43 protein-coding genes and 1 tRNA gene (2 of these 44 cut by a window edge) are annotated in these 57671 nt (G+C 41.0%); 23 read left to right on the plus strand and 21 right to left on the minus strand.

Features of this window, described 5'->3' with window-relative positions:
• The 3 genes from H8B17_RS07615 to msrA all read right to left on the minus strand — a co-directional run.
• Nucleotides 1–1255, minus strand: partial view of a RagB/SusD family nutrient uptake outer membrane protein gene (locus H8B17_RS07615; RefSeq protein WP_190308603.1) — the 5' portion only. It extends 455 nt beyond the left edge of the window; 1255 of the gene's 1710 nt are visible here — the first part of the coding sequence; the start codon lies at nucleotides 1253–1255; its stop codon lies off the left edge, out of view.
• Nucleotides 1256–1264: 9 nt separating this feature from the next.
• The gene (locus H8B17_RS07620; protein ID WP_190308604.1) at nucleotides 1265–4288 is read right to left on the minus strand and encodes a SusC/RagA family TonB-linked outer membrane protein; all 3024 of its coding nucleotides are present in this window, start codon (nucleotides 4286–4288) and stop codon (nucleotides 1265–1267) included.
• Between the two features lie 348 nt (nucleotides 4289–4636).
• Nucleotides 4637–5149 (minus strand): peptide-methionine (S)-S-oxide reductase MsrA, encoded by a 513-nt coding sequence (gene msrA / locus H8B17_RS07625; protein ID WP_190308605.1) that lies wholly within the window; start codon nucleotides 5147–5149, stop codon nucleotides 4637–4639.
• A 148-nt stretch (nucleotides 5150–5297) separates the two neighbouring features.
• On the opposite strand from msrA, the gene H8B17_RS07630 reads away from it, so the two are divergent.
• Both H8B17_RS07630 and H8B17_RS07635 read left to right on the plus strand, forming a co-directional pair.
• On the plus strand, nucleotides 5298–6311 hold the full coding sequence (locus H8B17_RS07630; protein ID WP_190308606.1) for a C40 family peptidase: 1014 nt from the start codon (nucleotides 5298–5300) through the stop codon (nucleotides 6309–6311).
• A gap of 5 nt (nucleotides 6312–6316) precedes the next feature.
• Entirely contained in the window at nucleotides 6317–7390 is a 1074-nt protein-coding gene (locus H8B17_RS07635) for a dipeptide epimerase (RefSeq protein ID WP_190308607.1), read from the plus strand.
• Here H8B17_RS07635 and H8B17_RS07640 read toward each other — a convergent pair.
• The 3 genes from H8B17_RS07640 to H8B17_RS07650 form a co-directional block, all read right to left on the minus strand.
• The gene (locus H8B17_RS07640; protein WP_190308608.1) at nucleotides 7370–9052 is read right to left on the minus strand and encodes a sodium/sugar symporter; all 1683 of its coding nucleotides are present in this window, start codon (nucleotides 9050–9052) and stop codon (nucleotides 7370–7372) included. The two genes, H8B17_RS07635 and H8B17_RS07640, sit on opposite strands and share 21 nt — an antisense overlap.
• A 47-nt stretch (nucleotides 9053–9099) precedes the next feature.
• Nucleotides 9100–10428 carry a xylose isomerase gene (xylA, locus tag H8B17_RS07645; RefSeq protein WP_190308609.1) on the minus strand — a complete coding sequence of 443 codons (1329 nt, stop codon included), beginning with the start codon at nucleotides 10426–10428 and terminating at the stop codon, nucleotides 9100–9102.
• A 71-nt stretch (nucleotides 10429–10499) separates the two neighbouring features.
• On the minus strand, nucleotides 10500–11981 hold the full coding sequence (locus H8B17_RS07650) for a xylulokinase (protein WP_190308610.1): 1482 nt from the start codon (nucleotides 11979–11981) through the stop codon (nucleotides 10500–10502).
• Nucleotides 11982–12080: 99 nt separating this feature from the next.
• Between H8B17_RS07650 and H8B17_RS07655 the strand changes: the two genes are divergently transcribed.
• Complete coding sequence (locus H8B17_RS07655; protein WP_190308611.1) at nucleotides 12081–13103, plus strand: LacI family DNA-binding transcriptional regulator; 1023 nt, start codon at nucleotides 12081–12083, stop codon at nucleotides 13101–13103.
• Nucleotides 13104–13117: 14 nt separating this feature from the next.
• Here the strand turns inward: H8B17_RS07655 and H8B17_RS07660 are convergent, their stop codons facing one another.
• Nucleotides 13118–15271 carry a cation:proton antiporter gene (locus H8B17_RS07660; protein ID WP_190308612.1) on the minus strand — a complete coding sequence of 718 codons (2154 nt, stop codon included), beginning with the start codon at nucleotides 15269–15271 and terminating at the stop codon, nucleotides 13118–13120.
• Nucleotides 15272–15285: 14 nt separating this feature from the next.
• Entirely contained in the window at nucleotides 15286–16461 is a 1176-nt protein-coding gene (locus H8B17_RS07665) for an ABC transporter permease (protein WP_223816427.1), read from the minus strand.
• Between the two features lie 152 nt (nucleotides 16462–16613).
• Here H8B17_RS07665 and fmt point away from each other — a divergent pair, with 152 nt between their 5' ends.
• The gene (fmt, locus tag H8B17_RS07670) at nucleotides 16614–17528 is read left to right on the plus strand and encodes a methionyl-tRNA formyltransferase (protein ID WP_190308614.1); all 915 of its coding nucleotides are present in this window, start codon (nucleotides 16614–16616) and stop codon (nucleotides 17526–17528) included.
• Between the two features lie 5 nt (nucleotides 17529–17533).
• On the opposite strand, the gene H8B17_RS07675 is transcribed toward fmt, so the two are convergent.
• Nucleotides 17534–17746, minus strand: coding sequence for a helix-turn-helix domain-containing protein (locus tag H8B17_RS07675; RefSeq protein WP_190308615.1), 213 nt, complete (start codon nucleotides 17744–17746; stop codon nucleotides 17534–17536).
• Between the two features lie 347 nt (nucleotides 17747–18093).
• Between H8B17_RS07675 and H8B17_RS07680 the strand changes: the two genes are divergently transcribed.
• Nucleotides 18094–18954: a sigma-70 family RNA polymerase sigma factor gene (locus tag H8B17_RS07680; RefSeq protein ID WP_190308616.1), complete on the plus strand. Its 861-nt coding sequence runs from the start codon at nucleotides 18094–18096 to the stop codon at nucleotides 18952–18954.
• Nucleotides 18955–19015: 61 nt separating this feature from the next.
• Here the strand turns inward: H8B17_RS07680 and H8B17_RS07685 are convergent, their stop codons facing one another.
• The 6 genes from H8B17_RS07685 to H8B17_RS07710 form a co-directional block, all read right to left on the minus strand.
• The gene (locus tag H8B17_RS07685) at nucleotides 19016–21868 is read right to left on the minus strand and encodes a M16 family metallopeptidase (RefSeq protein ID WP_190308617.1); all 2853 of its coding nucleotides are present in this window, start codon (nucleotides 21866–21868) and stop codon (nucleotides 19016–19018) included.
• A 185-nt stretch (nucleotides 21869–22053) separates the two neighbouring features.
• Nucleotides 22054–22128: transfer RNA gene (locus H8B17_RS07690), tRNA-Arg, on the minus strand.
• Nucleotides 22129–22200: 72 nt separating this feature from the next.
• Nucleotides 22201–22830, minus strand: a complete 630-nt coding sequence (locus tag H8B17_RS07695; protein WP_190308618.1) for a hypothetical protein — start codon at nucleotides 22828–22830, stop codon at nucleotides 22201–22203.
• Nucleotides 22831–22843: 13 nt separating this feature from the next.
• A complete protein-coding gene (locus H8B17_RS07700) occupies nucleotides 22844–24961 on the minus strand; it encodes a TonB-dependent receptor (protein ID WP_190308619.1) in 2118 nt (705 codons plus the stop codon).
• 44 nt (nucleotides 24962–25005) lie between these two features.
• A complete protein-coding gene (locus H8B17_RS07705) occupies nucleotides 25006–25329 on the minus strand; it encodes a hypothetical protein (RefSeq protein WP_223816428.1) in 324 nt (107 codons plus the stop codon).
• A 77-nt stretch (nucleotides 25330–25406) separates the two neighbouring features.
• Entirely contained in the window at nucleotides 25407–26300 is an 894-nt protein-coding gene (locus H8B17_RS07710) for a site-specific tyrosine recombinase (RefSeq protein WP_190308621.1), read from the minus strand.
• A gap of 109 nt (nucleotides 26301–26409) precedes the next feature.
• On the opposite strand from H8B17_RS07710, the gene nhaA reads away from it, so the two are divergent.
• Nucleotides 26410–27588 carry a Na+/H+ antiporter NhaA gene (gene nhaA / locus H8B17_RS07715; protein WP_190308622.1) on the plus strand — a complete coding sequence of 393 codons (1179 nt, stop codon included), beginning with the start codon at nucleotides 26410–26412 and terminating at the stop codon, nucleotides 27586–27588.
• 52 nt (nucleotides 27589–27640) lie between these two features.
• On the opposite strand, the gene H8B17_RS07720 is transcribed toward nhaA, so the two are convergent.
• Nucleotides 27641–28549 (minus strand): OmpA/MotB family protein, encoded by a 909-nt coding sequence (locus tag H8B17_RS07720; protein WP_190308623.1) that lies wholly within the window; start codon nucleotides 28547–28549, stop codon nucleotides 27641–27643.
• Between the two features lie 118 nt (nucleotides 28550–28667).
• Between H8B17_RS07720 and H8B17_RS07725 the strand changes: the two genes are divergently transcribed.
• The 8 genes from H8B17_RS07725 to H8B17_RS07760 all read left to right on the plus strand — a co-directional run bounded on the left by H8B17_RS07725 (nucleotide 28668) and on the right by H8B17_RS07760 (nucleotide 38619).
• Nucleotides 28668–30206 carry an NAD(P)H-hydrate dehydratase gene (locus H8B17_RS07725; RefSeq protein WP_190308624.1) on the plus strand — a complete coding sequence of 513 codons (1539 nt, stop codon included), beginning with the start codon at nucleotides 28668–28670 and terminating at the stop codon, nucleotides 30204–30206.
• Between the two features lie 254 nt (nucleotides 30207–30460).
• Nucleotides 30461–32053, plus strand: coding sequence for a M1 family metallopeptidase (locus tag H8B17_RS07730; RefSeq protein ID WP_223816429.1), 1593 nt, complete (start codon nucleotides 30461–30463; stop codon nucleotides 32051–32053).
• Nucleotides 32054–32112: 59 nt separating this feature from the next.
• The gene (locus tag H8B17_RS07735; RefSeq protein WP_130139823.1) at nucleotides 32113–33135 is read left to right on the plus strand and encodes a rod shape-determining protein; all 1023 of its coding nucleotides are present in this window, start codon (nucleotides 32113–32115) and stop codon (nucleotides 33133–33135) included.
• Between the two features lie 94 nt (nucleotides 33136–33229).
• A complete protein-coding gene (mreC, locus tag H8B17_RS07740) occupies nucleotides 33230–34066 on the plus strand; it encodes a rod shape-determining protein MreC (protein WP_190308625.1) in 837 nt (278 codons plus the stop codon).
• A gap of 67 nt (nucleotides 34067–34133) precedes the next feature.
• Nucleotides 34134–34586 carry a rod shape-determining protein MreD gene (locus tag H8B17_RS07745; RefSeq protein ID WP_223816430.1) on the plus strand — a complete coding sequence of 151 codons (453 nt, stop codon included), beginning with the start codon at nucleotides 34134–34136 and terminating at the stop codon, nucleotides 34584–34586.
• A gap of 17 nt (nucleotides 34587–34603) precedes the next feature.
• Complete coding sequence (gene mrdA, locus H8B17_RS07750) at nucleotides 34604–36574, plus strand: penicillin-binding protein 2 (RefSeq protein ID WP_190308627.1); 1971 nt, start codon at nucleotides 34604–34606, stop codon at nucleotides 36572–36574.
• A 1-nt stretch (nucleotide 36575) separates the two neighbouring features.
• Complete coding sequence (gene rodA, locus H8B17_RS07755) at nucleotides 36576–37838, plus strand: rod shape-determining protein RodA (protein ID WP_190308628.1); 1263 nt, start codon at nucleotides 36576–36578, stop codon at nucleotides 37836–37838.
• An 82-nt stretch (nucleotides 37839–37920) separates the two neighbouring features.
• Nucleotides 37921–38619 carry a hypothetical protein gene (locus H8B17_RS07760; RefSeq protein WP_190308629.1) on the plus strand — a complete coding sequence of 233 codons (699 nt, stop codon included), beginning with the start codon at nucleotides 37921–37923 and terminating at the stop codon, nucleotides 38617–38619.
• A 47-nt stretch (nucleotides 38620–38666) separates the two neighbouring features.
• Here H8B17_RS07760 and H8B17_RS07765 read toward each other — a convergent pair whose 3' ends face one another.
• Both H8B17_RS07765 and H8B17_RS07770 read right to left on the minus strand, forming a co-directional pair.
• Nucleotides 38667–39284 (minus strand): IMPACT family protein, encoded by a 618-nt coding sequence (locus H8B17_RS07765; RefSeq protein ID WP_190308630.1) that lies wholly within the window; start codon nucleotides 39282–39284, stop codon nucleotides 38667–38669.
• The gene (locus tag H8B17_RS07770) at nucleotides 39281–40138 is read right to left on the minus strand and encodes a DMT family transporter (protein WP_190308631.1); all 858 of its coding nucleotides are present in this window, start codon (nucleotides 40136–40138) and stop codon (nucleotides 39281–39283) included. Before H8B17_RS07770 ends, H8B17_RS07765 begins: the two co-directional genes overlap by 4 nt.
• A 733-nt stretch (nucleotides 40139–40871) precedes the next feature.
• On the opposite strand from H8B17_RS07770, the gene H8B17_RS07775 reads away from it, so the two are divergent.
• The 4 genes from H8B17_RS07775 to aroC are packed head-to-tail and all read left to right on the plus strand — an operon-like array spanning nucleotide 40872 to nucleotide 45213.
• Entirely contained in the window at nucleotides 40872–41699 is an 828-nt protein-coding gene (locus H8B17_RS07775; protein WP_190308632.1) for a prephenate dehydratase, read from the plus strand.
• Between the two features lie 32 nt (nucleotides 41700–41731).
• Complete coding sequence (locus tag H8B17_RS07780) at nucleotides 41732–42838, plus strand: chorismate mutase (protein WP_190308633.1); 1107 nt, start codon at nucleotides 41732–41734, stop codon at nucleotides 42836–42838.
• Entirely contained in the window at nucleotides 42839–44095 is a 1257-nt protein-coding gene (gene aroA / locus H8B17_RS07785) for a 3-phosphoshikimate 1-carboxyvinyltransferase (protein ID WP_190308634.1), read from the plus strand.
• A gap of 32 nt (nucleotides 44096–44127) precedes the next feature.
• Nucleotides 44128–45213, plus strand: coding sequence for a chorismate synthase (gene aroC / locus H8B17_RS07790; protein WP_190308635.1), 1086 nt, complete (start codon nucleotides 44128–44130; stop codon nucleotides 45211–45213).
• A 77-nt stretch (nucleotides 45214–45290) separates the two neighbouring features.
• Here aroC and H8B17_RS07795 read toward each other — a convergent pair whose 3' ends face one another.
• Entirely contained in the window at nucleotides 45291–47693 is a 2403-nt protein-coding gene (locus H8B17_RS07795; RefSeq protein ID WP_223816431.1) for an alpha-ketoacid dehydrogenase subunit alpha/beta, read from the minus strand.
• Between the two features lie 150 nt (nucleotides 47694–47843).
• Here H8B17_RS07795 and purL point away from each other — a divergent pair, with 150 nt between their 5' ends.
• Entirely contained in the window at nucleotides 47844–51530 is a 3687-nt protein-coding gene (purL, locus tag H8B17_RS07800) for a phosphoribosylformylglycinamidine synthase (RefSeq protein WP_190308637.1), read from the plus strand.
• A 79-nt stretch (nucleotides 51531–51609) separates the two neighbouring features.
• The gene (locus tag H8B17_RS07805) at nucleotides 51610–52716 is read left to right on the plus strand and encodes a serine hydrolase domain-containing protein (protein WP_190308638.1); all 1107 of its coding nucleotides are present in this window, start codon (nucleotides 51610–51612) and stop codon (nucleotides 52714–52716) included.
• Nucleotides 52717–52781: 65 nt separating this feature from the next.
• Here the strand turns inward: H8B17_RS07805 and H8B17_RS07810 are convergent, their stop codons facing one another.
• On the minus strand, nucleotides 52782–53792 hold the full coding sequence (locus H8B17_RS07810) for a 1-acyl-sn-glycerol-3-phosphate acyltransferase (protein ID WP_190308639.1): 1011 nt from the start codon (nucleotides 53790–53792) through the stop codon (nucleotides 52782–52784).
• Nucleotides 53793–53855: 63 nt separating this feature from the next.
• Nucleotides 53856–55640 carry an ABC transporter ATP-binding protein gene (locus tag H8B17_RS07815; protein ID WP_190308640.1) on the minus strand — a complete coding sequence of 595 codons (1785 nt, stop codon included), beginning with the start codon at nucleotides 55638–55640 and terminating at the stop codon, nucleotides 53856–53858.
• An 18-nt stretch (nucleotides 55641–55658) separates the two neighbouring features.
• On the opposite strand from H8B17_RS07815, the gene H8B17_RS07820 reads away from it, so the two are divergent.
• The 3 genes from H8B17_RS07820 to H8B17_RS07830 all read left to right on the plus strand — a co-directional run.
• A complete protein-coding gene (locus H8B17_RS07820) occupies nucleotides 55659–56114 on the plus strand; it encodes a hypothetical protein (RefSeq protein WP_190308641.1) in 456 nt (151 codons plus the stop codon).
• 154 nt (nucleotides 56115–56268) lie between these two features.
• Complete coding sequence (gene kdsB, locus H8B17_RS07825; RefSeq protein WP_190308642.1) at nucleotides 56269–57012, plus strand: 3-deoxy-manno-octulosonate cytidylyltransferase; 744 nt, start codon at nucleotides 56269–56271, stop codon at nucleotides 57010–57012.
• Nucleotides 57013–57116: 104 nt separating this feature from the next.
• A protein-coding gene (locus tag H8B17_RS07830) for an HAD family hydrolase (RefSeq protein ID WP_190308643.1) crosses the window boundary here: on the plus strand, nucleotides 57117–57671 show its 5' portion. Its footprint extends 105 nt past the window's final position; 555 of the gene's 660 nt are visible here — the first part of the coding sequence; its start codon is at nucleotides 57117–57119; the stop codon falls past the right edge of the window.

Here is a 57671-nt window from a genome sequence, read left to right on the forward strand (position 1 = left end):
CATCATATCCGCCCCATTTTGTTGGAAAAGGATACCATACCTCTAAACTATCCGTTTTGAAAGGAATGGCTTGATCACCCGTTTTAATAGTCACGTTTTGTACGCCCCCATCTTTCGCCACACGCCAACCATCGGCATCAATACCTATCTCTGCTGAATAACCCGGTCGGTTGTAATTTACCGTTCTTCGGATATTGTAGTTACTGTTCCGAATATCTCCATCCAATCCTTGCCATACGGTGTACTTCATAAAGTTACTCAAACGAAGACGTCCGTTTCCACGTCCGCCTAGCGAATCCGCATTGACCATTCCTTCCCATTTGTGGTAAGCAGGCTGCCAAACCCGGCGGTGCTGTGGATTATCAATGGTACCACCGTTTACTTCGCGGTTATATTCCAATTCAAATGTCCATATCGCTTCCGTATTGCCTTCGGAACGGCGCATATTTCCCTGACGGAACATATCCCGGTAATAATCACCGCCTTCACCTAAATACTTTCCATAGCGTGCCTCAATCAATTTATATTGACCACCATCAATAATGTCGGATGCCATTTGTTCAGCTTTCTCAAAATAGGAAGCATCACGCTCGCCCATACGAAGATAGGCTTCTGCAGCCAACTGTCTCGCTACATCTTTATTTATCCGGCTTCCCGTACGTGTTTCTCCAACATTGGGTAGATTAGCTACCGCATAATCCAAGTCTTCCTCGATTACGATATCGACATCGGCTACCGAAGCTCTCGTGTAGTTAAAAGTAGGTACATCAATGGATTCGGTCAATAATGGAACATCTCCCCATAATGTAACGAGCGTATTATAAGCGTAGGCCCTGAAGAAACGCGCTTCCGCAGCTGCCGCCGGATTTTCGTCTCCCACCGAACTAATAATGGTATTGGCATTGTTGATAAACTGATACGAACGCTCCCAAAGGTAAGATACGCCTCCGTTTTCCGAATTGAGATCGGCATATTGATAAAAAGGATTCTCGACACCTTCCGTTGCTCCGGCACTGGTAATATCCATCCCTACTTGCCAACAGGATAAAAATCCCTGTCTACCACTCCATCCCCACAATTGGGCATAAATATAATGAAGTCCTATTAATTGGTTCTCCACGATCGAAGGGTCGCCGGTTCCTGCTTCATAGTCAGAATAGGGCTTCTCATTCAAAAAACTATCACTACACGATGCTACCCCTAAAGAGATCAATGCAAGCACCGAGCATAATTTTGTATGTTTATATATCTTCATGACTTTATTTTAAAATGTAAGGTTTACTCCAAAAACGTAATTACGAACCATCGGATAGTTGGTATTGTCTCCGACATTATCCTGTGTATGCCCTCTTGGGATATCCCTCGATTCGGGATCCCAACCCAACCAACTTGTCCAGGTATAGAGGTTTCTACCGCTAGCATAGAGCGTAACGCCCGATACACCTATTTTGCTAGCGATATCTGCTGGCATATTATAACTTAATGTTACATCTTTCAGCCGTGTAAAACTTGCACTCTTCGGAAAGCCATATCCATAGATGTTGGAGCGATTACTCAATGAACGCCATTCGTTGCTCTTATTTTCGGGTGTCCAATACCCTAAATCTGCCGGCGCACTACGTCTTCCCAATTCATCAGATGCACCACCGATCTGCGGATTGTTGCGCATGGCTCCTTGAACCGTTTGAATAAACACGTTTAGCGAGAAGTCCTTATAGGTAAACGTATTCGTAATACCACCCGTCCATTTTGGAGCGGTTTGCCCTAAGATGCGGCGATCATCGTCGTTGATGAGACCGTCACCACTTAAGTCGGCCAATTTCACCGCGCCTGCTTCTGCCTGCTCATCCCATCCGTTATGTAGACCCGCTGCAATTTCGTCCTCTTGCCATATACCTACTTGGGTATAGTCATAAATCACGCCCACCGGGTGCCCGATAAACCAACGGTTTCCCAGATCGTCTTTCTTATCGCCGTATACATCCACAATTTTGTTTTTATTATGTGCAAACACTAACATCGACGACCAGCTAAAATTATCCTTAACAATATTCTTAGAATTTAAGGTCACATCGATACCGGTATTGGATACTTTCCCTAAGTTTGACCAAACATCCGCAAAACCTGTTATCCGAGGTAACCGTTGTAGGATCAACATATCTTGTGTATTGGTTTTATAAAATTCTACGGTACCACTTAGGCGATTTCCCCACAAACCAAAATCTACTCCGGTATTGAAACCTGCTGTTTTCTCCCAGCGTAAATCCTGATTACCCATTCGTACACGGTAGCGCAGTGCGGCATTTGATAGCGTGCCCAAAGCTAATGGATTGGAGTCCATCAAAGATAGTGTCTGATAAGGAGTTATGGCTTCATTTCCGGCAACACCATACGAAACACGTAGTTTCAAATTATCAATAACGTTTCTGGTGCTCTCCATAAACCCTTCATTGTGCATGTTCCAAGCAACGGCACCTGAAGGAAAAACACCGTACTTATGGTTGTCGCCAAATACAGATGCGCCATCCCGACGCACCGTAAAGGTTAACATATACCGGCTATCGTAACTATAGTTCAACCGGCCCATCTGCGAAATTGAACGGTAAAGATCCGCTCTCGAAGATACTTTGTGCGTGGAAGCTGTACCCAAACCTCCCCATTCTAATACATCGTTCGGGAAGATCTCCCCTACGGCTTCAGACTCCTGCCAGTATTTACTTCTTGCGGCATAAAGACCTGTAAAGTCGAAACGGTGCAGACCGATGTTTTTTTCATACGTCAAAATATTCTCCAGTGTGTAGGTCTGGCTTTCCGCATTGTGTATCCGTCCCCAACCATTTGCGTTATACACCGATAAACCGTGGTATTCGTTTGTGCGTTTCGGCACGTAAGAATAACCACCGTTAAACCGGTATTTTAATCCGGATAGTGGCTCCCATATATTGCCAAAATTCATTTCGGCGTAACCGTTTAACGACATATTAAACTCCCGCCGTTCTGGATTAGTAGTGGTATGTAGCAAGGGGTTTTCCCATAATTGCTCCGAATACATTGGCCACCGTGTCAATGTACCATCATCTTCATACATGCGCGCATACGGGCTCATTGCCAGGGCCTGTGTGAGGTTCGCACGTCCGCCATCTCGTTTATGGGCAGATATAAAAGCAGACGTACCGACGGTCAGGTACTTTGTTGGATCAAAATCTGTGTTGGCCCGGAAAGAGTAACGGTCGTAATCAAACCCTTTCACAATACCCTTTTGCCCAAAATAGTCGACCGACACATAATATTTCGCATTTTCGCTTCCACCAGATAAACCGACGTTATGATTTTGTATGGTTCCTGTTTGCATAACAGCATCCAACCAGTCTGTCGTTACACCATTTTGGTAATTATCATATTCATACTCATTGCGTACCGGACCACCGTTAAATAAACTTGTATTGGTAATCCGCGCGTATTCGGCATATCTTGCCAATAGCTCTTCTGCTGATACGGGATCCAACATGTGGGATGGCTCCTCAACCCCGGCATAACCGCTATACCGTATCGTCGGCGTTCCGGTCACCCCTCTTTTTGTGGTGATCAAAATCACACCATTAGAACCGTTCACACCATAGATTGCCACAGCGGAAGGGTCTTTCAGAATCTCCACCGATTCAATATCATTCGGGTTAATATCGTTAATAGAACCATCGGTTTTGGTTAATGGTATACCGTCTACTACAATATATGGCCCTGAACCTGCGCTCATCGAATTAAGCCCCCGTACTTGGGTTGCCGGTGAATCGCCCGGAATAGAGGATGCTTGGCTAATATTGACGTTGGAAACAGCTCCTTGAATGGCCTGCATTACATTCGTCACAGGAAGATTGGACAGACGTTCTTTTGGAACAGAAGCAACGGAACCAGTAATATCAGATCTCTTTTGCGAACCATATCCAACCACCACCAATTCATCCAACACATGATCAGAAGAGATCAACTCAACCGTCATTGTGGTGGCTTTCTCGACAGCAACTTCTTTCGGATCATAGCCGATAAAACTAAAGACCAACGTTTGTCCTATAGAAGCTGAAATCGAAAATGATCCCGTAGCATCTGTTTGTGTACTGTTGGACGTTCCCTTCACCGCGACGGTGGCTCCTACAATTCCACTCCCTGTGCTGGCATCTTTTACGACACCATTCCGTGTCGTCTGTTGTGCGAAGCCAAATGCTACACACAGTATCGCACACAAAAGCAAAGAAAATGCTTTGTAATAATTTTTAGTAAATTGTTTCAACATCGTTTTTTATAGTTAGTAAATTTGGTTAACATCATGTTTTGTCTGACTAACATCACTAATCAGCTTTCTTAATTTCCTCTCGTAGTTCAAATTGGATACATATCATTCCGTTTAATGTTTAAAAATGGTTAACTCATATTTTTAGCGTCGTGTTACGACTTTTCCGCAGAGTTAGTTTTATCATATTTCTGTTACAAACATAATGTCGTAACAAATTCACGAGGTTGGATTATCGTTCAAAAGTGTTTAAAATGGATGCAGGAAGGATATTTTTTCGTGGAGCAATAAAAAACCTCGTATTAACGAGGTTTAGTAAAGTCTTTTATAAAACGAAGGGGTGTATATATTTTACATATATTCTTTCAAAAACTTGTGTAGTTTAGGGGCGATAACCGCAGCACAATATGGATTACCCGGATTTTGATTAAAATAATCGTGGTGGTAATCTTCCGCCTCCCAAAACGTGACCGCCGGCTCTACTGTCGTTACTATCGGGTCAGCGAAAATAGCTTGTTTGTCTAATTCCTCGATAAAGCGCTCAGTCGCTTCTTTCTGTGTTTCGTCATGATAAAAAACAACGGAACGGTACTGTGTGCCCACATCATTTCCCTGTCTGTTTAATGTTGTGGGGTCATGCGTCTTAAAAAATACTTTTAATAAGGCGTTAAAATCTACTTTAGTTTCATCAAAATCCAGTTGTATAACTTCAACATGGTCTGAATCACCATTGCAGACTTCTTTATACGTTGGGTTATCGGTTTTTCCTCCCATGTAACCGGGTAAAACACTACGAATTCCTTCAATGTTTTGGAATATCACTTCGGTACACCAAAAACATCCTCCTCCAAATGTTGCTTTCATTTCACTAAATTATCTTCCACAAATTTCTAACGTACGTTAAAAAATAAAATTAATCTATCTCATTAACACTCGTAATACAAAAATACAAAAAATTATTCCAGCTTTAATTCAATCCCATTTGCTTATATTCGTATTGACCATAATAAAGATGATGCACTGTTTATATAAAATATTATATCTAACGTTCTTCACCCTATGCACGATGGGTTCTCTAGCACAAGTAGATTCGTCCGTACACAATCTTGACTATGGTATAGTGAACCTATCCGTTGCTAATCTACGGACAAAGCCTTCCCATACCGCAGAAATGGCAACCCAGCTCCTTATGGGGACACAGATAGATATTCTTCAAAAGCACGGAGGCAATTATCGCGTCCGTACGCCAGAAGGCTACATCGCCTGGATCCCCGCTTCGTCAATCGTTCCAATGCACAAAGCCGAAATAAAGAAATGGAATAAAAAAAATAAAATCATATACACCACGGAATTTGGAAAATCTTTTTCCAGACCCCATACGTCTAGTCAACGTGTTTCCGACTTGGTATATGGCAATATTCTATCATTGCAAGATGAAGACCAAAGTTTTTATGAGGTTGCCTATCCCGATAATCGAATAGCTTATATACCCAAAGAAGAAGCTATGTTACTGACCGCTTGGATGACAACACGTTCCGCGACCGCAGAACAAATCCTCACTAGCGCCAAATCAATGCTCGGTTTACCCTATTTGTGGGGAGGAACTTCTGTAAAAGGCGTTGACTGTAGTGGTTTTACTAAAATGTCTTTCTTTATGAATGGTTACATTATCCCGAGAGACGCCTCGCAACAAGTGTTGGCCGGAGATAGAATTGAGATCTTGGACGATAAGAAAAATTTTTCTTCAGAAAAAGCATTAAGGAATCTCCAGCCCGCCGATTTATTATTCTTTGCTGCCGATAAGAATAATAAATCGAATGCTCGTGTAACACATGTTGCTATCTATATTGGCAAGGGTGAATTTATTCATGCGGCGGGAACAGTAAAAATCAACAGTCTACTTAAGGATGCTGTAAATTATGATGCTGTGCAGGCTCGCACTATTGTTGCCGCACGTCGTTACATTGACGCTAACGATGTCGCTATTCAAAAAATTGACGAAAACCCGTATTACAATAAAAATTAACATCTATGTCTACAAAAGAAAGTTGGACAATAAAGAAGACAGGTAAATTTATACTACGTTTCAGACCTTATATGCTAGAAATGAAACACGTATTTACAGTTGCCTCTTTTAGTCGTACGACTACGCCTGTGGTTTTAACCAAACTTGAATACGATGGTGTTGTTGGTTATGGCGAAGCCAGTATGCCGCCTTATCTTGGTGAATCACAGGAAAGTGTCATCGATTTCTTAAACAAAGTCGATTTATCTGCATTCAATTCTCCATTTGAGACGGAGGAAATGTTACATTATATAGATACTCTTCAAGAAAAGAATACTGCTGCCAAAGCGTCTATCGATATTGCTCTACACGATTTATTAGGAAAACTCATGGGGCAGCCGATTTACAAAATATGGGGATTAAACCGAAACCTTATTCCACCGACGTCTTTTACTATCGGAATTGATACAGAAGATATCATACGTAAAAAAGTAGCCGAAGCGCACCAATTCAAGATATTGAAAGTCAAGCTTGGATTAGATACGGATAAAATGATGATCAATACCATTCGATCCATAACAGATATCCCTCTATGTGCCGACGTCAATCAAGGTTGGAAAAACAAAGAACAGGCGCTAGAGATGACGTATTGGCTTGCCGAGCAAAATGTGGTCTTTCTGGAACAACCCATGCCCAAAGGACAAATAGATGATATGGCCTGGCTAACCGATCGTTCGCCAATTCCAACAATTGCAGATGAAGGATGTCAACGCTATAGCGATGTTATTGGTTTAAAAGATGTTTATACAGGCATAAACATTAAGCTGATGAAATGTACAGGCTTACGCGAAGCCAAGAAAATGGCCGAACTCGCTAGTGCTTTGGGTATGAAAGTAATGCTAGGCTGTATGACGGAAACATCCTGTGCTATTTCAGCAGCTGCACAGTTGGCTCCAATTGTTGATTGGGTCGATCTCGACGGTGCTCTCTTAATCAACAATGATGTTTATGAGGGCATGAAAGTATTGGATGGTGAATGCCAATTGCCTGATCGTCCGGGTATTGGCATCCAACCTCTATTACCAATACATAATATATAGCGCGGCAGTAACCAAGGTCACCAAGAGTGCACCCACGACGAAGCCAGGATGTGCTTTGAACATCTTGGTATCCACTTCCAATCCATTGGGTACAACACCTTTCGCGTTTTCTATTTTACTAATGAGATACATACCGATGATACAAATGACAAATACAAATCCCATACGATCAAGGAAAGGAATCTCGTATAAACCACTTGCGGGGTTTACCACGGCAAAACCCGTTGAATGCAAAAAAGATAGGTCTGCAAAATTCGGCAGAAACTTAAAAAAGACGGATAACAGGAATCCACCTATTGTTGCAAACAATGCCGCATTGGAAGTGGTTTTCTTCCAAAAGAAGCCCAGAATAAACATGGCAAAAATACCTGGCGATACGAAACCCGTATATTCTTGGATATACTGAAAGCCTCCTTTTTTATCGATACCTAAATGAGGTGCAATAAGTACCGCAAGAATCATCGACACAATAATGGTAATCTTACCTGTATTAACCAATTGTCTTTCAGAAGCCGACTTGTTGAAAACTTTCTGATAAATATCAAGCGAGAATATCGTCGCTACACTGTTTGCCTTTCCGGCCAACGAAGCTACTACCGCAGCGGTTAATGCCGCAAATGATAGACCTTTCAAACCTGATGGCAATAGGTTTAACAATACAGGATAGGCTCGATCTGGATTCAATTCTCCTCCTTGCAACATCTCCGTTTGAAAATGTCCATCTTTCCACAATACATAAGCAGCAATCCCAGGGAGCACGACGATAACGGGCATTAACAATTTCAAGAAAGCAGCAAACAAGATTCCGTTACGCGCCGTCTTTAAATCAGCGCCTAACGCTCGTTGCGTAATGTACTGATTACATCCCCAGTAATTAAGGTTTACAATCCACATACCTCCAATCAACACCGACAATCCCGGTAAGTCCAGGTAATTTTCATTGTCTTTCGCTAAAATCATCTGAAAATGTTCGGAAGCTTTATCCGTCATAATCGCATAACCATTCAAAATACCTTCTCCTCCATAATTTTCAGACACAAGGCTTAATGCGAGGTATGTCGTTGCCAAACCTCCCAAGATCAAGAAAAAGACTTGAATAACATCCGTATATCCAATCACTTTCATCCCACCCAAGGTGATAATAACCGCGAACACCGCAATGGCATACATGCAAAATTCCAGACTAAACCCCGATATACTACTAACGGCTAATGCCCCTAAATACAAAATCGACGTTAAATTGACCACTACATATAACGCCAGCCAGAAAACAGCCATAATCATTGCCACCGTTCCGTTATAGCGTTTATTTAAAAACTGCGGCATGGTGAAGATTTTATTCTTTAGATAAACAGGTATAAAGAACACGGCTACAATGATTAACGTAATTGCAGCCATCCATTCATACGTCGCAATTGCAAGTCCCATTTTAAAACCGGAACCGCTCATACCAATGAACTGTTCTGCTGAAATGTTAGAAGCAATTAACGATGCACCAATAGCCCACCATGTGAGTGAACCCTCTGCAAGAAAATAATCTTTAGAGTCTCCTCCGGCTACCTTTGATCTTTTTTTGTTATAGACCCAGATACCATATGTGGCAACGATTACAAAGTACACGAGGAAAACTAAATAGTCGGGAGTTGATAATATATTATTCATGTGGTTTATTTGATCTCGGCGGCTAAGGTAACAAAAGAATTTAAAAATTAAATAAATTGGTTGATGATATTTTCAATATATTCCTGTTTACCACTTGTTAATGTTGGTTCTCCGTTCGCTAACGCATAACTTCTTAAATCTTCTAATTGCAATTTACCGTTTTCAAATTCTGCACCCTTACCACTGTCAAAACTACTATAGCGTTCCCTTCGTATCTTTTTATAATCAGAGTGCTGCAAAATATCATCTGCTATGACAAGAGCTCTCGCAAAATTGTCTATCCCACCTATATGTGCATGGAAAAGATCTATTGGATCAGTTGAATTTCGGCGAATTTTAGCATCGAAGTTTACACCTCCTCCTTGTAAACCACCTGCTTCCAAAATGACGAGTAATGCTTCGGCAAGTTCATTTAGATTGTTTGGAAACTGATCGGTATCCCAGCCATTCTGGTAGTCGCCACGATTCGCATCGATGGAGCCTAGTAAGCCCGCGTCCGCAGCCACTTGCAACTCATGCTGGAAGGTATGTCCGGCCAATGTGGCGTGGTTTACTTCTAGATTCAGTTTAAAATCCTCCAACAGATCAAACTGACGTAGAAAACCTATAACCGTTGCAGCATCATAATCATATTGGTGCTTGGTGGGTTCGCATGGTTTGGGCTCTATGAGGAAAGTTCCCCTAAAACCTTGTTTTCTAGCGTAGTCCTTTGCCATATGAAGAAAACGTGCTAAATGTTCTTGCTCTCTTTTCATATTGGTATTTAACAACGACATATAGCCTTCACGTCCTCCCCAAAAAACATAGTTTTCTCCACCAAGAGCAATAGTTGCATCTATGGCAGCCTTTACTTGTGTTCCAGCATGAGATAATACATGGAAATCCGGATTGGTAGCTGCTCCATTCATGTAGCGGTGGTGACTAAACAGGTTTGCTGTTCCCCAAAGAAGTTTTATGCCACTCTGCTGCTGTTTTTCCTTTGCATATTCTACAATCTGTTGCATATGCTGCTCGTTCTGCTCAATGTCATTTGTATGATCAATCAAATCTACATCATGAAAACAGTAATAAGGAAGTTGCATTTTGGTCATAAACTCAAAAGCAGCATCCATTTTGTCTTTTGCACGTTCGAGAATGGTCGTTTTTTTATCCCAAGGGAAAAACAATGTGGGTCCTCCAAAGGGATCAGAACCATTCGCATTAAAAGAATGCCAATAAGCACAGGCAAATTTAAAATGTTCTGCCATTGTTTTTCCCGCGATGACGCGAGATGCATCATACCAACGAAATGCTAAGGGATTACGGGAATCCTTACCTTCGTATTTTACTTGTCCGATGTTCTTGAAATACTCGTGATTTCCTAATAAAATGTTCATTTATTTGTTTTTAATGTTTAATATTTGATGACAACTTATCTCGACAATTTGAGGTTTTACTCTATTATTTTCTAATTTGATAGTTTATGTTCGAGATTTTTTTTCCATGTATGGTATAACTCATTATATAGATCAACTTCTGTAGGCTCCACAATACGTTGCTTTTTCAGACCGGAAAAAGCCTCTTTTCTGTCGATATAAACACCTGCCCCTATACCTGCCCCCAACGCAGCACCAACGCTCCCATCATTGTCATATAACTCTACCCCAACACCAGTAGCGCCCGAAAAAGATTGTTGAAATACCGGACTCAGAAATAGATTAGCGTGTCCCGCACGTATAATTTCCGGTTGAATACCATTTTCACGCATAATGTCCATGCCATATCGAAATGCAAAAGCGATCCCTTCTTGAGCCGCTCGCCAGAGATGTGCAGCATCGTGCCGAACAAAATCCAAGTTCTCGATATGGGCATTTATGGTTTTATTCAGCAACATCCGTTCTGCACCATTACCAAAGGGAAGTATTTGAACACCTTCGGAACCTATAGGAACAGCAGCCGCATATTTATTGATTTCTGGATATCCGTACCTCCCCGCTGTTATTTTTTTCAACCAACTATTTTGAATCCCCGTTCCATTAATACAAAGTAGTACACCTAAGTTCGGGTTAGTATCCTGATAGTTTACGTGCGCAAAGGTATTGACACGGGATTCATGGTCGTAAACTAATTGGTCTGTCACTGCATATATTACGCCTGAAGTACCTGCCGTAGCTGCTACTTCTCCGGGTTCAAGCACATTCAAAGAAAGCGCATTGTTCGGTTGATCTCCTGCTTTAAAACTCACAACAACATCCGAAGAAAAGCCGAGCTCATCTGCGACACTGGGACGGATTTTACCGTAGGTCGAAAAAATAGGTAAAAGATGCGGCACCAGACTTTCATCGATGCCATAATGATTCAGTAGGAGATCAGATAATTGATTTTTTTCAAAATTCCATAAAACTCCTTCCGATATTGAACTTACATTCGAATTTATTTCTCCCGTAAAGCACATACTCAAATAATCCCCCGGCAGCATAAACTTATGTATCTGCTCATACACCGCCGACTCATGCTGTTTAACCCAAGCCAGCTTGGATGCAGTAAAGTTACCTGGCGAGTTTAAATGTGTGGCTAAAAAAGACTGCTCCTGCAGCTGAGAGAAGGCTTCATTTCCTATCTGTACTGCCCGACTATCACACCAAATAATAGCATTCCGTAGTGGTGTGTGGGATTTATCGACAACGACCAAGCCATGCATTTGATAAGCTATACCAATCGCTCCAATATCTTTCGGATTATACAATCCACTTCGGTTTGCTTTTTTAATGGCTTCCTTTGTATTACACCACCATGTCAGTGGGTCTTGTTCCGCCCAACCCACTCTCGTTGACAGTATCTCTGCCTCCGATTCGGGGAAATTCGTAGAAACTATTTTTGTATTCGTCGACGAGTCTACTACAGAAATTTTAATAGATGATGTACCTAAATCTATACCTAATAATAACATGCTATTATATATTAAAAGACGGCCTCAGAATGCAACCGCTTGCATAAAATTATCTAATAAATTTTATATTTACAAAAATTAAGTTTAAAAGATTTTACTTTGGCTAAGAAAACAACCGTCTACGACATCGCAAAAGAACTGAATATCACTGTATCTACAGTATCCAGAGCACTAAATAATATATCGACTATAAGCGAATCAACCCGAAAGGCCGTTATAGAAACTGCAACGCGTCTAAACTATCGTCCAAATAAAATCGCCTCTTCCCTCACTTCCGGCAAAACGTATACTATTGGTATTATCGTACCGAGCGCCCAAGTGCAGTTTTTTGCTTCTGTTATTCATGCTCTCGAAACGCACTTAAAATCGTTCGGCTATAGCATTCTTCTATATCAATCCAATGAATCGTTCATCTCCGAAAAAAACGGCATCACCACATTATTAGAAGCACAAGTGGATGGTATAGTCGCATCAATGTCTTTGGAAACAAAAGACCCTTCTCATTTTGAGAAAGTAAAAGAAGAAGGTAAACCGCTTATTATTTTTGATCGGACGCACGATGATTTACAGTGCGCGATGGTAAAAATTGACGATCTGCACGCTGGCTACCTAGCTACCAAACATTTATTGGATGCAGGTTATAGGAAAATAGCCTATATCACCACCAAACATAAAATAAAAATTTTTAAAGAGCGATACGACGGCTATCTCCGTGCGCTCCAGGAGGCTGGCCTTCCCGCAAATCCGGGGTATACTATAGCTGGTGAACTAAACGTGGAAGGGGGCTACCGCGGCACCCATGAATTACTTAAATTCCGCGAACGTCCAGACGCGATTATCGGTGGTGACGATTATGTCGCACTAGGAATAATCAAAGCATTACACGACAAGAATATCGCCCCACCAGAAATTGGGGTGATCGGGTTCGCAAATCAAAATTTTTCTGAACACATTATACCAAGTCTTTCTACCATTGACCAACAGGCGCTAAAAATAGGAAAAGAATGTGCAAAAATGTTTCTAAAGATTATTGAACAGCCTCTCTCTGCGCGAACCGAGCAAAAACCGGTTGTGATTGAACCGTTACTTCTGGCTAGAGAGTCTACCAATCGGAAAAAATAAATAAATGGTTACTTCTATTCCTTATTAAACATATTTCCAATCTCCCGACTGATTTTTCGGAAAATAGGTGCCGTTTCCACATGTTCGTAGTCGTCTATATGTTGATTTTCACGACGACTCGGAAAAATTAAGATCAAATTTTGTTTTTTGAAATAACGACCCACTCTTTTGGCCAATCCATCCAAGGAATCCCTATAAGAAACGTCGCCGTAACGTGCTGATACGAAAACCAACAACGCATCCGCATTGCTAAAGGTAGCAAGTCCATAAATATTGTCCCAGTCCTCGTAGTTGTCAAAAGAACACGGAACACTTGTTTCCAGCATTTTTAATACTTCCAATATTGCAGTCTGCGTGCGTCGGTTACAAACAAAGGTGAGTGGTAAAGTCAACTCTGCGGCAAACTTAAGCATTTTTTCCATCCAATATTCAAAACCTTTTTCGGATTCAGCCAGTGATGGAACAAAAATAATGATAGATTTATTTGATAAGAACGGGTTAACAAATTTACACATAAATAAATTGGCATTCGTGCGGTTTAAAATGCTTTCTGTTTTTTCACCTACGATCTTATCAATAAACGATGTCGCACTTGGCCAACCCAAGATAAGACAATCTGCAAGGATGTCTTTGGACGTACGACCAATACCACTTGCAATGTTGAAATCTATTGTCGACAGCAATTCAACGTCCATTTCTGACCCGGAAGCATACTTTGCCATACTATCCAAATTCTTTCTCGCATTTGCTATATTCCGCTCCGCTTGTTCATTGTCTGCCACTACGCTCAATATATGCAATGGGTGAGGAGATTTTTTCGATTTTATCAGGGTAGCGAAATCTAAAATTGGCTCCATGGTGTCCAAATTGGCAATGGGAAGCAACAGGCGTTCTTCATGTTCAGGAACGTGTTCCATATGTTCATCATCCTGATGTCCTGCCATCACTATACGACGCGACGCATTTTCTGTTACCAATGATGCAATGATACAAGTAATAAGAATCAATACGATAGTCCCATTGAGCACGTTCTCGTCTATGATTTCTCTCTCGTATCCCACCATGATAATCGCTAATGTCGCTGCTGCATGCGCATTACTCAATCCAAAAATCAGATTTCGATCATTTTTAGAATATTTAGCAATTAGACTGGTTACGGTGGCTGCTAAGAACTTGCCGGTTACCGCAACAATTGTCAATGTTCCTGCAATAATTAGTGCCATAGGACCTTTCATTAGTACACTAACATCCACAATCATCCCTACTGAGATCAAAAAGAACGGGATAAAAATGGCATTTCCAATGAATTCGATTCGATTCATGAGTGCCGAAGAGTGAGGTATCAACTTGTTCAATGCTAATCCCGCCACGAATGCACCAATGATGGGTTCTAATCCGGCAATTTCGGCGAGAAACGCGGCAAAGAAAACCACTGCAAGGACAAAAATATAATGGGCAGTTTTCTCACTTTCGATCTTCTGAAAGAACCACTTCGCAATTCGTGGAATAACACCGAACATGATAAATAAAAACAGCACAAACGATACGCCCAGGGTTACCCAAAAATCTTGATTAATCTCTCCTTGTGCTGCACCAACAATGACAGCAAGAATAATCAATACCGTCGTGTCTGTTAGTATCGTCCCGCCAATAGTAATTGCTACCGCTTCTCTTTTTGAAATACCGTAGCTATTGACAATTGGATACGATACCAATGTATGTGTGGCAAACATACTAGCTATCAGTATGCTTGGTAAAACATCGTATCCCAATAGATAGTAGCAAACGGGGAATCCTATACTGATGGGGATAATGAATGTTAGAAATCCAAACAGTAAACTCTTATTTCTCGTTTTCTTAAATTCGTTCATTTCGAGTTCTAGTCCCGCTACGAACATGATATATAATAGTCCGATGGTGGAAAATAGATCAATAGCATCTACGCCGTTCCCTTGTAGCGTATCCTTATCAATTTTTGCCAGCCAATTCAAGCCATGCGGCCCCAAAAGTACACCAAACAAGATCAGTCCGATAATGCCTGGTACTTTAATCGGTCTCAAAATGATAGGAGAAACCAGAATAATAGTAAGAATAATACTAAAAACCAATACCGGATTAGTAATAGGCGTCGAAAAAGCCTCGGATATGTGATGTAAGAGTTTATCCATAAAATTTGCTGCTATTATTTAAACTGTATTGTTTTAATCGGCGAGATCCGGCTAATGAGCATCGCTGGAATGAATAGTGTCAACACCCCAATTATTACAATCGCTGCATTTAGCCCGACGACTTCGTACCAGGCAATATCCATTGGTACATAATGAATATAATATGTATAAGGGTCCAGTTTGAAAAAATGTGTCTGTGTTTGAAAGAAGTAAAGAGTAAGAGCGATTAAATTGCCGATGAGCAATCCTATGCCAATAAGATATATAGAACCGTACAAAAAGACTTGTCGGATTCCTTTATTTGGATATCCTAAAGCTTTCAATATCCCAATCATGGAAGAACGTTCCAAAATACTAATTAATAATGAAGATACCATATTGATAACCGCTACGATAACCATCAATACAAAAATGATATTATCATTCATGTCGAGCATATTTAACCAGTTAAAAATATCAGGCATTTGCTGTACAATGTTAGTCGCTTCAAGTTCGAGGGGCAACATGTTGTCGATTTCTTGGGTAGTACTTTCTAATATATCAAAAGAGTTGATTCGAATCTGGTACGCCCCCACTTCATTTTCCTGCAGGTTATTTAATCTTTTAATCAGGTCTAATGAACCAATAACATAAGTTTTGTCGAGCTCTTCAGAATGCGTCGTATAAATCCCTCTGATAGTAAAAGGACGCCGACGGATGGGGTCTTGTATGAAATACATAATGAACTTGTCACCGACATCCAAATGCAATCTATTTGCCAAATATTCAGACACCAAGATTTGCGTATTACTTCCTTCCGAAAAATTTAATGTATCACCTTTTACAATATTTTTCTGTAAGTACTGCTGGTCATAGGTTTTATTCACACCTTTCAGTAGCACACCTTCCACTTGTCCGCCAACGTTCATGATTCCCGCTTTTGTTGCAAAAGGCGTGATATCCACGACCTGGGGTAAGGCTTCTAGTTGTTTCAGTTTTTCAGCCGATAGGTGAATAGGTGTATTTTCGTACGAGGCACTTAAATCATTTTTCGTGACGACAATGTCTCCAAAAAATCCTCTTTGCTTCTCAATAATTTCACGTTTAAACCCGTTCAGGATAGCGACAGACAAAATGATAGCGGAGATGGCTAACGCCAATGCCCCTATAGTCACACGAACGATCAGCTTCGAAAACGTCCGATGCCCCATGAATGTTATCCGCCTAGCTAAAAAGTAAGGAAAATTCAAGGTGAATATTAATTTTGTAACTTCGCAAAGTTAACAATTTTTGTCAGTTGACACGGACTAAAAGAAATGAGTTCTTAAGGCGTATTTTTTTATTTTTAACTTTTACTAATGCTATGCGGATAATTTTTATGGGTACCCCCGATTTTGCAGTTGTTTCTTTAAATGCCTTGTTACAAGCGGGGGAAGAGGTTGTCGCTGTCGTTACGACACCCGACAAACCAGCAGGTCGTGGGCAGAAAATGCACGAATCAGCGGTTAAGAAATACGCTGTAAAACAGGGCATACCGGTATTACAACCGGAGAAATTACGAAATCCAGATTTTATCGCAACATTGCGATCTTATCAAGCAGATCTGCAAGTGGTAGTAGCTTTTCGTATGCTGCCTGAAATAGTATGGAATATGCCTCCTTTAGGGACCATCAATGTGCACGCATCGCTTCTTCCACAGTACCGAGGAGCAGCCCCTATAAATCATGCTATTATTCAGGGTGAAACGCATACTGGTGTAACCACGTTTTTACTACAACATGAAATAGATACGGGGAATGTTCTCTTCTCGCAGAAGGTAGAAATTGGGGAGGAGGATACAGCAGGAGTACTGCATGATAAATTGATGGTGGTCGGCGCGGAAGTATTATTAAAAACAATTCAAGCGATGGGAAGCACTAATCTCCATCCAGTTCCTCAAGCCGAAATAGAGACCACCGAACTTAAGAAAGCTCCAAAAATCTTTAAAGAGGACTGTAAAATTCTATGGGATCAACCCACAAACGATGTATACAACCAAATTAGAGGGTTGAGTCCGTACCCTGCCGCATACACAGAGTTAAATGGTCGAATGCTAAAGATTTTCGAAACAAAAAAAGGCCAACCCGTGGATAAAGATCCTGGAACATATACGACTGACGGAAAAACTTTTCTGTCATTTGCAACGCAGGATGGCTCGCTTTTGATAACCTCTCTCCAACTCGAGGGAAAAAAAAGAATGCAAATTGAAGAGTTTTTAAGAGGATATCGCTTGGATTGATAGGCTTATTTGCCTTCCTTTATATACTCCATAATATCTCCAGGCTGGCAATCTAATGCTTTGCAAAGCGCTTCCAACGTGCTTAATCGAATTGCTTTCGATTTTTGATTTTTGATGATAGAAAGATTTGACAATGTTATCCCTACCCGGTGACTTAGTTCGTTTAAGGAGACTTTTTTTTCAGACATAATCTTATCTAAATGAATTTTAATTGGCATAACTTCTCGAATTTAATATGACATATTGTACCTAGAAGTAACAATGTTACTGTTATTATGTTTTATTGAATATCAAAAATTTTATTCCTTTTCCAAACTAAAAACCTTATAACAAAGGTGTTACACGGACACTTTTAAAAAAACAGACAAAACAAATTCCGTTTTCTAACGTTCTACTTATTAACATAAGGAGAATTGGAATAATTTTTGCTAGTAAAATAACACCGAATCCCTCATGTTAACTTCCTCATACAGAGTATTTAATTTACACTTATATGAAGGAACTTTGGGTAAAATTCACTATTTTTGCGAACATTTCAAAAAGAGAAAGGTATTTATACATTTAAATGAGACAACTCAAAATTACACAATCCATTACCAATCGTGAATCACAGTCGTTGGACAAGTATTTGCACGAAATTGGTAAAGTAGACTTAATCACCGCAGAAGAAGAAGTAATCTTGGCTCAACGCATTCGTGAAGGTGACCAGGTTGCTTTGGAGAAATTAACAAAAACCAACTTACGTTTCGTTGTTTCTGTTGCCAAACAATACCAGAATCAAGGACTGACTTTAGGAGACTTGATTAATGAGGGCAATTTAGGCTTAATAAAGGCAGCAAAACGATTTGATGAGACGAAAGGGTTTAAGTTTATCTCTTACGCTGTGTGGTGGATTCGTCAGTCTATCTTGCAAGCTATCGCCGAACAATCACGTATTGTACGTTTACCATTGAATCAAGTAGGTTCATTGAGTAAAATCAGCAAAGCTTTTTCCAGATTGGAGCAAGAGTATGAGCGCGAGCCGTCTCCAGAAGAGTTAGCTGACATCTTGGAAACTACAGTTGACAAAGTGTCCGATACATTAAGCAACTCTGGACGACACGTGTCTATGGATGCGCCGTTTGTGCAGGGGGAAGAGAACACCCTTTTGGATGTTTTGGAAAATGCTGATCCGGACACGGACAGTATATTAATTGATGAATCACTATCTGAGGAGATTAGACGATCGTTATCCACCTTGACGGAAAGAGAGCGCGAGATTATCGTTTTGTTTTTCGGATTAGGAACGAACCACCAATTATCCCTTGAGGAAATTGGCGAGAAATTTAGCTTGACGAGAGAACGTGTGCGTCAAATTAAGGACAAAGCCCTGCAGCGTCTCCGCCATACGTCGCGCAGTAAAATTTTAAAATCTTATTTAGGCTAATCGCCGACACATTATTAGCAATGCGCAGCCCAAAAGCTGCGCATTTTTACTTATTTCCTATTTATTTTTCATCTGGTAAAAGGACAAACTTAAACAAGTTCTCTTTCTTTAAATATTTGCTGGCCACCTCTTTCACAGATTCTATTGATATTTTATCCAAATCTTCCAGGTAGCGGTTAATATAAGTTGGATCTTCATCTCGCTGATACGCACCTACAAGCTGTCCCATCCAGAACTTATTTTCTTTTAAAGAGAGTTCTAATTGACGTTTTTGTTCTATCTTGAATTTTTCCAAATCAGACGCTAAAGGACCGCTGTGTTTAATTTTATTAATTTCATCTAAAGCTGATACAATCAACGATTCATATCGTTCTACACCAGTACCAAAGGAAATCGTGAAGCTATATCGATTTCTCGGATATTTATTAGTAGAAACTCTTGCCCCGGTTCCATATACGCCACTTTCTTCTTCCCGTAATCGCTCAATGAGCTTAATGCTTAATACGCTTTCGAAAGCATTCATGTTTAAATTCTCGACTTTATCGTACGTATAATCACCGTAATAAGTTAACATCACGTTTGCTTTTTCTTCCTGACCTTTATGCACTATTTTTTCAAATCCCAGTTCGGGCTCATAAAGTCTTAAATCTTTTGCTTGCTCTTTACGATTTAACGCAGGCAGAGCAGCAAGATACTTTTCCAAATAAGGCTTGATTTCTTCTTCTGTAAACGAGCCAACAATCGTAAATACGAAATCCGAAGCATCCGCAAAACGATCTTTATAAATGGCTAATGCCCGATCTTTATCAATTTTCTGAATAAGCTGTTCTGTAATAGGAGTTCGCCGAATATTGCCATTATAAAGGCTCTCCATTATTGTTTTTCTAAAAACAAAGCTTGGATCACTCTCTTGGTTACTGATCATAGATGACATCCTCGATATATAGCTCTGAAATATATCATCTTCAATACGTGACTCGGTAAAGTAGCCGTAGATCAATTCAAAAGCGGTAAGTAGCCCCTCCTTATCGGTATGACCAGACAACCCCTCACTCCGTTCGCTGATATAAGGACTAATATTTACATTTTTACCGGTCAGATACTTACGTAGCTCGACGGTATTAAACTGTCCTACCCCGCTGCTATTGACCAAATTACCAGCTTGCGAAGCGGAGAAATAATCTTCGTCGCTATACAAAGACGTTCCACCCGGACTAAAAGCATTAATTAAAATTTCGTCATTTTTGAAGACAGTCGGTTTTAAAATCACCGTGACCCCATTACTCAGTGTTAATTCTTTCGTTTTAATTTCTTCTATGTCTTTTACAGAAGCTATACTACCGGCTTGTGGCTCTTTCGAAAGTAAAGGCAAATCTGATACGGTATCTTCATAAGCAGCAATCTCGTCGCCCGCTACTTCTCGGAACCAAGCTAACACATGTTGTTCATCGGGAAGACTATCCTTTTCCTTATCCGGTGCCATGATGATAATGTCCCGATTTGTATCCACGTAAAACTCCTTACCCAACTCCTCTACTTCTTTTCGGGTCAATGTAGGCAACAATTGCTTATATAATTGATAGGAATCTTCATTGCTCAAAGCCGGATTGTCTTCCAGATAGAAATTTAAATATCGATTGACGTAACTATCCGATTTCTTTTTATCCCGCTCGACATAAGCTGTTTCATTATTCTTACCAATAGCAGCGACGGTACGGTCAAACTCCGTTTGGGTAAAGCCATATTTCTGCACACGTTCCAATTCGCGTACAACAGCTTTAAAACCAAGCTCAAACTCGTTGGGTTTTGCCACAAAATAAGCATTGTAGGCATCAAGCCCCCCTAAGAAGCCTCCAATTCCCACGCCTGCCTGTATGAATGGTGGGGCAGCAGATTGCGCAAGCTCCGAAAGGCGAGCGTTTAGCATATTGTTGTAAACCGATTTTAAAATATTTCTCCTGAAGTCGCCAACCGTTTTCATCTTTTCTTCTGGGTGTTTTATAGAAATTTGCCCCATCGTATAGGTCATTTCTGGATCTGTTACGGCTATAAACTGGTTTCTGCCCAACAAAGGCACGGTATGTTTTACACGCTCTATAGGAGTTTTTGGCGACTTTAGATCTGCAAACAATCGCCGCACATCAATTTCCATCTTTTTTACGTCGACATCGCCCACAATAATCAATGCCTGTAAATCCGGACGATACCATTTGGTATGAAAATCGCGTAGCACATCGTATGGAAAATTCTTAATCACCTCCTCCGTACCAATAGGCAAACGTTTTGCATAGAGGGAATTATTCAGCATAACAGGTAGAAATTTATCCCGCATGCGCTGTTGCGCTCCACGTCCACCGCGCATTTCTTCCAATACGACACCTCTTTCCTTATCAATCTCCTCCTCAGACAATAAAGCATCTTGCGCCCAATCTCGTATAACTTGAAGTCCGTTTTGCAACAATTCGGGGTCATCCGATGGAATAGGTAATTGATATACTGTCTGATCAAAACTTGTGTAGGCATTTAGATCACTTCCGAAGCGCACCCCAGCACGTTGCAAGTAATCTACCAATTCATTTTTCGGAAAATGCTTCAGACCGTTGAAATTCATATGTTCCATAAAATGGGCAAGGCCCTGCTCTTCTTCGGTTTCCAAGATCGAACCGACTTTGGTCGCCAAATACATCGTGACCCGATCCTTGGGTTCCACATTTTTTCGGATGAAGTATTGAAAACCATTTTCGAGTTTACCTGTTTTTACCTCCTGATCAAAGGGTAACGGAGCATCCCAAGAAAGTGTATCAATACGAAAAAAAACTGAAGATTCTTCCGGTGTCACCGCCGATGAAGCCTGATGAAGTGGAAATAATCCTGGCAATAAAAATGCAATTGCGATAGGTTTTATAAAATTCATTCGTAATTTAATTTGTTGTTTATAATAATCGAATAGGGTAAACCTACAAAATTTCTACGGTTTTTCCTTATAGGTTCATATAATATTTCGAATACGACATTAGTTAAAGAATATTATTTGCCAAGGAAGAAACAATCACAAAAAAGAAAACAGCGTTCACAAGGTGAAAACGCTGTTTTTCGAAGTGGTGTCCCCGACGAGATTCGAACTCATATCTTCAGAACCGGAATCTGAAATTCTATCCATTGAACTACGGAGACTGCGCTGGCAAAAATACTACTTTTTACCTTACTTTAAAATCGAAATGAAAAATAAATGCCAGCATATATTTTTTAATGATCATGGCCACCTTCGGACACTAAGTGAACGGCTACTTTAAGATCCAGATCGTTCGCTCCCGTAAACTGGGTGAAGTTTGTATTGTTCCAATCGGCAGCCGTAATGTTGTCTTTTATACCCGGATTTAAATGACGCATTACATAACGCAAAGTAAAGGTATTCGTTTCTTGTAGAACAGTTAAATAACCTGTAACACCTACGTTTACCCGTTGATTCTCCGCATCTCTATCCGCATACACGTATTCCAGACTCCCAGCCTCAGCGCCGAGTATAAAGGCCTGATGTATATCGGCACGACCGATGAAAGTTTGTTGCGTTTCGCGACCGGCAAAATCGGTAGCTCGCAATTCCAATCGATAGGTTTTCCCAACTTCCAAATGCAAATGTGCATCAACCGGAGGTAGCATATCCTTGCCTTCAAACTTAACCTCTTCTATTTCAGGATCTGTTATATCGTTGTAATGGTAGTGATCTTCATGTGTTTCACGTTCTACTTCGGTAAAAGTTAGTGTGGCTGTACCCACTTCTTCCTGGTCTTCTTCAGGTATAGGATCATCTTTTGAACACGACGTCACAAAGAAAAGAATACTAATTGTTAAAATAAAGATATTTAGTTGTTTCATGATTTTGATAATTTTAAAATTGACAAGAAATTTTCACGCTTACATTTCTTCCCATTTGATGGGCGAAATACCGAAATCGATCCATATAGTCTTTATAGGATTGATTAAATAAATTTTCTACTGACAGCATAACATTCCAAGATGTCTGCGCGTCAGAATTTGTTTTTATTTGCTTACTTGCCACAACATCTAATAAATGATAGGCAGGCGGTGGCGCAACATAGTCCATCCCCTCTTCATATTGATTTTGTTTTGCTATAAAACGGTGCCCCACCTTGAGATAGCTTTCCGGCTGTGATTGACCGCAATACGTCCAGGAAAGCGCCTGATGAAAACGTGCTGATGGAATATAGGGCAAATAACTATCCAACTCCACATTACGTGCACGCACGACGGATGCACTCACATCATAATGAAACGTATTCAGAAACGCATAGCGCAATTGTAAGTCAGCACCATAAAAGAAAGCATCATGCTGCTGATAAGCAAATAGCGGAAAGGTACCTCGGATCGTTTGGCGAACAGCATCCGGATTGGGCTGTGCATAAATATAATCGTATAACATCTGCGCATAGACATCGACCGTTACTTGGAGACGTTCATCACTCCATATAAAAGCGTTTATCCATTTTAAACCTTTTTCGCTGCGGAGATCTGGATTTCCCAGCTCATAGGTTGCGCTTCCATGGTGTACGCCGTCACTATACAACTCATTAACGGACGGTGCGCGCCAAGCCAAACCGATATTACTTTTCCAGCTAAATTTGGGTGAAAAATGATAAAGGGTACCGGCTGTTCCCGATGCATTATGAAACTTGCGATTATCCGTCAAAAGATATTGCTCAACAGCCCCATTGTTGTCTATCTCGTTGCGTTGATAGCGATATCCCGCAATATCCAAATACTTGAAATCATAGCGCCCACCGATCTCCGCATGCCATCTGTCGATGTGAAATTGGTGCACGGCAAATATGCCTGCAGCGTAGCTGTCAAAATTAGGTATGATAGGCGTGGTTCCTGTACCTGGTGTATTGTTATTGACTTGTACCATAGATTGTATACCTATCGAACTATGTCCTTCCTTCAGCACCAGGTCCAAGCTTTGTGTCGTCAATACCATATCCGCCATCGGAATATCATCGGATTCCACTCTCCGCATATCATACTCCCGACGATGGTTTCGTTGTAATCCATATTGCATTTCCAATCGACGGCCAGCACGAAGTTGATGTTCCCATGACGCCTTAACCAGATCGTGCGTTACCTTTTGTCGGGGAGCTTCGATTTGATAGCTAAAATCATAGGTTTCAAAAGGACGTCCATGATCTATACGTGCTTGAATATCTTCAACCGTACCGATATGAGCACCGCGAAAGATGCCCAATTGCGTTCCAAAATGACTAAAATACAATTCCAGTTGATTTTTGTCGTTTTTATATTGCAATGTTCCAGCATAATTGAATTCATCTACTCCCGTATTACCCAAGAAGTAATCGGCTGTTTTATAATTCCCCAGTTTTTTACCACTTGTTTGCATACGCCAACCCAATCCGGGCAAGGCTTTCACCGCTCCCTCCAAAAATACATTTATCATTCCCCCACGTCCGTTCGACTGCCCCACCATGTCTATATTTCCTTTCCACTCTCTGTCTAAATCGATATCGTTTGCCGAGACTAATACAATGCCTCCTAGAGCATCTGCCCCATACCGAACACCTTGCGCACCTTTTACGATCTCCAATTGGTCTGCAGTGAAAGGATCTATTTCTGGAGCATGCTCTATCCCCCACTGCTGTCCCTCCTGGCGGACCCCGTTGTTTAAAATAAGTATCCTATTACTATGCAGTCCGTTGATAACAGGTTTTACAATGCTACTTCCCATGCCAATCGTAGAAACCCCGGAAATAGCGGTCAGCGATTCCGCCAACGGTTTGCCTTTGTTTTCTTGCATTTCTTGTGTGGAGAGACGGTGTATACTTTGGGATAATTCGCCGCGACGTCCCATGACTTCCACATCTTGCAGATGGATGGAGTCTTGCTTTTTCAAAGACAATGAACGTCCTTCTTGCCCCTTACCTGGAACGGAAAAAAGCCATAGCACCCAACACAGGGCTAAGCATTTGTATTGCATCTATTAAAAAAATTTTGGAATGATATAAATCTGAATAACGTATATTATACGTGTTGAGGCGGGTCTTTGTTGCATTGTAAGCGTTCTATTCCATCCGGAAAAAACAAATGGTGCCTTCCATGAAGTAGACTTGTACACGTTTGTATCGCAATATCCGGCAACAACGTATCTATCGCAAAATGATGGCTTACTTGATGTAAAACAAACCAACAAAGTGCACATTCATCTGCATCAGGATGTTCTTGATGATCCGCTGACGAACAATCGTAATGGTGTGTAATATCATGTGTATAAAGAAGTCCGTTACTTGTTGACAAGACAAGTAATGCCATAATTACACCTATAAACCGTCCTATCTTCGCTACCATAAGATGCTACAAAGATAAACAAATGCAATCATATTGCAAATTAGAATTTACTTAGTTGCATTAACTTTTACCATATTTTATGATCTCGGATGGTATTGTGTGATAACAGACTGGAGATAATCCTTATCCATATGTGTGTAAATTTCCGTAGTGGTAATACTTTCATGCCCAAGCATATCTTGTACAGCACGTAAATCCGCCCCTCCCTCTACTAAATGAGAGGCAAACGAATGGCGAAAAGTGTGGGGGCTAATCGTTTTCGTCAAGCCAATTTTTTTGGCTAAATCTTTAATGATAAGGAACACCATAACACGTGTCAATTGCCTTCCCCGTCGATTTAAAAAAACGACATCTTCATGTCCCACTTGTATAGGGATATGAGGGCGCACTTTTTCTACATATATTTTCAAATATTTAATAGCTTGAAGTCCGATAGGTATAAGCCGCTCCTTACTTCCTTTTCCCTCTACTTTGATAAATTCTACATCCAGATATAGATTAGAAATTTTTAATGTCACTAATTCCGAAACACGCAGACCACATCCGTACAATACTTCCAGAATCGCTTTATTTCGCATTCCTTCTAGTGTAGACAAATCGATAGCCGCAATCAGGGCATCGATCTCTTCCAGATTTAGCACACTGGGAATTTTACGGTTTAATCTAGGAGCCTCTAATAGTTCGGTAGGGTTATCCTTCCTGTCATATTCGATCTGAAGAAATGTAAAAAAGGCTCGCATTCCAGAAAGAAGCCTAGCCTGGGTAAAGGGTGAAATACTAAAGTCATTTATAAAAATGAGAAATTGTTGAATGAATAGCGTATCTACCTGATCAAGATTCCTACTCTTAAAGCTACAGTAGGCCTCCAGCTTTTGCACATCATTCAAATAAGCATCTACCGAATGGTGTGATAGATTTCGTTCCAATTGTAAATAGCGTTTGAAATCTTTTTTCACGTTGTCCCACTTCATATATATAACTTGCTTTATGATGCCTATATAAATATCCCGATTATTTACATATCCGTTTCATATAAATCAAAGATAGTGAAAACAAATAATTTTCAATAACTTCGTCGTCATGGCAAAATTAATCAACCTAAAACCCATTAAAGAATTTCTAGATTCCAGTACTGGAGGCGGTATCTTATTATTCTTATGTCTTATTTTATCGTTAATCATTGCTAACAGCCCCCTATCTGAAGCATTTAACAACCTTTTAGGTACGCATCTAGGCTTTGAGAATGCGCATGTCCATCTCCGATATAGCATTGCCGCTTGGATAAACGACGGACTGATGGCTGTCTTCTTTTTGTTGGTGGGCTTGGAGATAAAACGGGAGTTAGTGGAAGGTGAATTAGCTTCCCCCCGCCAGGCGGCTTTACCCATATTAGCGGCTATAGGAGGAGCGCTTGTTCCAGCACTCATATATACCTCGTTCAACGCGGGAACGGAAACTCATCATGGCTGGGGCATCCCTATGGCCACAGATATTGCTTTTGCTCTGGCGGTAATTTCCATGCTTGGTAAGCGTGTCCCTGTTAGCCTCAAAATCTTCTTGGCTGCACTGGCAATCGTAGACGATCTACTAGCCATCTTGGTTATTGCTGTTTTCTATTCAACTGAGCTTCACGTCACCTATCTTTTATATGCCGGAGCAATCCTATTACTCTTAGTTGCCTTCAATCGTCTGGGGCTAAAAAATCTATGGTTTTACATCGTACCGGGTGTTTTTATATGGTATTTCATCCACCATTCGGGTATTCATGCCACGATTGCGGGAGTACTGGTAGCCATGACAATCCCGACAAACGATACAGATATCGAATCTCCCCTCGAAAAATTAGAACATGCCATTGCAAAACCGGTCAATTTTATTATCGTTCCATTATTTGCAATCGCAAATACCGCGATCACCTTTCAAAGTGAAATGATCGGAGGACTAACGTCGAATATGGGACTCGGTATCATGGTCGGACTTTTCGTTGGTAAAACGATTGGTATCTTTACAACGTCTTTTTTATGTATAAAATCCGGATTGGCACAATTGCCCGATAAAGCAACATGGTCACATATAGCCGGCGTCGGTATGCTTGGCGGCATCGGGTTCACGATGTCTATTTTTGTTTCCATACTATCGTTCAATGACCCGTTGCATGTGGAAGAAGCAAAACTAGCTGTTTTGGTAGGTTCGTTGATATCCGGGTCATGCGGCTATTTCTTTTTAAAAATGCTGAGCAAACGACAACAAATACAATAATAAGCGGCAAGTTTTTTGGAAACTTGCCGCTTATTCGCAAATTGATTTTGTTTTAAAACTCCGGTTCTACCACTCCGTTTTGTGCAGGTATTTCCGTTTCTGTAGTTGTTTCCGGAGCCTTATCAATTAATTCCATAAACTGGTCTAACTTCGGCGTAATAATAATTTGCGTGCGGCGGTTCCTCGCTTTTCCATCAGGTGTCGTGTTGTCCGCTATAGGATTATATTCTCCTCGTCCTCCAGCAGTCAATCGTTTCGGCTCAACACCATATTGATTCTGTAGCGCTTGAACAACCGACGATGCACGTAAAACACTTAAATCCCAGTTGTTTCGAATATTCTTTTGCGAAATAGGATCCGTGTCTGTATTACCCTCAATTAATACATCATATTCTCTATAATCCTGGATAATCTTCGCGATTTTACTCAAGGTTTCTCCAGCTCTATCGGAAATCTCGTAACTACCGGATCGATACAGCATATTGTCAGATAATGAGATATAAACCACACCTTTTAACACTTTCACATCCACGTCACGTAACTCTTCTCGACTTAAAGAACGAGTTAGATTATTTGTCAATACCAAGTTAAGGGAATCGCTTTTATTCTTGGTGTTCACTAAATGCTGAATGTAACGGTTCGACGCGTTAATCTCATCAACCAACTTCGAGATATTCACATTTCCTTGCGTATTTTGATTAATACTCATATCCAGCGTCCCTTGCAAACGTTTTAGAGCCTCCCGCAAAGACGCGTTATTCTTGCGTTCAATGGCCAATTGCTCTTCCAAATTTTTTACGTTAGTCCGACTTTCGGCCAGCTCCATCTGGCTTTGCTGATAACGCTCGGTCAAATCCTGATGCTGCATTTGTAACGCGGCATATCGTTTTTTCCCTCCACAGCTCGCGAGGAATAAACCAGAAATGACAACGACAATAACGATTATTCTGCTACGTATCATATGTTCACATTTTATATTCTAATATGACGATATACAAAAGTGGTGCCTAAAAATTTCCAATCATGTTCGAGAACAACGAGGAAAAAAGATATTAAATCATTATTTTTAAAAAAAAACGATGAAGATTCTTTCTACAGCGGATATATATAAGTGGGAACAAGCCACCATGTCGAGCCAAAATCTAGAACCGGCTGAGTTAATGGAGCGAGCGGCCGGCGCATTATTCCAGGCAATACAACAATATATCGGTGAAAGACAAGGCTCTTTTACCATTCTTTGTGGTTTTGGCAATAATGGTGGAGATGGATTGGCTGTTGGTCGGATGCTGCATAATGCTGGGCATCTTGTTAAAATCTATCTACTAAATCACATAGCTTATAGTCCCGAAAATGAAATCAATCAAGAACGTCTGCGCGAAATCGGTATAACTATCTCTTCCTTCACGCCCGAAAGTACCTTAGAATTTCAAGGGAAAAGCGTAGTGATCGACGCTCTATTCGGATACGGTTTATCCCGCCCACTGGACGACAGCTGGAAGCCACTCCTACATCAAATTAATAGCGCTTCCAACCCTGTACTGTCTGTCGACATCCCTTCCGGACTTTTTGCAGACAAGCCTACGCCGATAGAAGCTCCTATTATACAGGCCAATATTACCTACACTTTTGCTTGCCCTAAACTAAGTCTATTATTTCCGAAATACGCTTTATTCACCGGTTTTTTTCAAGTATTAGATATTGGGTTAAGTCAAAATATACAAAACACATTATCAACAACTTACAGATACATACAGAAAGAAGATGTACAGATATTAATACGCCCGTTACAAAAATTTTCGCACAAAGGCACCTACGGTCATGCTTATATAGCGGGCGGTCGTCATGGCAGTATAGGAGCCATTATTTTAGCCAGCAAAGCAGCTTTAAAAACGGGCTGCGGATTGGTAACGGCGTATATTCCTGCTTGTGGCTATACTATACTGCAAAGTGCTTTTCCCGAAGCGCAGGTACAAACTGACCCACTCGACACACACATCAGTATGTTCTCCGAGTATATTACCAAGTTCGACGCTATTGGTCTTGGTATGGGTGCAGGAACGCATACCGATACAGAAAATGCTTTATACCAACTATTTGAGCGGTTTAAGTTAATGTCGGAAATACCTCCGCTGCTATTCGACGCAGATGCCATAAATATCCTCGCTAAAAACCCGGATTGGCACCCATTCATTCCTCCACGTAGTATTTTGACTCCGCATCCCAGGGAATTGGAACGCTTAATTGGTAGATGGGCAGATGATTTTGAAAAACTAGAGAAAGTGCGTGACTGGAGCTGCCGTTATCAGCAGATTGTCGTAGTAAAAGGAGCATATAGTGCTATCATATTACCAGACGGAACGACACACTTTAATTCTACAGGCAACCCGGGCATGGCTACTGCTGGCAGTGGCGACGTACTTTCAGGTGTTATCACGTCTTTGTTAACACAAGGCTACCCCCCGACTGACGCTGCTTTACTGGGCGTATACCTACATGGCTTAGCTGGCGACATCGCGGCAGTATCTATCCATGAGAAAAGCATTACCGCCACCGATATTATCAACCATTTATCTGCAGCATGGCAGTTTCTACAAAATCCCTACACCTCGCCTATCTAAATTATTTTATATAGGCCCCTAATAATTGTATCCAAAAAAGGCATTACCCTTCCCTATTTTTGTACTATCGACCGTCTACATTTCCGTTTGTTTCGAGGGTATATCGCGAGCCCTTTTTAAATTTGGTTCGTATATACAAAGCATTTTATGTAGGTTTGAAGTAAATCCACTTATAATCAATGAAGCAGAACATGCGACACGCTTTACTTCTTCTACTATTTTTTTTTGCCAGCAATATAGCTCGGGCACAATTAATGAAAGCCAAAGAAATATTCAACGAAGCGGACTCTCTTCGTGGCACACTGACCCCTCTTCGGACATGCTATGATATCAAGTACTATCATCTTGACGTTAAAGTGGATATAAACAATCGCTTCATATCGGGAATAAATCTATTTAAATTTCAATCTGTTGACGACTTCAATAGATTACAGTTTGATCTTTTTGAAAACCTTTCGGTAGATCAGATTGAATACCAAGGAAAGGCGTTATCTTTTCAACGGTCTCATCACGCTGTTTTTGTAGATTTTCCAAACACCATCCAAAAAGGAAAGATAGATTCTTTTAAAGTCTATTATTCCGGCACACCTATTGCCGCTACCCGCGCACCGTGGGATGGCGGTTTTGATTGGAAAACAGACAGTAAAGGAAAGCCTTGGGTAGCCACTAGTTGCCAAGGTTTAGGTGCTAGCGTATGGTGGCCAAATAAAGACCATCAATCGGATGAGGTGGACAGTATGTTGATTTCCGTTGCCGTTCCAAATGAAGTCATGAATGTTTCCAACGGCCGATTAATAAAGACAGAAAAGCTCGACAAACATTATACTAAATACCACTGGAAAGTAAACAATCCGATAAACAATTATAATGTTGCGTTGAACATTGGAGATTATATACGCGTTACGGAAACTTATCTTGGCGAGAAAGGCCCGTTGTCCGTTGACTACTACGTATTAAAAGAAAACAGAGATAAAATCAAGCACTTACAAAAAAATACTAGAGAGACATTAGAAGCATTCGAGTATTGGTTTGGACCATATCCATTTTATGATGACGGCTATAAATTGGTAGAAACCGCCCATCTTGGGATGGAGCATCAAAGTGCCATTGCCTATGGCAATAAGTTTCAGAACGGATATTTAGGCCAAGATGGCTCGGGCACTGGATGGGGGTTAAAATGGGATTTCATTATCGTTCATGAATCCGGCCATGAATGGTTTGGCAACAACATTACAGCCAAGGATTTAGCCGATATGTGGATACATGAAAGTTTCACAAATTATTCTGAAGCACTTTTTATTGACTATCATTATAGTAAAGACGCCAGTCAGGCGTATGTAAACGGCAACCGGATAGGCATTATGAACGATAAGCCACTACAAGGTCCTTATGGTGTCAATAAAGAAGGTTCCAGCGACATGTATCTCAAAGGAGGCGTATTGCACAATATGATCCGAACAATCATTGACAATGATAGTACTTGGCGCGCTATCCTTCGCGGATTGAATAGCACATTTTACCATAAAACAGTCGATTATCACGATATCTTAACGTATCTGAACAACGCATCGGGCATAGATTTTACGAAAGTATTTGAACAGTATATTCAGCACAAAAGCATCCCCGTCTTGGAAATCGTACAACGCGGTAACGGAAAAGTATTTTGCCGTTGGAATGCTGAAGCGAACGATTTTAAAATGCCTATTCACATTGGAAAAAAAGGACAGTCTAAAACACGTTTCGAGATTGGCTCTTCCTTTCTGGCATTACCCATTCAAGTGGACGACATAAATGAACTCGAAATTGATACATTTAATTACTATATAGGGGTCATGGAGTATAGATAAAACCATTTTTTTTATTTAGGTTTGCATTTAAATTTGAGAAACACGACAATATAAGCTACATGGGGTTATTTAACTGGTTTACGCAAGAAGTTGCTATCGATTTAGGGACAGCAAACACCCTAATTATACACAATGATAAGGTAGTAGTGGACGAACCTTCTATTGTTGCTTTTGACCGAACCACCAACAAGGTGATTGCTATCGGGAGACAAGCGATGCAAATGGAAGGTAAAACACACGACAATATAAAAACAGTCCGACCATTACGTGATGGTGTGATAGCAGATTTTACTGCTGCAGAGCATTTAATTCGCGGAATGGTAAAATTAGTGAACAAAGGTAAGTCTTGGTTCTTTCCCTCACTGCGGATGGTGGTTTGTATTCCTTCCGGCATTACCGAAGTAGAGAAACGTGCAGTACGTGATTCAGCAGAAATTGCAGGCGCTAAAGAAGTTTACTTGATTCATGAACCCATGGCTGCTGCAGTAGGTATAGGCATCGACGTAGAAGAGCCTGTGGGTAACATGATCATCGATATTGGTGGGGGAACTACAGAAATCGCCGTTATCGCGCTCTCAGGTATCGTTTGTGATCAATCGATCCGGGTAGCGGGAGATAACTTTGATTCCGACATTGTGCAATATATCCGCCGTCAGCATAATATTATGATCGGTGAACGTACCGCAGAAAAAATTAAAATTGAAGTAGGCGCGGCACTTCCTGAACTTTCCGATCCGCCGGCAGATTTTGCCGTACAAGGTCGAGATCTCATGACCGGTATTCCAAAACAGATTACAGTATCATATACCGAAATAGCACACTGCTTGGATAAATCCATTTCGAAAATAGAAGAAGCCATTTTAAAGGCGTTGGAAATTACACCACCCGAGTTATCTGCAGATATATATCAAACCGGTATATACCTTACAGGAGGGGGCGCCTTATTAAGGGGTCTAGACAAACGAATACAGGCAAAAACAAAACTTCCGGTACATGTGGCTGAAGACCCACTCCGCGCTGTGGTTCGAGGTACAGGAATAGCGTTAAAAAACATTGGAAGATTTAAATTTTTAATGCAATAAGAACATTATAATTCATTGATATATACGCGATATAAACGAACTATTTCTTTATATCGCGTATTTGTTGACAGCTAAATAATAGAAACCAAAACACATGAGAAACCTGTGGCTTTTTCTGATTAGGTACAACGCTATATTCTGGTTTATTCTCTTTTTTGTAACATCCATTATTTTAGTTGTGCGCCACAATAATTTTCAACGTTCTTCTTTTATCAGCTCGTCGAATGTCGTTATCGGCTCCTACTACCAACAAGTAAACTCTTGGAAAAGTTATCTTTCTTTACATGAGACGAATGAAGAACTCGCCGCTGAAAACGGGGCGTTAAGACAGCAGATACAAAATCTTCTCCAAGTAGATACTACTGCAGACACGATCCGCATTATAGATTCCATTGAACAAGGCCGATATGCTTTTATTGTCGCAAATGTTGCCAATAATAGTGTCCATAAAAAAAACAACTATCTGACCCTTGACAAAGGTTCGGCTGACGGTGTAGAGAAAGGTATGGGCGTCATTACTTCTAATGGGGTGGTCGGCGTGATACTTCAAACTTCTGCTCATTTCAGCTCCGTTCAGTCCTTATTACATCCAGACACTCGCGTTTCTGTCGTATTAGATAGCACTGGTGTAATTGGTTCTCTCGTTTGGGGAAATAGTATAGACCACCGCTACGGGGTGGTTCGCGACATTCCGAATCACGTTCAAGTAGAAAAAGATGAAAAAGTATATACGTCCGGGTTTTCCTTATTCCCTGCGGGCATACAAGTAGGGAAAATAATGGAAACAGGCGTTTCGTCTGGAGAGAGCTTCTTAGATTTAAAGATAGAATTATCTACGAATTTCAGCAATTTACATCATGTGTATGTCGTGAAAGATTTATTAATTAAAGAAAAGGAAGAACTAGAAGCTGACAGCGAAAACAATGGGTAGCATAATAATTATAAATATTGTTCGATTTATTATCGTGATTCTGCTACAAGTAGCCTTATTTAAAAACATGGGCTATTATAACGTAGCGACCATATATCCCTACATTTTCTTTATCTTCCTTTTACCGATCGGATTACCAAATTTAGTATTATTTCTAGTCTCCTTTCTAACCGGATTAGCCGTCGATGCTTTTTATGATTCAGCTGGTGTACATGCTTCCGCATGTGTTGGTTTGGCCTTATTCCGGATTTTTTTCCATAAAATTACCCTGGAAGTTGATTTGAAAGAATCGTTTAACACTCCATCTTTGGGTTTAATGGGTACCAAGTGGTTCCTGTCCTATGTATTTTTTGGCACCTTCGTCCATCATTTCTTTCTCTTTCTTATAGAAGCATTTACATTTTCTAATTTTATGTACACACTAGCAAGTAGTATTTTAAGTAGTATATTTACAACTTGCATCATTCTACTGATGAGTTTGTTGGTTTATAAAAGAAAATCACGTATTGGTAATATTTAAAGAAGGTCTTTACGTTCATGAATAGTTTTTTCGCTCGTAAATTTGTTATTCAGGGGATTTTTGTCACTATTGCGATCATCATCGCGATTCGTTTATTTTATATTCAGGTGATAGACAAATCTTATTTATTATCAGCTAATAACAATGTTTTACGTAAAGTGGTTGTATATCCCGCCAGAGGGGTGGTTTATGATCGAAACGGAAAGGTTTTAGTACAAAACGAGCCCGTATATGATCTATTGGTAACACCAATTGAGGCAAAAGAAATCGACACAGCACTTCTGTGCCAGCTCATCGATATTGATCTTGAAGGATTCCAAACAAGGATAAAAAAAGCTCGTTCCCACTCCCCTTACCGTCCTTCGATATTCGAAAAACAATTGTCTGCGACTACGTATGCGCAATTACAAGAACATCTATATAAATTTCGTGGTTTTTATGTACAAAATCGTACGGTTAGGAGTTATCCTGACAGTATCGCCCCTCAGCTGTTAGGCTATATACAGGAAGTTAACGATAAAGATATTGAACGATCTGAAGGCTTTTATCGTCCGGGCGACTATATTGGTGCTAGTGGTATAGAGCGCTCTTATGAAGAACTACTACGCGGACAACGAGGCGTAAAAAACCAAATGGTCGATGCGCTCAATAGACCAAAAGGCTCTTTCATGGATGGCCAATACGATACGCTCGCAGTGGCGGGTGAGGGTTTAGTCTCCACTATCGACCGAGATCTGCAAGTACTAGCAGAAAAACTCATGAAAAACAAGATGGGTTCAGTTGTTGCCATCGAACCTGCTACGGGCGAAATTTTGACCTTTGTTAGTGCACCTTCCTACGATCCTAATATGATGGTAGGAAGGCAGCGTGGCAACAACTATATGAAACTTTTGCGAGACGAAACACGCCCCATGTTTATTCGTCCTATCCAAGCCTCATATCCTCCCGGATCGGTTTTCAAAGTAGTTGCAGCATTAACAGCACAACAAGCTGGAGTTATAGATGAAAAAACGATATTTTATTGTCCCGGCGGATACCGCTACGGAGGCGGACGCGCTATTATGCGCTGCACACACGTAGATGGCGCTACCAGTCTGGTAAAATCCATACAGACATCATGTAACACGTATTACGGATACACCTATGCTCGGATGATTGACTCCCGCGGCATGTCTGCACCGAAAGCTTACGATCTTTGGCGTGCGGCGTTGGGCAAGTTTGGTCTTGGCCGTACATTAGGCATAGATCTCCCTGGGGAAAAACCAGGTTTAATCCCCACTTCTGACTTTTACACGAAGCGCTATGGCAATGACAAATGGCGATCCGGCTTTAACATTTCCTTGTCTATCGGACAGGGGGAAATGGGTATAACGCCACTGCAAATGGCCAACATAATGGCTATTGTTGCCAACCGCGGCTTTTATTATCGTCCGCATCTCGTTAAGGCGATCGGTGAAAAAGGTATCGTTAAAGATGAATTTAAGGAAAAAATAAGCGCAGGTGTAGACGCAAAATACTACGAACCCGTTATTGAAGGTATGAGCCGAGCTGTAAATATTCCTGGCGGGACCGGATATCGCGTGCGCGTTCCCGGTATCGAAATGTGTGGAAAAACAGGGACTGCACAGAATCCGCACGGCGAGAATCACGCCGTATTCTTTGCTTTTGCACCGCGCGAAAACCCGAAGATAGCTATCGCCGTGTTTGTAGAAAATGCAGGTTACGGGGGTACTTGGGCAGGCCCCATCGTTAACATGTTGGTAGAGAAATACCTCAAAGACACCATTTCACTTCCGCAGTACATTCAAGATCGTATCTTTAATGCTAATTTTCTTCCCGAACTCCAGGAAAAAGAAGAACAACAAGTAAGTGCAAGAACGTCACACGGTGAGAAGCCAGTTGGACGAAGTGCATCGGAAATATCGGCAACGGAACCAAGACGCGAATTATATGTGCACCACAGCCAATTAAGAAAGGAGCATCCATAAAATGAGGGAAAAAAGCTTCTTTGGCCGTATCGATTGGCTCACTATTTTATTATGGTTCATACTCTGCTTGATTGGCTGGTTTAATATCTATGCCGCCGTTTACGATCCTGAGCAGCCCAGTATTTTCAGTATGGAAACCAACTATGGCAAACAGTCTATTTATATTTTCACTGCTCTCGTTATCGGATTCAGCATTCTGATTATAGACGCGAAATTCTTCATTTCTGCTTCACCACTTATCTATATTGTAGTCATCTTACTCCTAATATTAGTTTTGGTTATCGGCCGGAATGTAGGAGGAAATCAAGCATGGATACCATTAGGTAGCTTCCGCTTACAACCTTCCGAATTTGGTAAACTGGCTACTTGCTTGTTACTGGCTTCCTACCTGAGTACACAAACCAATAAAAACCCGAATATAAAAACACTGTTTATAGGTGCATTAATTGTTCTACTGCCCGTCGCATTAGTGATGCTCCAACCCGACACAGGTTCTGCCCTAGCATTCTTTGCCTTAATTTTTGTGTTTTATCGCGAAGGTTACGTCGGAAATACTCTTTTATTATTAGGAGGCCTAGCCATTCTATTATTTATATCAGCATTATTGGTAAATCAATGGATTATTATTAGCATTTTGGCATTGGTCACTGGATTGCTCATTTATTCTATACGAAAAAAACGAAAATATATTATTAACGTCGGTATACTTTTTCTTGCATGTAGCGTATATGTACTTTGCGTTGACTATGCCTATGAACATATCTTACAATCGCACCAACGCAATCGTATCGACGTGATCTTAGGAAAAATACACGATCCGCGCGGAGAAGGGTATAACCTCAATCAATCGAAGATCGCGATTGGATCTGGACAATTATTTGGAAAGGGGTTTCTCCAAGGAACACAAACCAAATATAAGTTTGTTCCGGAGCAGAGTACCGATTTTATTTTCTGTACCATTGGTGAAGAGTGGGGATTTGTCGGCTCGATAGTCCTTATAGGCATCTACCTTACGCTTTTACTCCGTTTAGTTCACATTGCGGAACGCCAACGTACAGCTTTTGCCCGGATTTATGCCTACGGTGTTGCCTCTATCCTCTTTTTCCATTTCTTTATCAATATTGGTATGACCATCGGCATCGTACCTGTTATCGGCATCCCACTTCCTTTTATTAGTTACGGTGGTTCTTCGCTATGGAGCTTTACTATTCTTCTTTTCATTTTATTGTGTTTAGACTCGGGGCGTAAAGGTTTAAATGGCTAATGTTTGATGAACGAGCTCGGGAATAGCTTCTGTTTCTTAAATAAATTCAATATCTTTAACATACGGAACAGTGAAAGATGACATGATAAAAAAAATTGTTAAGGAACATCCTCTTAAAGATATTGCCCTCGATTTTGATGACGAAATTACGCCGCTCCCATTCGAACAAAAAGCATTAACATCGTATTATGAAGCCCATGATAAGACTTGGGAAATCAAAGTGCACGTCTCCGGAATCGAAAATGAATTGAAAGTGGTAGACGATATCATCGCAGACCTCTCCTTTCGTCGTTTGGGCATCGAACAAGAACTGGAAATATTAGAAGATTGGCTCGGCGTGACTGAGTTAGAAGATAAGGAACTTTTTGACGGAGAAATCACCATTGATATTGGAGCCTTTTTCTCGGTCTGTGACAAACACAACGTGGATTTGCAAGATCTTTATGAAAAAGTGGTCCACCTAACAGCGATCTATAATCGCGATATAGAAAATATCTTCGAAGATGACGCTGTGATTGATCCAGAATATTTTAATGCGCTCGACGAAATCTATCCCCGTTATGAAGAAGCATCTGTCCACACCGTATCATTAGATGATGACCATCAAGCATTTCTGGAAGCGTATGGAAAAGTAGAAGACCTTTTCTTTCATTATACCGAATTAGCAAGGGAAATATTCGACAAATACAAAGGCTTAGTTGAAACGACTCAAATCATTTACCGACGAGTAGAGGTAATAGATAAATTACTAAGAGACAAATTAAAACGAGAAGGAAAGTGATCCCCACAAATTGTTACAATCAATATATATTCATTACGATTCAGCTATCATAACGTATAAAGATAAGCATATTGAATACCATCTAGCTTGTCGAGCTTCTGAACAAACTGATTTACGAGCAACTTCCTCACTTCTATCTCTAACGCACAGTTATTGTCGAATTCTTGTTTTAAAATAGGTAAATTTTCTTCTTTAACCACGCGCATTACATCATTCATATGCAAATAATCAAAAGTAATTCGATAAACATCATTCACGGTTTTCTCTACTATCTTGGCCGCGTTCAACGCCTCTTGGGCAGCTGTTTTATAGGCGTTTATCAAGCCCGGAACCCCCAATAGTGTACCGCCAAAATAACGTACCACAATAATAAGCACATTGGTAATATTTTTTGATAACAAGCTATTTAAAATGGGGCGACCTGCTGTTCCGGAAGGCTCTCCATCGTCGTTCAGCCGAAAGACAGAACGATCTGGTGTCAGGCGATATGCCCAACAATAGTGCCTTGCTTTAGGATGCGAGGCCCTTACTTCGGCAACTATATCTTTAAGAGCGGTTTCCTCTCGAAAGGGGTAGGTATATGCAATAAACTTGCTTCCTTTATCCCTAAACACTCCCTCACTGGGCTCGTCAATAGTTAAATATGTATCTTCAAACAAACTCACAGATATGCAATAATTAAAACAGAAATAAAAGCCAATATCAATCCTATCTTATTTAACCAAGTCAACCGCTCACCAAAAAATCCGATACCAACAATTGCTCCTAACAAAATGACACCGATATTCATGCCGGTAAATACAACTGACGGGCTATTAGACAATGCCTGATGCGCTTTCATGTAGAACAGAATATTGCCAAAGTTAAACAATCCCAAAAAGATTCCCCAAATTACGGATTTAAATTGTACACGTTCTTTTTTAATTGAAACACGATAAGTGAGCAAAAGGAAAGAGACCACTATTGCTAGCATAAACACCAATAACATCGAATAGGCATATGGTACGTCCTGATAGAGCGCCACTTTTTTAAAAAGAATATCAATAATTCCCATTCCAAAAAACACAGCCACTGCATAACCCCAAGCTCCATTGCTTTTTGTTACATCGCTTTTTTTCCAACCGATGGAACACAAGATAGCCACAATTCCCACTGCTATACCTATCAATTTAGACATACCTATCGCTTCATGAAAAAGAAAAAATGCTGCCGACAACGGTATAAATAATGAAAGGCGTTGTGCAATTTCCGTTTTGACAATGCCACTATATTGGATAGCATAAGCAATACACAAAAATATCGTTGGCAGCAGTACGGCCAATGATAAGTATAACGCCCAAGGTAATGCGCTTAGAGGCACAGTAGCCATTTTCGGCTTTAGAAACAATAAAGTTGCCAAGGCAGCCACGGGGTAATTCCAAACAATAAGATGAAGGTGGTGTATGCCACGTTGTTTAGCAAATTTAATAACAATCGATACCGTGACACTGCAAACAACACTAATTAATACGTATAACATAGAAAAGACCCCAAACTTAATAAATTACGTTATTTCTCGCGCCGACAAAGGAATGAAATTATACAGTTTTCTCCAAACCGGACTAGAATCCAATTGCAAACCGGTATCCTAGCGCATGTAACAGAACTACAACAAGTTGGTATTTTAATGGTTAGCATGCATCCAATCTCCTTCGACGGACGGGGAATATTACTGAGCATACTAAAACCGCCTATGCTGAAAAACACACAAATACCTCAAAAATTACTCAAAAATTACTCAAAAATTTTAAATTTAAAACACTATTTTAACATTAAAATATCATTATTATTTTCAATAAAATATCATCATAAAATACATTAATATTCACATAAAATATCGTGTTATAAATAAAAAAAAATACATAAAACACTTATCTACAAATATTTAAAAATAAATTACCCGTAAAAACACCATACTTTTAGTTTTAAAAAAAACAACTTTTTTATTATAAAAAACACATCATTTTTTAACACATAAAACAACTATAAAATGAAATTATTTTTAAATTTATTTTGCATATATAAAATAATAGTTCTACTTTTGAATTGTAAAATTTGAGACATGATGACACACAACAAATACTTTTATTTTGGCAACTTTTACTTTAGAAGGTAAAGCTGGGATTTTTGTATGTTTGTGTAAAAAAACAAAAAGTCCCGGATAATTTTCGGGACTTTTTTTGTACAGTTACAATTGGCATGATAATTAAAGAATGAAAACAAGAATTGCAATACAGGGCGTCAAAGCCTCCTTTCATGAAGAAGCAGCTCATAAATATTTCGGTGACGAGGATATCGAAATTTTAGAGTGCGAGTCTTTCAAGAAGACGTGTGAAATGCTTAAACAGGGCAAAGCTGATTATGTTGTTATGGCGATAGAGAACGCGATTGCGGGCAGTATTCTACCTAACTATAATCTGCTCCGCGATTATAAATTCCACATTATTGGCGAAGTACATTTAAATATACAACAAAATTTGCTCGCATTACCTGGCGCCAAGCTTTCCGATATAAAATTTGTGGAATCACACCCAATTGCCATTCGTCAATGCGATGAGTTTTTGAGTGATTATCCGGAATGGACGGTAAAGGAAGGTATGGATACCGCCGCCTGTGCAAAAAGCATTATCGAAAATAAACTGACCAATACCGCGGCAATCGCCAGTATAGCGGCTGCGGAATTATACGGTTTGGAAATTCTGGAAAAAAGAATTGAAACCAACAAGAAGAATGCGACACGTTTTTTGATTCTGTCGAATGAAATCATCGAACAGAAAAATGCGAACAAGGCATCCCTATCTTTTCAAACAGGGAATGCGGTAGGTGCCCTCGCTAACGTATTACAGTGTTTTGCAGAGCAAAATGTGAACTTGAGTAAGATTCAATCCATGCCCGTAATAGGTCGCCGAAATGAGTATGACTTTTACGTAGATGTGGAATGGAAAAAGCAAAGTGACTATGATGCGGCTATTCGCAAGGTGCTAAAGCACACCATAAACTTCACCATTATGGGGGAATATGTAAAAAACGAGAAAGTATAACAACTATTATTCATTAGCAAATCATTAAAATCATGAAACATACCTTAGACATCGTTCCTTTAAAATCTTGGATAGATACGGGCGATAAACCATTAATTATTGCCGGACCATGCAGCGCCGAAACAGAAGAACAAGTAGTCTCTACCGCACATTTATTAGCAAATACAGGGAAAGTAAATGTATTACGAGCAGGAATCTGGAAGCCTCGTACCCGTCCAGGCGAGTTTGAAGGAATTGGCAGTATAGGTTTGGAATGGCTAAAAAGAGCAAAAGCAGAAACCGGGTTGCTAACTGCCACAGAAGTGGCAACAGCTAAACACGTAGAAGAAGCATTGGCGGCTGGCATAGATATCTTATGGGTAGGTGCTCGCTCAACAGCAAATCCGTTCACCGTACAGGAAATTGCAGATGCTCTACAGGGTGTAGATGTACCGGTTTTTGTAAAAAACCCAGTTAATCCAGATCTTTCCTTATGGATAGGTGCGTTAGAACGAATTAACCGTGCAGGGATTAAAAAATTAGGGGCGATCCATCGTGGATTCTCTTCTTTTGAGAAAACTGCATTCCGCAACGAACCGATGTGGGACCTTGCTGTCCAGCTGAAATCCGCTTGTCCAGAACTTCCGATCGTCAACGATCCTAGCCACATCTGTGGAAATCGTGAACTGATCCCTTACATCGCGCAAAAAGCGATGGATATGGACCAACAAGGTCTGATTGTGGAATCACATATTGACCCATCCGTAGCTTGGACAGATGCGAAACAACAAGTAACGCCCGCAGCATTGGCCGACCTACTTGATAATTTATCCGTTCGTCACCCAGAATCCAATAATCCAGTTTTCGATGACAAATTAGCCGAGTTGCGTCAGCAGATCGATAAATTAGATGATGCGATCCTAAAACAAATTGGCGACCGCATGAAAATCGCAGAGAAAATTGGAGAATACAAGCGCGATAATAACGTGACCATCCTGCAAGTTAGCCGTTGGGATGAGATCCTGAAAAAAAGAGTCCAGTTGGCAAGAGCATTATCACTTAGTGAAGACTTTGCGGCGAAATACTTGGAATTATTGCACAACGAATCTATCCGCAAGCAAAACGAAGTCATGAATGTAAAACCTGTGGCGGAGGCGTAAATGAGTTCAACATCACTTACACTTCGTCATCCGTCGAAAGTAATACAGGGCACGGTTCAACTTACTGGTTCTAAATCAGAGAGCAACCGTGCTCTTATTATACAGGCATTAAGCCGAGGCAAAGTTAACGTAGAAAATTTATCCGCCGCCGCCGATACGGTTATTATGAACAAAGCGTTGGCACTGGCCCACACGGGGCGGGAGACGGAGGAGATCGTTACCGTGGACATCGGCCCTGCAGGAACGGCTATGCGCTTCCTTACCTCTTATCTGAACCTGATAGAAGGCAACTTTGTCTTGACAGGCACGGAACGTATGCAACAGCGTCCTATTGGCATTCTTGTGGATGCCTTAAAAACGTTGGGTGCGGATATGAGCTATGAGAAAGCAGACGGTTTTCCTCCCTTGAAAGTCAAAGGAGGAATGATACAAAACCAACGGAAAGTACGTATACAGGGCAATGTTAGCAGCCAATACCTTTCTTCGCTCCTGCTTATCGCCGCTTCGCTTAAAAACGGACTCTTATTGGAAATTGAAGGCGAGCTCACTTCCAGACCGTATGTGACGATGACGCTGAACATGCTGCAGGAAGCAGGCATATCCCATAGCTGGATAGACAACAGTATTGTGATTGAACCACAGGAGTTTCAGCCAACAACCATTTATGTTGAACCGGATTGGAGTGCTGCTTCGTATTGGTATGCTATGGTAGCTTTATCTGAAAAAGGAGAAGCTATGTTGCCAGGCTTGAAAGCACATAGCTTACAAGGAGATATAGCTATTGTCGACATCATGTCTCATTTTGGCGTCGCCAGCTCGTTTCAGGAAGACGGATTGCATATCGCGAAGGTCAACAATGGTTCTGACAAAGTTTTGTTTGACTTCAAAGAATGTCCAGATTTGGCACAAACCATTGTGGCATTAGCTGCAGCAATCCGGCGCGATATCTCGATCACCGGTGTAGAAACCTTGAAAATCAAGGAAACAGACCGACTGGCCGCATTGAAAAACGAAATTGAAAAGTTTGGCGCAACCATCATTGCAGATGGAGAAACTTACCATATCAATACGAAGGACGCTTATGTTCCGAAAAACGTTACATTTGACACCTATGAAGATCATCGGATGGCGATGGCATTTGCGCCTTTGGCACTGGTGTTTGGCGAAGTGACAATCAATGAGCCCGTTGTAGTAGAAAAGTCTTATCCTGATTTTTGGGAACACTTGCAACAAAAGGGGTTCACCGTCGAGCAATAGGTAAACAGTTAAACAAATAGAAGAATTACATCATGGCAGGAAACTCATTTGGCCACCTTTTTAAAATAACCACCTTTGGCGAATCGCATGGAAAAGCGATTGGTGTTATTATTGATGGTTGTCCTCCCAATATCGATATAGACGAAGATTTTATACAGTCGGAGTTAGATAAACGGAAGCCAGGGCAATCTAAAATCACCACACAACGCAAAGAAAGCGATGTTGCTCAAATCTTATCCGGTGTTTTCGAAGGAAAATCAACAGGGACACCTATTGCCGTTCTGATACCAAACGAAGATCAACGGTCTAAAGACTATTCCCATATCGCGGATAAGTATCGTCCATCTCATGCGGATTATACCTATCAGCAAAAATACGGTATCCGGGATTACCGTGGCGGAGGGCGATCTTCCGCAAGGGAAACAGCAGCACGGGTAGCAGCTGGCGCTATCGCCAAATTATACCTCAAAAGCCAAAGTATTGAAATTTTCGCTCATGTTTCGGCAGTCGGTACATTGGAAGCTCCGAATTTGGACACCACTAATTTGTCAGCGCTGCTTGATATACGAGAAGGCAACATTGCTCGTTGTGCAGATCCTGCAACAGCAAATGAAATGATTGCTCTTATTGACTCGATAAGAAAATCGGGAGACACCATCGGTGGAAAAATATCAACCATCGTCCGCGGGGTACCCGTAGGACTTGGCGAACCCGTCTTCGATAAACTACATGCTGATTTAGGAAAAGCTATGTTGAGCATTAATGCTGTTCATGGATTTGAATACGGTTCTGGATTTAGCGGTTCGGAGATGCAAGGCTCTGAACACAACGATATATTCGTGAAAGAAGAAGAGCAGGTGCGTACCCGCACAAATTTCTCGGGTGGTATCCAAGGCGGCATTTCCAACGGGATGGATATTATGTTCCGTACAGCTTTCAAACCGGTTGCTACGATTATGCGTGACCAAGAAACATTGAATGAAGCTGGCGATAGTACTACGATTTCGGGCAAAGGGCGCCACGATCCTTGTGTTGTTTCCCGCGCCGTTATTATTGTGGAGGCGATGACGGCTTTGGTATTAGCAGATCATTTATTACGGTTTAAAGCGTACCGTTAATGCTGATAAAATAACAAATTGTCATCTATTATCGAAAAATAGCAGTTACTATTTATTAAATAGTAACTGCTATTTATTTAAAATAACCTCGGAAATGCCCTTTCGCTATATTCACTCATCATTTCGTAAGCCAGTTCTACCACATCATCTACAGATGGCTTTGTGAAATAATCACCATCAGATCCATACGGCGGACGGTTAGCTTTAGCCGTAAGCGTTCTGGGCTGACCATCCAATAGATAATACCCATTTTGCTTTTCCAATATCTCCTGCGTAATAAATGCTGTTGCACCGCCCGGCATATCTTCGTCTACGACCAATAGTTTATTTGTTTTCTCCAACGATTGACGGCAGATCTCCGTACGGTCAAAGGGCTGTAAACATTGTGCATCAATAATTTCTATAGAAATCCCTAATTTTTCCAGTTCAATAGCAGCTTCCTGCACGACACGTAACGTTGCTCCATACGACACCACGGTAATGTCCCTTCCCTCGCGTATCTGTTCCGCTATCCCAATGGGTACCATGAACTCCCCAACATTAGACGGCATTTTTTCTTTCAACCGGTAGCCATTCAAGCACTCGATCATAACAGCCGGTTCATCCGAACGTAACAATGTATTATACATACCGGCCGCCTGTGTCATATTACGCGGCACACAAATATGCAAACCACGGAGTCCACCTAGCAGTACCGTCATGGGTGAACCCGAATGCCAGATACCCTCTAATCGATGGCCTCGGGTACGAATAATAACAGGCGCCTTCTGTGTTCCTTTCGTACGATAGCTCAAACAGGCCAAATCATCACTCAATACCGGCATTGCATAGATCAAATAATCAAGATATTGGATTTCAGCAATAGGACGTAAACCACGCAATGCCAAGCCAATACCCTTACCGATAATAGCCGATTCACGAATACCCGTATCAAAAATACGTAATTCGCCAAACTGTTCCTGCAATCCGGCAAAACCTTGATTAACATCTCCTATTTTCCCTACATCTTCTCCAAACGCGACAATGCGTTCATCACGTCTAAAATTCGCTTCAAAACAGGCATTTAATACCTCTCTCCCATCCACCATGGCGACGTCCTGTTCATAATCCGCAACTATACCCTCCTTTTTCAAAGGAGAATCAGCGGTATTCGTAAACAGTTTATCGTTATAACGATCAAAATTTTGTTCCTGCTTCTGGGCATACCAGGTCATCAACACATCTTTTTCAGGCGAATACACTTTCCTCAAATCACGAATCGCTCTCCTCACGTTGCCATAAATCTCTTTCAACGAGGGTTCCGCCAATGACTGCAAGGTCTTTAGTGCCACATCAACCAATGGATCTCCAATCGCAGATAGCAAGGCTATCGCTTCATCTAAATCAATTTGAAGCGTTTTATGATAATCCGTCCATGCGCGGCGCTGTTCCTGACGGACATAATCTTTGGCTTCTTTTTCTAGGTCAGTCAGCTCTTCTTCTTCGGCAATACCGGATTGCAATAGCCATTCACGCATTTTTAGGTTACAATCAAATGCCTGCTCCCATTCCAAACGTTCGGCGGATTTATAGCGTTCGTGCGACCCAGATGTAGAATGTCCTTGGGGCTGTGTCAATTCCGTCACATGAACAAGGCATGGCACATGTTCCTCTCGCGCACAGCGCGCTGCCTGCTCATAAACCTCGCATAAAGCCGGATAATCCCAGCCACGTACTTTAAATATTTCTATACCATTTCCATCGCCCTCACGTTGAAAACCCTTCAATGCTTCAGAGATATCGGCTTTCGTTGTTTGTACTTCATTCGGGACCGATATACCATATCCATCATCCCAGACGGAAATAACAACCGGAATCTGCTTTACGGCAGCAGCATTAACTGTCTCCCAAAATACACCTTCTGATGTAGAGGCATTACCAACGGTACAAAAAACAACTTCTTTTCCCTCTTGAGAAAAGTAGGTTAAATGATCCAGACTCCGATTTTCTTTGTACAATTTAGACGCTAAGCCTAAGCCCATGATACGCGACATCTGTCCGCCTGTAGTCGAAATGTCAGAAGCTGAGTTCTTTTGTTCTGTTTGGTTTAACCAATCCCCTTCCTTATTGAGCAATTGTGTGGAAAAATGACAATTCATTTGACGTCCTCCAGACGATATATCCGCTTCTAAATTAGGGTTAGCATATAACTGTGAGAAGAAATGATAAACATTAGATATACCTGAGGCAAAGGCAAAAGTCTGATCTCGGTAATATCCCGAACGCCAGTCGCCGGGTTGGAATACTTTAGCGAGCGCAATTTGCGCGATCTCTTTACCATCACCAAACACCCCGAACTTTGCCTTTCCAGTTAACACCTCCTTGCGACCCGACAGACTTGCAATACGGCTTTCAACCGCTAATCTATAATCGTTTAAAATGATTTCGCGAAAATCGTCAAAACTGATTTTCGACGTTTCAAAATCACTGTTTATATTCATGGTGATATCAGACATATTTAACCGATGGTTTCAGCAAAAATAGTAAAATATACGTGTTATTGGAAATAGCAGTAAAGATATGCTACATTACTAAAATACTGCGTATATTTGTACTTTGATTTGAAGAACGTTCAAAATACACCATTAGTAATGATTCATTTCTTTGTGAACCCAAGCCACACCGTGTATGGTGTGCAAACCCAAAACGACTTATCGACAGAAGATATTTCCAGATTAAATTGGCTCTTTGGAAAGGCTGAAAAGCTTGACCAGCAGACGTTAAACAACTATTATGTCGGCCCTCGCGCTGCGATGGTGACCCCGTGGAGTACCAATGCCGTTGAAATCACACAAAACATGGGGATTCAAGGGATTATCCGCATCGAAGAATTTTATCCGGTGGATGAAAACTTTACGGATTTCGACCCGATGATTTCGCAGAAATATGCCGTATTAACACAAGATATGTATTCTATCAATATTCAGCCAGAACCTATTTTGGAAATTGACGATATTGATGCCTACAATAAATCAGAAGGTTTAGCTTTGAATCCGGAAGAAGTAGATTATTTGAATAACCTTTCCGGAAAAATCGGACGTAAACTGACGGATTCTGAAGTTTTTGCTTTTTCACAGGCAAATTCGGAACATTGCCGGCACAAGATATTTAACGGAACCTTTATCATTAATGGTGAAGAGCAGTCCTCCTCCCTATTCAAGCTGATCAGAAAAACTTCCGAAACCCATCCGAACGAAATTGTTTCAGCCTATAAAGATAACGTAGCGTTCGTCAAAGGACCTAAAGTGACCCAGTTCGCCCCAAAATCGGCAGATAAACCGGACTTCTACGAAGAAAAGGTATATGAATCGGTACTTTCACTTAAAGCCGAAACCCATAATTTTCCGACAACTGTAGAACCATTTGCCGGTGCCGCTACCGGCTCGGGTGGTGAAATTCGCGACCGGTTGGCTGGCGGCCAAGGAGCGTTACCTTTGGCTGGTACCGCTGTCTATATGACCGCCTATTCGCGCCTTGAAACGGATACTGCGCAGGACAAACCTTGGGAAAATGGCATGGAGGAACGGCAATGGTTGTACCAAACGCCAATGGATATCCTAATTAAAGCGTCTAACGGTGCTTCAGATTTTGGTAATAAATTCGGACAGCCTTTGATCGCTGGTTCCGTACTAACCTTTGAGCACGAAGAAGAAGGCAGAAAATTAGGCTATGATAAAGTCATCATGCAAGCCGGTGGTGTAGGTTATGGTAAAGCCGACCAAGCGAAAAAACATACTCCAAAAACAGGTGATAAAATTGTTATTCTCGGGGGTGAAAACTATCGTATCGGAATGGGAGGAGCAGCGGTGTCCTCTGCCGAAACAGGTGCTTTTGGTTCGGGTATCGAACTGAATGCCATCCAACGTTCCAACCCGGAAATGCAAAAACGCGCGGCAAATGCGATCCGTGCTTTTGTGGAGTCGGACAACAACCCCATTGTTTCGATTCATGACCATGGTGCTGGCGGACACCTTAACTGTTTGTCCGAACTGGTGGAAGAAACTGGTGGATTAATCGATATGGATAAATTGCCTGTTGGTGACCCTACCCTATCGGCAAAAGAAATTATCGGTAATGAATCCCAGGAGCGTATGGGCTTGGTCATCGCGGATAAAGATATAGAAACGCTGAAAAAGGTAGCGGATCGGGAACGTGCCCCGATGTATGCCGTAGGGGATGTGACGGGAGATCATCGTTTTACGTTTCAATCGAAATCTACGGGAGAAAAACCAATGGATTACGATTTAACAGACTTTTTTGGTTCTTCACCAAAAACGGTGATGAACGACAGCAAAATCGATCGTCAATATGCGGACCTTTCTTACGATGTTAATGAGGTGCCTACCTATTTGAGACAACTACTGCAATTGGAAGCGGTCGCTTCTAAAGACTGGTTGACAAATAAAGTGGATCGTTGTGTTGGCGGTCGTGTTGCCAAACAACAATGTGCCGGTCCTTTACAACTTCCATTAAACAATGTGGGTGTTATGGCATTGGATTACACTTCGACAGAAGGTATAGCAACTTCCATAGGCCATTCCCCATTGACAGCACTAGTTGATCCTGTTGCAGGTTCTCGCAATGCTATTGCTGAAGCGCTCTCCAACTTGGTATTCGCACCTATCAAAAATGGTTTGGCTGGTGTATCACTTTCGGCAAACTGGATGTGGCCATGTAACAACGAGGGTGAAGATGCGCGTTTGTACGAAGCTGTAAAAGGTTGTTCGGATTTTGCCATCGCTTTGGGGATCAACATTCCTACAGGGAAGGATTCGCTATCCATGAAACAAAAATACCCAAATGGCGAAAACGTCATTGCGCCAGGTACATTGATTATCTCGGCAGCAGGCAACTGTACCAACATCCATAACGTAATTGAGCCGGTATTATCAAAAAATGCAGGTTCTATTTACTATATCAATCTATCGCAGGACACTTTCAAATTAGGTGGTTCTTCTTTTGCACAGATAAACAATAGGATCGGTAGGGAAGCACCAACCATTCAAGATGCGGATTATTTTAAAAAGGCATTCAACGTTATACAGGAAGCCATCCTATCAGGCTATGTAGCTGCAGGGCATGATGTAGGATCGGGCGGGTTAATAACCACCTTATTGGAGATGACCTTTGCGGACGTTGATTTAGCAGCACAATACGATTTAAGTGGATTAGGCGAAGCGGATACGGTTAAAGCATTGTTCAACGAAAATATTGCTGTCGTATTGCAGGCAAAAGATGACGCGGCTCTTGAAACGACATTATCCCAAGCGGGCGTGCAGGCAGTGAAAATCGGAAAGGTAATCAACGGAACAGCTGTATCCTTCAAAAATAATGTAGACGAATTTACATTTGACGTAGCGGAAACCCGCGATATATGGTTCAAAACATCATTTTTGTTGGACAGCAAGCAGTCTAAAAATGGCATGGCGCAGGAGCGCTATAACAATTATAAAAACCAACCGATCAAGGTGATTTTCCCACCGCAATTTGATGGTAAAAAACCTGTACGTGCAGCAGATGGGACGGCAAGACCAAAAGCAGCTATCATCCGGGAAAAAGGTTCAAATTCCGAAAGAGAAATGGCCAACGCGATGTATCTAGCTGGTTTTGACGTAAAGGATGTCCACATGACCGACCTGATTTCAGGTCGCGAAACACTAGAAGACATTCAATTTATCGGTACGGTAGGCGGTTTCTCCAATTCAGATGTATTGGGTTCAGCAAAAGGTTGGGCTGGCGCTTTTCTGTACAACGAGAAAGCGAAAAAGGCCTTGGAAAACTTCTTTGCGCGCCCCGACACGATGTCTGTCGGTATCTGTAACGGTTGCCAGTTGTTCATGGAATTGGAACTTATCAATCCGGAGCATAAGGTACATGGAAAAATGCTCCACAATACTTCGCAAAAACATGAATCTAGTTTTGCTTCGGTAAAAATACAAGAGAACAACTCCATTATGTTATCTACATTGGCAGGGAGCACATTGGGTGTATGGATTTCACACGGCGAAGGTAAATTTAACCTTCCGCACAGCGAGGACCAATACAACATCGTGGCTAAATATGCTTACGAACAATACCCGCATAATCCAAATGGATCAGATTTTAACACCGCTATGCTTTGTGATAAGACGGGGCGTCACCTCGTGACGATGCCACATATCGAACGTTCTATCTTCCAATGGAATTGGGCATACTATCCCGCTGGCAGACAAGATGAAGTTACACCTTGGTTAGAAGCCTTTGTGAATGCACGTAAGTGGTGTGAGAAAAATAAATAACACATACGACCCGCCTAGTTGGCGGGTCTTTTTTGTATATTAGAAGAATATAATAGATAAACCTCGTGCGATAAATTTTATGAAAAGTACTACTAAGATCATCTGCGTTTTATTTCTATGCCTTTTATTTTTCCAATCCTGCAAGTTAGGGAGATTTGTATTCTATAACTTCGCTAATATCACCGATTACAAAATATTTCCCTATCGTACAATTGAAACGTCGCCCACCCCTTTCATCTTTCCGGAGACACAACAACCGATACAGCCGAAAGATATCGAAACAGCGGAAGGCGATGTACCTTTTGACACGTATTTGGAGCAGACCAAAACGGTTGCGTTTTTGGTTATACAAAATGATAGTATTCAATATGAAAAATATTTCAACAAATACGATGATGAATCGATAGTAGCCTCTTTTTCCATGGCAAAATCCGTTGTCTCGATGCTTATCGGCATTGCTATTGAAGATGGAAAAATTCAATCGGTGGATGAACCTATCACCAATTATATTCCTGAATTAGCGTCGAATGGATTTGAAGATGTCACCATAAAACACTTGCTACAAATGACTTCAGGGATTTATTTTAATGAAAGCTATACGAATCCTTTTGGTCATGCAGCTACTTTTTACTACGGTACCAATCTACGCAAGGCCATTCATAAGCTGAAACTCAAAGATGTACCCGGTGAAAAGTTTGACTATACCAGTGGAACAACCCAACTTCTCGGATTGGTATTGGAAAGAGCTTTAGAAAGCCAAACCATTAGTTCTTATCTAGAAGAAAAGATTTGGAAACCATTGGGGATGGAATACGAGGCCACTTGGAGCCTTGACAGAAAAAAAGACGGACTAGAAAAAACCTTTTGCTGTTTAAATGCCCGCGCCAGAGATTTTGCTAAATTAGGACGTCTATACCTAGATAACGGGAATTGGAATGGCACACAAATCGTTCCGGAGCAATGGGTAAAGGAATCGACTAAATCAGATACAACTGGACACAGTGCTCCTTTTTATCAATATCAATGGTGGTTAACAAAAAATGCAGAGCAATTTTATGCAAAAGGTATTTTAGGTCAGTATATTTTTGTTGATCCACATAAGAATCTTATCATCGTCCGATTAGGAGAAAAAACAAGTAAGGTCAATTGGCTTAAACTTATTTCGCAGATAGCCCATTCATATTAAGGCTATCATATTGACCTACTCCCTCCTATTCTCGCGTCTTTATACCATCAATAATTTCGTTTTTCTTAAACAGAATCTTCCATGTTATCATCAGATTCCGTTTTGCTACGCCAAGAATTTTGCTTAGGAACGTTGGTTTCCGTTTCTGTTATCGTCCCTTGATATTTTGTCATAGCATAAGCTGTTGTCGGTAAAAAAACGAAAACGAAAAGGCCTCCCCAAAAGCCTGTAAACTTCCCGATTAGAACACTACACAACAGTACAAATATGGGATAGGAAAACAATAGAATGGAAAAAAGCAAAGAATCATAAAATATCGTGCCTTCGGTTTTCTTTTTAACATAATCTCGCCATACTCGATAAAACCAGAACTGCGTGTAATACCCTATTTTAGCGAGGATACGCCAGAAACTACTATTTCGGGCTTGGGTAGGATCTCCAACCGAAGGAGTAGCGACTATCTCTCTGCGGAGATTATTTCGCACCTCCTGAAGAATATCGGCTGTGCGTACTCGATGATCGGATATATACTCCGTTGTATCCAAAGGGGGCAACGCTCCTAATTCCAACGCTTTCGGTACATGTCGGAAAGAATTGTAATTTAACGTGTATGCTTGAATTTGCAACGGCAGTTCTGCCTTATAAGAGCGTTCTAGCAACGATGTCAATCCGCCGTTCATAAAAGGCTGCAATTCCCACAAGTTTCGGGATATGCCTTCGGGGAATATCAACACATGTTGCCCTGCTGCCAATCGTTGCATGCATTCGTCAAATGTAAAATCATTCTTTACGGCGAAGTCTTCGTCGTCGTTCCTTTTATAGATAGGTAACATATACAGCCAACGCAGAACTGCGTTGGCTACCGGATGTTTAAAAATATCCCCTCTGGTGAGGAAACAAATTTTTGCTGGAGCATAGGCTGCAATGACTAATGCGTCAAAAAAAGAATTAGGATGGTTCGATATGACGATAGTGGGATAGGCATACGGGGCTAGATGTAAATTCTTAGCTTTCAACCCAGGAGCATACCATTTTAATCCGAAGCGTACAAATAACCTTAATACGGAATAAAACATATCGTTAAAGAGATATTCTGTTATTACCTGTTCATTTTTTTACAGCAAAAAATAGACCTAAAATTACCACTCCTGCATAGATTTCGTAATCTTCGCAATATTCAAGCTATTTGCCATAGCCGTAAAGATACGGTGATACACGTTGTGATTTGCATATAATTCTTCGTGCGTACCATCTTCCACAACCTGTCCTTTTTCCATTACCACAATGTGTTCAGCGTCGATAATCTGTGAAATACTGTGCGAAACGATAATCACCGTACGCCCTGTCTTAATCGCATCCAGACTATTTTTGATCTGTTCTGTAGCGATGGCATCTAAGTTCGCAGTCGGCTCGTCTAAGAAAATAATAGGTGGGTCTTTCAGGAAGAGACGCGCAATAGCAATTCGCTGCTGCTGACCACCAGACAATAAATGAGCATCCGAATCATATCCATTTGGCAGATCTAAAATCTGTTCATGTATATACGCTTTTCTCGCTGCTTCCATAATTTCATCCATAGAAGCATTCGTTTTTCCATAGAGGATATTCTCTGTAATACTACCCTTAAAAATATGATTTTTCTGCAGGACCAAACCAACATGCTCCCGCAGGTAGGCCGTATCATAATCTGCTATATCTATCCCATCCAGCAGGATTTGTCCCTTTGTCGGGCTATAGAATTTATCCAACAAATTAATAACGGTGCTTTTCCCCGCACCAGATAACCCTACCAGCGCCGTATTCTGATTAGGTTGAACGACCATACTCACATTTTTCAAAGCCTGTAGACCATTGGGATAATGAAAATCTACGTGCTTTATTTCAATTAATCCCCTGATTTTTTTTGGACGATAGTTACCTGTCGGTTCACGCTGTTCCTCCTCCTCCAAAATGCTAAAGAAACCTTCAGAATAAATAAGCGCATCATTCACCTCATCATAGATGCGATGAAGCTGGCGAATAGGTGCAGATACGTTATTGAAAAGGAGAATATGGAACATGATGGCACCTAAGCTCATTTGCTCATTCAACACAAAGTAGGCTGTCAATATAATAACAAGCACCACCCCAATCTGTTCAATAAAACTCTTCACACTTTCAAACAGATAGCTTGTTTTGCGTGTCGCCATCTGGTTTTCTGTCATATCGTACTGGATTTTCTGATGTCGTTCTGCTTCAATTTTTTCCCTTCCAAATGACTTTATAACCAAGATAGATTCTATCAGATTTATAATCTGGTTACTCTTATTTTCCCTGTATTTGCGCATGCTCCTTCGAAAACCAGATAACCTACTCGCTTGCAACTGTGACACATAGAAATAGACCGGTACAAGTAACAATCCCACCAACCCGACATAAAAATTCGCCAGAAACATACAGACTAATGCCACGATAGCATTACTAAACAACGGAAGAATATCGATAAAAAAATTCTGTACCAATCTGGTTAGGCTACTTATCCCGGAATCAATGCGAGTTTGCAACTTACCAGATTCATTCTCCGGCGATGTAAAAAACGCCATTCGATAGGTTAAGATTTTTTCGATAATAGCTTGCGAAAAATCGCGTGCAATCTCAATCCTTAGTTTCTCTCCATAGAATTTTTGTCCGAATTGTACCGCAGCATATAGTATTTCTTTTCCCAAAAGCACGGCAGCTATGAAACCCAAAAGGTAAAATCCTTGCGAAAGTGGCTGATTGTCGACCAGAAGCTCGCTAATCGTGTCCACGGTATACTTTAGGATAAAGGCGTTTACCTGTACTGCGAAAGAACCGACCAAAGTCAACAGCAGCGTATAGGCTATTAAGTTCTTATAGGGCTTGGTAAAGGGCAGTATCTTCTTAAACAATTGTGTTATGGTCATTATTATTTAAACATATTTTTGCTAAAAAAGTTTAATCACCTCAGACGAAGATGCGACGTCGGAGGACGGAAGTGTCATGTCGTTGGGCAGGATGGTAATGTCGTCGTACGTCGAAATCATTTTGTTGCCCTACCTGATGAAACTTCCGGTCATCTTTTTCACGTCGGTGGACGGGATGATTATTCCGTTGCCCAACATGGACGTATTGTCGCATGGCGAAAACGTTTTGATGTACAGAAGTCGGTTACTATCATACGGCGACATCAGCATGATGGTCGGAAGTTTCGTTTCGGCAGAGTGGAAGATAAATATTCAGGACGGGGAAATAAATACGAAGGCCAACTTAATGATTTCGATGGGCAAATGCATCGCAATCCCATACGAAAGAACCGGATCGTTTCCCGACACCTTGTTCATGCCGTCCGACAACATAACGTCGGCGCACGGAGAAATAAGAAAGAAGTACGTCTGTAGGGTTGTATACTTTGTCTTACATGCGCGGAACATTTCTGCTTCGTGCAGGCACAACGCTAGTACGCTAAGCTATTTCAGGAATAGACATAATCTGTTGTCTGTATAAATTTTGATTATTTTTTTGAGTTGAACAAAGTAATGATTTACTTTGGATATGAGAACAATCGGAATTATCCCAGCAAGGTATGAATCCTCCCGATTTCCGGGAAAACCATTGGTGGATATTGGTGGAAAATCCATGATACAGCGTGTCTACGAACAGGTAAAAGGTTGCGCCAGTCTTTCGGAAGTCGTCGTTGCCACAGACGATAGTAGAATTGAAGAGCACGTACGTTCATTTGCTGGAAATGTGATCATGACATCGTCGACCCATCAATCGGGAACAGACCGTTGTGCTGAGGTGGTTTCAAAAATAAGTGGTTTTGACGTCGCCATCAATATTCAAGGCGATGAACCCTTTATAAGTCCTTTGCAAATTGAACTGTTGAGTAACCTTTTTCAAGACGCAACCACCGAAATAGGAACCTTGATCAAAAAAATAGATAGTCTTGAAGATCTCTTTAACGAAAGTATACCTAAAGTATTGATCAACACAAAAAAAGAGGCGTTGTACTTCTCTCGACAAACCATCCCTTTTCAACGAAGTACAAGACGAGACGAGTGGATAAACAATCACGTTTATTTCAAACATATCGGCATTTATGGCTATAAAATAGATGTGTTGCAAGAAATCACCAAACTTCAGGTTTCTTCATATGAACGAGCGGAAGGATTGGAGCAATTGCGCTGGTTAGAAAACGGTTATAAAATAAAAATAGCAGAAACCGAATTTGACACCATCGCGGTGGACCATCCAGCAGACGTCGAGCTCATTAAAAAGAAGTTTTTTAATGCTTAAAACCGTAGCTTTACTGTATAAAATGTCCAAGATTGTCAAATATCATCTAAATAAAGTAACTTGGATATTCCCCCTATGACCGTTAAAAAACAATGTATTTACATATGAATCAATTTGCCGTAATTTTTGACATGGATGGGGTCATCTGTCATACGAACCCTTACCATGCTAAAGCCTTTGAACATTTTTTTGACAAATATAAAATACCTTATACGGAAAAAGAATTTGAAGAACACATGTACGGAAAACATAATAGCTATATTATGACGCATTTTTTCAAACGAACAATTACCGGAGAGGAGTTAAAACAATTGGAAGACGAAAAGGAGTCCCTTTTTCGGGAAATATATCAACAAGAAGTCGTTCCCTTACCGCATTATTTACCGTTTCTAGATGACTTAAAATCGGCTGGGTTTAAAACAGCTGTGGCGACTTCAGCTCCGCTGGCGAACCTTAAATTGATTATCGATACCTTACAGATTGATAACAAAATGGAGTCACTAATGGCTAGTGAAGACGTCTTGCTGCACAAACCACACCCCGAAGTCTATTTAAAATCTGCTGAAAAGCTCGGCGCAAAACCAAGCGAATGCGTGGTCTTTGAAGATTCTTTTTCTGGTGTTACAGCTGCGCTGAACGCAGAGATGAAAGTAGTAGGT

This window comes from Sphingobacterium arenae, assembly GCF_014692505.1.
GTDB classification, from domain to species: domain Bacteria; phylum Bacteroidota; class Bacteroidia; order Sphingobacteriales; family Sphingobacteriaceae; genus Sphingobacterium; species Sphingobacterium arenae.

Excerpts from the sequence above, each read along its gene's own strand:
- msrA (WP_190308605.1), bottom strand. The coding sequence starts at position 5,149 with ATGAAAGCAACATTTGGAGGAGGATGTTTTTGGTGTACCGAAGTGATA.
- H8B17_RS07630 (WP_190308606.1), top strand. The coding sequence starts at position 5,298 with ATGATGCACTGTTTATATAAAATATTATATCTAACGTTCTTCACCCTA.
- fmt (WP_190308614.1), top strand. The coding sequence starts at position 16,614 with ATGCGGATAATTTTTATGGGTACCCCCGATTTTGCAGTTGTTTCTTTA.
- H8B17_RS07685 (WP_190308617.1), bottom strand. The coding sequence starts at position 21,868 with ATGAATTTTATAAAACCTATCGCAATTGCATTTTTATTGCCAGGATTA.
- aroA (WP_190308634.1), top strand. The coding sequence starts at position 42,839 with ATGAGTTCAACATCACTTACACTTCGTCATCCGTCGAAAGTAATACAG.
- H8B17_RS07710 (WP_190308621.1), bottom strand. The coding sequence starts at position 26,300 with ATGAAGTGGGACAACGTGAAAAAAGATTTCAAACGCTATTTACAATTG.
- purL (WP_190308637.1), top strand. The coding sequence starts at position 47,844 with ATGATTCATTTCTTTGTGAACCCAAGCCACACCGTGTATGGTGTGCAA.
- H8B17_RS07730 (WP_223816429.1), top strand. The coding sequence starts at position 30,461 with ATGAAAGCCAAAGAAATATTCAACGAAGCGGACTCTCTTCGTGGCACA.
- H8B17_RS07810 (WP_190308639.1), bottom strand. The coding sequence starts at position 53,792 with ATGTTTTATTCCGTATTAAGGTTATTTGTACGCTTCGGATTAAAATGG.
- H8B17_RS07795 (WP_223816431.1), bottom strand. The coding sequence starts at position 47,693 with ATGAATATAAACAGTGATTTTGAAACGTCGAAAATCAGTTTTGACGAT.
- H8B17_RS07735 (WP_130139823.1), top strand. The coding sequence starts at position 32,113 with ATGGGGTTATTTAACTGGTTTACGCAAGAAGTTGCTATCGATTTAGGG.
- H8B17_RS07675 (WP_190308615.1), bottom strand. The coding sequence starts at position 17,746 with ATGCCAATTAAAATTCATTTAGATAAGATTATGTCTGAAAAAAAAGTC.
- xylA (WP_190308609.1), bottom strand. The coding sequence starts at position 10,428 with ATGAACATTTTATTAGGAAATCACGAGTATTTCAAGAACATCGGACAA.
- H8B17_RS07695 (WP_190308618.1), bottom strand. The coding sequence starts at position 22,830 with ATGAAACAACTAAATATCTTTATTTTAACAATTAGTATTCTTTTCTTT.
- aroC (WP_190308635.1), top strand. The coding sequence starts at position 44,128 with ATGGCAGGAAACTCATTTGGCCACCTTTTTAAAATAACCACCTTTGGC.
- H8B17_RS07700 (WP_190308619.1), bottom strand. The coding sequence starts at position 24,961 with ATGCAATACAAATGCTTAGCCCTGTGTTGGGTGCTATGGCTTTTTTCC.
- H8B17_RS07780 (WP_190308633.1), top strand. The coding sequence starts at position 41,732 with ATGAAACATACCTTAGACATCGTTCCTTTAAAATCTTGGATAGATACG.
- mrdA (WP_190308627.1), top strand. The coding sequence starts at position 34,604 with ATGAATAGTTTTTTCGCTCGTAAATTTGTTATTCAGGGGATTTTTGTC.
- H8B17_RS07720 (WP_190308623.1), bottom strand. The coding sequence starts at position 28,549 with ATGATACGTAGCAGAATAATCGTTATTGTCGTTGTCATTTCTGGTTTA.
- H8B17_RS07770 (WP_190308631.1), bottom strand. The coding sequence starts at position 40,138 with ATGTTATACGTATTAATTAGTGTTGTTTGCAGTGTCACGGTATCGATT.
- H8B17_RS07725 (WP_190308624.1), top strand. The coding sequence starts at position 28,668 with ATGAAGATTCTTTCTACAGCGGATATATATAAGTGGGAACAAGCCACC.
- rodA (WP_190308628.1), top strand. The coding sequence starts at position 36,576 with ATGAGGGAAAAAAGCTTCTTTGGCCGTATCGATTGGCTCACTATTTTA.
- nhaA (WP_190308622.1), top strand. The coding sequence starts at position 26,410 with ATGGCAAAATTAATCAACCTAAAACCCATTAAAGAATTTCTAGATTCC.
- H8B17_RS07665 (WP_223816427.1), bottom strand. The coding sequence starts at position 16,461 with ATGGGGCATCGGACGTTTTCGAAGCTGATCGTTCGTGTGACTATAGGG.
- H8B17_RS07640 (WP_190308608.1), bottom strand. The coding sequence starts at position 9,052 with ATGAATAATATATTATCAACTCCCGACTATTTAGTTTTCCTCGTGTAC.
- H8B17_RS07745 (WP_223816430.1), top strand. The coding sequence starts at position 34,134 with ATGGGCTATTATAACGTAGCGACCATATATCCCTACATTTTCTTTATC.
- H8B17_RS07620 (WP_190308604.1), bottom strand. The coding sequence starts at position 4,288 with ATGTTGAAACAATTTACTAAAAATTATTACAAAGCATTTTCTTTGCTT.
- H8B17_RS07775 (WP_190308632.1), top strand. The coding sequence starts at position 40,872 with ATGAAAACAAGAATTGCAATACAGGGCGTCAAAGCCTCCTTTCATGAA.
- H8B17_RS07815 (WP_190308640.1), bottom strand. The coding sequence starts at position 55,640 with ATGACCATAACACAATTGTTTAAGAAGATACTGCCCTTTACCAAGCCC.
- H8B17_RS07760 (WP_190308629.1), top strand. The coding sequence starts at position 37,921 with ATGATAAAAAAAATTGTTAAGGAACATCCTCTTAAAGATATTGCCCTC.
- kdsB (WP_190308642.1), top strand. The coding sequence starts at position 56,269 with ATGAGAACAATCGGAATTATCCCAGCAAGGTATGAATCCTCCCGATTT.
- H8B17_RS07805 (WP_190308638.1), top strand. The coding sequence starts at position 51,610 with ATGAAAAGTACTACTAAGATCATCTGCGTTTTATTTCTATGCCTTTTA.
- H8B17_RS07650 (WP_190308610.1), bottom strand. The coding sequence starts at position 11,981 with ATGTTATTATTAGGTATAGATTTAGGTACATCATCTATTAAAATTTCT.
- mreC (WP_190308625.1), top strand. The coding sequence starts at position 33,230 with ATGAGAAACCTGTGGCTTTTTCTGATTAGGTACAACGCTATATTCTGG.
- H8B17_RS07660 (WP_190308612.1), bottom strand. The coding sequence starts at position 15,271 with ATGGATAAACTCTTACATCACATATCCGAGGCTTTTTCGACGCCTATT.
- H8B17_RS07635 (WP_190308607.1), top strand. The coding sequence starts at position 6,317 with ATGTCTACAAAAGAAAGTTGGACAATAAAGAAGACAGGTAAATTTATA.
- H8B17_RS07680 (WP_190308616.1), top strand. The coding sequence starts at position 18,094 with ATGAGACAACTCAAAATTACACAATCCATTACCAATCGTGAATCACAG.
- H8B17_RS07705 (WP_223816428.1), bottom strand. The coding sequence starts at position 25,329 with ATGGTAGCGAAGATAGGACGGTTTATAGGTGTAATTATGGCATTACTT.